Origin of the sequence: Glaciimonas soli (assembly GCF_009497155.1) — a bacterium.
Lineage (GTDB): Bacteria > Pseudomonadota > Gammaproteobacteria > Burkholderiales > Burkholderiaceae_D > Glaciimonas > Glaciimonas soli.
Genome location: NZ_WINI01000008.1, coordinates 57,672 through 115,342 on the forward strand (window position 1 = coordinate 57,672; position 57,671 = coordinate 115,342).

Annotated in this window: 49 protein-coding genes and 1 pseudogene (2 of these 50 cut by a window edge); 17 read left to right on the forward strand and 33 right to left on the reverse strand. The window is 50.6% G+C overall.

All coding sequences use genetic code 11. The annotated features are described in order from the left end of the window. The 8 genes and pseudogenes from tssJ to GEV47_RS15715 form a co-directional block, all read right to left on the reverse strand. Nucleotides 1-267 carry the beginning of a type VI secretion system lipoprotein TssJ gene (tssJ, locus tag GEV47_RS15680; RefSeq protein WP_322741670.1) on the reverse strand. The gene continues 288 nt to the left of window position 1, outside the view, so only the first 267 of its 555 coding nucleotides appear in the window; it begins with the start codon at nucleotides 265-267; its stop codon lies beyond the left edge, outside the window. Between the two features lie 116 nt (nucleotides 268-383). Beyond that, the gene (locus tag GEV47_RS15685; RefSeq protein ID WP_153235731.1) at nucleotides 384-866 is read right to left on the reverse strand and encodes an Hcp family type VI secretion system effector; all 483 of its coding nucleotides are present in this window, start codon (nucleotides 864-866) and stop codon (nucleotides 384-386) included. Between the two features lie 89 nt (nucleotides 867-955). Then, nucleotides 956-1,459, reverse strand: a complete 504-nt coding sequence (locus tag GEV47_RS15690; RefSeq protein WP_153235732.1) for a hypothetical protein — start codon at nucleotides 1,457-1,459, stop codon at nucleotides 956-958. Between the two features lie 4 nt (nucleotides 1,460-1,463). Next, complete coding sequence (locus tag GEV47_RS15695; RefSeq protein ID WP_153235733.1) at nucleotides 1,464-1,820, reverse strand: tlde1 domain-containing protein; 357 nt, start codon at nucleotides 1,818-1,820, stop codon at nucleotides 1,464-1,466. Nucleotides 1,821-1,902: 82 nt separating this feature from the next. Beyond that, a complete protein-coding gene (tssC, locus tag GEV47_RS15700) occupies nucleotides 1,903-3,402 on the reverse strand; it encodes a type VI secretion system contractile sheath large subunit (protein WP_153235734.1) in 1,500 nt (499 codons plus the stop codon). A gap of 59 nt (nucleotides 3,403-3,461) precedes the next feature. Continuing rightward, nucleotides 3,462-3,980: a type VI secretion system contractile sheath small subunit gene (tssB, locus tag GEV47_RS15705; RefSeq protein WP_153235735.1), complete on the reverse strand. Its 519-nt coding sequence runs from the start codon at nucleotides 3,978-3,980 to the stop codon at nucleotides 3,462-3,464. Nucleotides 3,981-4,058: 78 nt separating this feature from the next. Continuing rightward, nucleotides 4,059-6,740 (reverse strand): type VI secretion system ATPase TssH, encoded by a 2,682-nt coding sequence (gene tssH, locus GEV47_RS15710; RefSeq protein WP_153235736.1) that lies wholly within the window; start codon nucleotides 6,738-6,740, stop codon nucleotides 4,059-4,061. Between the two features lie 747 nt (nucleotides 6,741-7,487). Then, nucleotides 7,488-8,420, reverse strand: a pseudogene (locus GEV47_RS15715) (IS5 family transposase). A 473-nt stretch (nucleotides 8,421-8,893) separates the two neighbouring features. Between GEV47_RS15715 and GEV47_RS15720 the strand changes: the two are divergent. From GEV47_RS15720 to GEV47_RS15730, 3 genes are all read left to right on the forward strand, one after another. Next, nucleotides 8,894-9,340 carry a hypothetical protein gene (locus tag GEV47_RS15720; RefSeq protein WP_153235737.1) on the forward strand — a complete coding sequence of 149 codons (447 nt, stop codon included), beginning with the start codon at nucleotides 8,894-8,896 and terminating at the stop codon, nucleotides 9,338-9,340. Then, nucleotides 9,295-10,338 carry a nuclease-related domain-containing protein gene (locus GEV47_RS15725; protein WP_153235738.1) on the forward strand — a complete coding sequence of 348 codons (1,044 nt, stop codon included), beginning with the start codon at nucleotides 9,295-9,297 and terminating at the stop codon, nucleotides 10,336-10,338. The genes GEV47_RS15720 and GEV47_RS15725 overlap by 46 nt, the downstream gene beginning before the upstream one ends. 79 nt (nucleotides 10,339-10,417) lie before the next feature. Continuing rightward, complete coding sequence (locus tag GEV47_RS15730; RefSeq protein ID WP_153235739.1) at nucleotides 10,418-10,672, forward strand: hypothetical protein; 255 nt, start codon at nucleotides 10,418-10,420, stop codon at nucleotides 10,670-10,672. 536 nt (nucleotides 10,673-11,208) lie between these two features. Here the strand turns inward: GEV47_RS15730 and GEV47_RS15735 are convergent. Continuing rightward, nucleotides 11,209-11,532 (reverse strand): hypothetical protein, encoded by a 324-nt coding sequence (locus tag GEV47_RS15735; protein WP_153235740.1) that lies wholly within the window; start codon nucleotides 11,530-11,532, stop codon nucleotides 11,209-11,211. 172 nt (nucleotides 11,533-11,704) lie between these two features. Between GEV47_RS15735 and GEV47_RS15740 the strand changes: the two genes are divergently transcribed. Continuing rightward, nucleotides 11,705-11,950 (forward strand): helix-turn-helix domain-containing protein, encoded by a 246-nt coding sequence (locus GEV47_RS15740; RefSeq protein ID WP_153235741.1) that lies wholly within the window; start codon nucleotides 11,705-11,707, stop codon nucleotides 11,948-11,950. A gap of 337 nt (nucleotides 11,951-12,287) precedes the next feature. Here the strand turns inward: GEV47_RS15740 and GEV47_RS15745 are convergent, their stop codons facing one another. Together GEV47_RS15745 and GEV47_RS15750 are read right to left on the reverse strand one after the other, a co-directional pair. Continuing rightward, nucleotides 12,288-12,998, reverse strand: a complete 711-nt coding sequence (locus GEV47_RS15745; protein WP_153235742.1) for a hypothetical protein — start codon at nucleotides 12,996-12,998, stop codon at nucleotides 12,288-12,290. Between the two features lie 31 nt (nucleotides 12,999-13,029). Beyond that, nucleotides 13,030-14,271, reverse strand: a complete 1,242-nt coding sequence (locus GEV47_RS15750) for a tyrosine-type recombinase/integrase (protein ID WP_153235743.1) — start codon at nucleotides 14,269-14,271, stop codon at nucleotides 13,030-13,032. 1,199 nt (nucleotides 14,272-15,470) lie between these two features. Here GEV47_RS15750 and GEV47_RS19615 point away from each other — a divergent pair. The 3 genes from GEV47_RS19615 (at nucleotide 15,471) to GEV47_RS15760 (ending at nucleotide 17,641) form a co-directional block, all read left to right on the forward strand. Then, nucleotides 15,471-15,671: a hypothetical protein gene (locus GEV47_RS19615; RefSeq protein ID WP_228124748.1), complete on the forward strand. Its 201-nt coding sequence runs from the start codon at nucleotides 15,471-15,473 to the stop codon at nucleotides 15,669-15,671. Nucleotides 15,672-16,278: 607 nt separating this feature from the next. Then, on the forward strand, nucleotides 16,279-16,587 hold the full coding sequence (locus GEV47_RS15755; protein ID WP_153235744.1) for a hypothetical protein: 309 nt from the start codon (nucleotides 16,279-16,281) through the stop codon (nucleotides 16,585-16,587). Then, nucleotides 16,556-17,641 carry a tyrosine-type recombinase/integrase gene (locus GEV47_RS15760; RefSeq protein WP_153235745.1) on the forward strand — a complete coding sequence of 362 codons (1,086 nt, stop codon included), beginning with the start codon at nucleotides 16,556-16,558 and terminating at the stop codon, nucleotides 17,639-17,641. Before GEV47_RS15755 ends, GEV47_RS15760 begins: the two co-directional genes overlap by 32 nt. A 470-nt stretch (nucleotides 17,642-18,111) precedes the next feature. On the opposite strand, the gene rarD is transcribed toward GEV47_RS15760, so the two are convergent. Further along, nucleotides 18,112-19,014 carry an EamA family transporter RarD gene (gene rarD, locus GEV47_RS15765; RefSeq protein ID WP_322741680.1) on the reverse strand — a complete coding sequence of 301 codons (903 nt, stop codon included), beginning with the start codon at nucleotides 19,012-19,014 and terminating at the stop codon, nucleotides 18,112-18,114. A gap of 61 nt (nucleotides 19,015-19,075) precedes the next feature. Here rarD and GEV47_RS19620 point away from each other — a divergent pair, with 61 nt between their 5' ends. Beyond that, nucleotides 19,076-19,387, forward strand: a complete 312-nt coding sequence (locus GEV47_RS19620) for a hypothetical protein (RefSeq protein WP_228124749.1) — start codon at nucleotides 19,076-19,078, stop codon at nucleotides 19,385-19,387. 133 nt (nucleotides 19,388-19,520) lie between these two features. On the opposite strand, the gene GEV47_RS15775 is transcribed toward GEV47_RS19620, so the two are convergent. The 5 genes from GEV47_RS15775 to GEV47_RS15795 all read right to left on the reverse strand — a co-directional run bounded on the left by GEV47_RS15775 (nucleotide 19,521) and on the right by GEV47_RS15795 (nucleotide 27,450). Continuing rightward, nucleotides 19,521-21,383, reverse strand: coding sequence for a methyl-accepting chemotaxis protein (locus tag GEV47_RS15775; protein WP_153235748.1), 1,863 nt, complete (start codon nucleotides 21,381-21,383; stop codon nucleotides 19,521-19,523). A 477-nt stretch (nucleotides 21,384-21,860) separates the two neighbouring features. Next, entirely contained in the window at nucleotides 21,861-22,946 is a 1,086-nt protein-coding gene (locus GEV47_RS15780) for a CaiB/BaiF CoA transferase family protein (RefSeq protein ID WP_153235749.1), read from the reverse strand. Nucleotides 22,947-22,955: 9 nt separating this feature from the next. Beyond that, complete coding sequence (locus GEV47_RS15785; protein WP_153235750.1) at nucleotides 22,956-25,076, reverse strand: 3-hydroxyacyl-CoA dehydrogenase NAD-binding domain-containing protein; 2,121 nt, start codon at nucleotides 25,074-25,076, stop codon at nucleotides 22,956-22,958. A 10-nt stretch (nucleotides 25,077-25,086) separates the two neighbouring features. Further along, nucleotides 25,087-26,292 (reverse strand): acetyl-CoA C-acetyltransferase, encoded by a 1,206-nt coding sequence (locus tag GEV47_RS15790; RefSeq protein WP_153235751.1) that lies wholly within the window; start codon nucleotides 26,290-26,292, stop codon nucleotides 25,087-25,089. A gap of 21 nt (nucleotides 26,293-26,313) precedes the next feature. Further along, the gene (locus GEV47_RS15795; RefSeq protein WP_153235752.1) at nucleotides 26,314-27,450 is read right to left on the reverse strand and encodes an acyl-CoA dehydrogenase family protein; all 1,137 of its coding nucleotides are present in this window, start codon (nucleotides 27,448-27,450) and stop codon (nucleotides 26,314-26,316) included. A 271-nt stretch (nucleotides 27,451-27,721) separates the two neighbouring features. Here GEV47_RS15795 and GEV47_RS15800 point away from each other — a divergent pair, with 271 nt between their 5' ends. Beyond that, nucleotides 27,722-28,750, forward strand: a complete 1,029-nt coding sequence (locus tag GEV47_RS15800; RefSeq protein ID WP_153235753.1) for an AraC family transcriptional regulator — start codon at nucleotides 27,722-27,724, stop codon at nucleotides 28,748-28,750. Between the two features lie 276 nt (nucleotides 28,751-29,026). On the opposite strand, the gene GEV47_RS15805 is transcribed toward GEV47_RS15800, so the two are convergent. The 14 genes from GEV47_RS15805 to GEV47_RS15870 form a co-directional block, all read right to left on the reverse strand. Next, nucleotides 29,027-29,383 carry a CzcE family metal-binding protein gene (locus GEV47_RS15805; RefSeq protein ID WP_153235754.1) on the reverse strand — a complete coding sequence of 119 codons (357 nt, stop codon included), beginning with the start codon at nucleotides 29,381-29,383 and terminating at the stop codon, nucleotides 29,027-29,029. A gap of 484 nt (nucleotides 29,384-29,867) precedes the next feature. Then, entirely contained in the window at nucleotides 29,868-30,890 is a 1,023-nt protein-coding gene (locus GEV47_RS15810; RefSeq protein WP_228124750.1) for an SIS domain-containing protein, read from the reverse strand. After that, on the reverse strand, nucleotides 30,871-31,977 hold the full coding sequence (nagA, locus tag GEV47_RS15815) for an N-acetylglucosamine-6-phosphate deacetylase (RefSeq protein ID WP_153235755.1): 1,107 nt from the start codon (nucleotides 31,975-31,977) through the stop codon (nucleotides 30,871-30,873). The genes GEV47_RS15810 and nagA overlap by 20 nt, the downstream gene beginning before the upstream one ends. Nucleotides 31,978-32,034: 57 nt before the next feature. Beyond that, on the reverse strand, nucleotides 32,035-33,120 hold the full coding sequence (locus tag GEV47_RS15820) for a sialate O-acetylesterase (RefSeq protein ID WP_153235756.1): 1,086 nt from the start codon (nucleotides 33,118-33,120) through the stop codon (nucleotides 32,035-32,037). Nucleotides 33,121-33,159: 39 nt separating this feature from the next. Next, a complete protein-coding gene (locus GEV47_RS15825; protein WP_153235757.1) occupies nucleotides 33,160-34,044 on the reverse strand; it encodes an ROK family protein in 885 nt (294 codons plus the stop codon). A 5-nt stretch (nucleotides 34,045-34,049) separates the two neighbouring features. Beyond that, on the reverse strand, nucleotides 34,050-34,733 hold the full coding sequence (locus tag GEV47_RS15830) for an N-acetylmannosamine-6-phosphate 2-epimerase (protein ID WP_153235758.1): 684 nt from the start codon (nucleotides 34,731-34,733) through the stop codon (nucleotides 34,050-34,052). Nucleotides 34,734-34,815: 82 nt separating this feature from the next. Then, nucleotides 34,816-35,820, reverse strand: a complete 1,005-nt coding sequence (locus tag GEV47_RS15835; RefSeq protein ID WP_228124751.1) for an ABC transporter ATP-binding protein — start codon at nucleotides 35,818-35,820, stop codon at nucleotides 34,816-34,818. After that, nucleotides 35,817-36,800, reverse strand: coding sequence for an ABC transporter ATP-binding protein (locus GEV47_RS15840; protein ID WP_153235759.1), 984 nt, complete (start codon nucleotides 36,798-36,800; stop codon nucleotides 35,817-35,819). Before GEV47_RS15840 ends, GEV47_RS15835 begins: the two co-directional genes overlap by 4 nt. A 153-nt stretch (nucleotides 36,801-36,953) precedes the next feature. After that, entirely contained in the window at nucleotides 36,954-37,874 is a 921-nt protein-coding gene (locus GEV47_RS15845; RefSeq protein ID WP_153235760.1) for a dihydrodipicolinate synthase family protein, read from the reverse strand. Between the two features lie 5 nt (nucleotides 37,875-37,879). Then, a complete protein-coding gene (locus tag GEV47_RS15850; RefSeq protein ID WP_153235761.1) occupies nucleotides 37,880-38,737 on the reverse strand; it encodes an ABC transporter permease in 858 nt (285 codons plus the stop codon). Between the two features lie 81 nt (nucleotides 38,738-38,818). Further along, a complete protein-coding gene (locus tag GEV47_RS15855; RefSeq protein WP_153235762.1) occupies nucleotides 38,819-39,772 on the reverse strand; it encodes an ABC transporter permease in 954 nt (317 codons plus the stop codon). 72 nt (nucleotides 39,773-39,844) lie between these two features. Next, complete coding sequence (locus tag GEV47_RS15860) at nucleotides 39,845-41,404, reverse strand: ABC transporter substrate-binding protein (RefSeq protein ID WP_153235763.1); 1,560 nt, start codon at nucleotides 41,402-41,404, stop codon at nucleotides 39,845-39,847. Between the two features lie 122 nt (nucleotides 41,405-41,526). Continuing rightward, nucleotides 41,527-42,207: a FadR/GntR family transcriptional regulator gene (locus GEV47_RS15865; RefSeq protein ID WP_194270684.1), complete on the reverse strand. Its 681-nt coding sequence runs from the start codon at nucleotides 42,205-42,207 to the stop codon at nucleotides 41,527-41,529. Continuing rightward, nucleotides 42,197-43,339, reverse strand: coding sequence for a YjhT family mutarotase (locus GEV47_RS15870; protein WP_153235765.1), 1,143 nt, complete (start codon nucleotides 43,337-43,339; stop codon nucleotides 42,197-42,199). The genes GEV47_RS15865 and GEV47_RS15870 overlap by 11 nt, the downstream gene beginning before the upstream one ends. Nucleotides 43,340-44,018: 679 nt before the next feature. Here GEV47_RS15870 and GEV47_RS15875 point away from each other — a divergent pair. The 4 genes from GEV47_RS15875 (at nucleotide 44,019) to GEV47_RS15890 (ending at nucleotide 50,369) form a co-directional block, all read left to right on the forward strand. Beyond that, a complete protein-coding gene (locus GEV47_RS15875) occupies nucleotides 44,019-45,077 on the forward strand; it encodes a porin (RefSeq protein WP_194270685.1) in 1,059 nt (352 codons plus the stop codon). 128 nt (nucleotides 45,078-45,205) lie between these two features. Next, on the forward strand, nucleotides 45,206-46,372 hold the full coding sequence (locus tag GEV47_RS15880) for an N-acetylneuraminate epimerase (RefSeq protein ID WP_228124752.1): 1,167 nt from the start codon (nucleotides 45,206-45,208) through the stop codon (nucleotides 46,370-46,372). A gap of 380 nt (nucleotides 46,373-46,752) precedes the next feature. Beyond that, a complete protein-coding gene (locus tag GEV47_RS15885) occupies nucleotides 46,753-47,892 on the forward strand; it encodes a sialidase family protein (protein WP_153235767.1) in 1,140 nt (379 codons plus the stop codon). Between the two features lie 533 nt (nucleotides 47,893-48,425). After that, complete coding sequence (locus GEV47_RS15890) at nucleotides 48,426-50,369, forward strand: M66 family metalloprotease (RefSeq protein ID WP_153235768.1); 1,944 nt, start codon at nucleotides 48,426-48,428, stop codon at nucleotides 50,367-50,369. 71 nt (nucleotides 50,370-50,440) lie between these two features. Here the strand turns inward: GEV47_RS15890 and GEV47_RS15895 are convergent, their stop codons facing one another. Next, complete coding sequence (locus GEV47_RS15895; RefSeq protein WP_153235769.1) at nucleotides 50,441-51,130, reverse strand: DnaJ domain-containing protein; 690 nt, start codon at nucleotides 51,128-51,130, stop codon at nucleotides 50,441-50,443. 385 nt (nucleotides 51,131-51,515) lie between these two features. On the opposite strand from GEV47_RS15895, the gene GEV47_RS15900 reads away from it, so the two are divergent. Together GEV47_RS15900 and GEV47_RS15905 are read left to right on the forward strand one after the other, a co-directional pair. Then, complete coding sequence (locus GEV47_RS15900) at nucleotides 51,516-53,297, forward strand: alkaline phosphatase family protein (protein WP_228124753.1); 1,782 nt, start codon at nucleotides 51,516-51,518, stop codon at nucleotides 53,295-53,297. Nucleotides 53,298-53,570: 273 nt separating this feature from the next. Continuing rightward, nucleotides 53,571-54,437, forward strand: a complete 867-nt coding sequence (locus tag GEV47_RS15905; protein WP_153235923.1) for a peptidase — start codon at nucleotides 53,571-53,573, stop codon at nucleotides 54,435-54,437. A 71-nt stretch (nucleotides 54,438-54,508) separates the two neighbouring features. Here the strand turns inward: GEV47_RS15905 and purM are convergent, their stop codons facing one another. Beyond that, entirely contained in the window at nucleotides 54,509-55,552 is a 1,044-nt protein-coding gene (purM, locus tag GEV47_RS15910; RefSeq protein ID WP_153235771.1) for a phosphoribosylformylglycinamidine cyclo-ligase, read from the reverse strand. 176 nt (nucleotides 55,553-55,728) lie between these two features. On the opposite strand from purM, the gene GEV47_RS15915 reads away from it, so the two are divergent. Together GEV47_RS15915 and hda are read left to right on the forward strand one after the other, a co-directional pair. Then, nucleotides 55,729-56,817: an AI-2E family transporter gene (locus GEV47_RS15915; RefSeq protein WP_153235772.1), complete on the forward strand. Its 1,089-nt coding sequence runs from the start codon at nucleotides 55,729-55,731 to the stop codon at nucleotides 56,815-56,817. Nucleotides 56,818-56,936: 119 nt separating this feature from the next. Then, nucleotides 56,937-57,671, forward strand: partial view of a DnaA regulatory inactivator Hda gene (hda, locus tag GEV47_RS15920; protein ID WP_153235773.1) — the 5' portion only. It continues 48 nt past the right edge of the window; only the first 735 of its 783 coding nucleotides appear in the window; its start codon is at nucleotides 56,937-56,939; the stop codon falls past the right edge of the window.

A 57,671-nucleotide genomic window follows, 5' to 3' on the forward strand; every position in this document is an offset into this window, starting at 1 on the left:
ACTAAAATAATCCGCATCTTGAAATGCTTTATCTGATTTCAGTTCATAGATGCGCACCATCACAGGTGTTGCGCGTTTTTCGGTGAGGTTAACGTCGTCACTGGCGTGGATGGTGAGATCGAGTTTGCTCAATTCTTTGGGTGCAGGTATACCACTATTACTGGCGCAAGCGCTCAACAGTACGGTGGCGAACACGATAGAAAGCGGCAATGCCATTCGGCGAGAAATAGCATTGAACATAGGCGCTATAAAAGAGACTGACATCATTAAATCCGTCTTCAAAAAATGGGGGGAAACGTAAATTCCCATCACGTCATCATGGACAACGTGATGGGAGTACAGCACTTGCAACAGCGCTCGCAACTTCACTGTTGTCAGAACAATCAGGACTCTTTATTGCCCTTGATGTCGTAACTAGCCGTGATCGCACCGGCCGATCCGCCTTGTGCGTTTTGTACTGCGTACTCTTGTTTGACCTTTGAGAATGACAGACCTATCAATTCCTGAATGCCTGTATCGCTATTGCTGCCACCTGGTTGTACTTTGGTGACAATCACATCGCTCATGGTGATCTTCAAAAATTCCAGAGGATTACCGCCAGCTTTACGCACGGTCAGCACTGCTGAGTCGATATGCTTACCGGTCAAGCAATACTTCATCAGGTTAGGGCTGGATTTATCGACTGCGTGGGTGAAAGTCAAATCGTCGACAGTGGCTTTACCTGCACCACCGCCACTACCAGCGTGCATGTTCGATTGCTGCGTGATACCCCACGACCAGCTTTGCACTTCGATTTCGTTCGAGTGCTTATCATCTTTGCTTTCGCCATCGATACCGTTAATTTTTAAGAAAATATCTTGTGCCATGTAAAGCTCCTTATTTTGTTTAAGTATAAAAACGTGACTACTTTGGTATTCAACGTACCGCCATTTCGGGCGACATTGTGGAATTTCGGTTATTTTTTAATAGCGTTAAGCTGAACAAGACAGCTATCTCGGATAGGTATTAATGCTGTTGATGTTTCATTGTTGAGCGCCATTCTTGCTGTCTTGATATACGTTGCCATGAATGTAGGTTCAGGCTCGATAAATGGCGCACTACATACTTTTTCAACGGGAAAATTTTTGCCAAGTAATTTCAACACTTCAGCTCCATTCTTAGGGAGTGCCTCTGCTAGTGTTATTTCTAGCGCTTCAGAATCACCGGCATCTGTTCCTGCATGCAAAGCGGATATAACTTTTAGCCAAGCTTTATTCCCACTTGATGCTTGAGCAAGAACCCAGTCCCAACCATGCTTTGTTTCATTTTTATGCAATCGCGCCACAACTGAAGCCGCGCCTTTCACTTTAATTTCACGCATCATCTGCGCTGCGCCTGTAGATGATGCCGCTACATTCGTTGAAACAAATACGGATACCCCGGCGAATAACGCTATGATGAGGAGATAGCGAAATTTCATCGATCTACTCCACAACATTAAGAGTAGTGTCATGACTGCTGGACATGCTGTTTCTAGCGTTGCGCGGCAAAATAATGCACCCCTGTGGTGCGTCATGTCGTGTGTTATCACCATGAACCAAAAATGCAGTGCGCCCACGCCCTGTATTTCCAACTGGCGCAAGGCTCATAACATGAGGGCCATATGTTGCTGTATCGCGCGCAAATCCAATGCGATATTGTCCCCGTGGGATAGGACCGACATTGCTGTGTGCTTCCATATCTGGATTATTTCTTCCGGCACCAGTTCCCGAATAAGCAGTAGCAACGTTTTCTCCGTTAAAGCGCAATTGTCCACTGCGCTGACTGTATTCCCAAGGCATGCATCTTCTCCGAATAATGTTGTCAAATGAACCTATTTCATGCCGCACGAAGATGCGCTATCTTTGTGCGGCATCACACCAATTAAGCAGCCTGTTTAATCGAAGGCAACTTAGCGACTAAGCGCAACGACACCGTCAACCCTTCCAGCTGGAAGTGTGGACGCAAGAAAAACTTAGCCGAGTAGAAACCTGGGTTGCCGTCGATTTCTTCAACCACGACTTCAGCGGCCGCCAGTGGGCGTTTCGCCTTAGTTTCTTCGGATGAGTTGCTTGGGTCAGCATCGACGTAATGCATGATCCATTCGTTCAACCAGCGCTGCATGTCTTCACGCTCTTTAAACGCACCGATTTTGTCGCGCACGATGCATTTCAAATAGTGCGCAAAGCGTGAACTGGCGAACAGGTATGGCAGACGCGCTGACAGATTGGCGTTGGCAGTGGCATCCGGATCGTGGTATTCCGCTGGTTTTTGCAGCGATTGGGCACCGATGAAAGTCGCGTGGTCGGTATTTTTACGGTGTACTAGAGGGATGAAACCGGCCTTGGCCAATTCTGCTTCACGACGATCCGAGATGGCGATTTCGGTGGGGCATTTGATATCGACGCCACCGTCATCGGTCGGGAAGGTGTGGCATGGCAGATTGTCGACTGTACCGCCAGACTCCACACCACGGATCATGGTGCACCAGCCGTGTTGTTTGAAACTGCGATTGATGTTGACCGCCATCGCATACGCCGCGTTGTTCCAGACGTATTTTTTGTGATCGGCGCCGTCGGTTTGTTCTTCGAAGTTAAATTCGTCGACAGGATTTGTTTTAGCACCGTATGGCAAGCGGGACAAGAAGCGTGGCATGGCCAGACCGACATAGCGTGCATCTTCTGTAGCACGCAGCGAATTCCAAGCGGCGTGTTCTAAATTAGAAGTGATTTTTGCCAGATCGCGTGGATTGGCCAATTCCTGCCAGCTGTCCATTTGTAAGCCTGCTGGTGAAGCGCCAGCGATAAATGGTGAGTGGGCTGCAGCGGATACTTTGGCGATAGCACCTAACAGTTCAACATCGGGTGGTGTGTGATCGAAGTAGTAATCGGCAACTAAGCAACCATATGGCTCACCACCAAGCTGGCCGTATTCTTCTTCGTAGACACGTTTGAAGATTGGGCTTTGATCCCAGGCGATACCTTTGTGACGACGAACCGTACGACGCATCTCGTCTTTGGAGATGTCCATGAAGCGGATTTTGAGTTGCTCATCGGTTTCCGTGTTGGTGACCAGATGGTTCAAACCGCGCCACGCGGATTCCAGTTGCTGAAAATCTTCTTTGTGCAAAATCAGATTGATTTGCTCAGATAATTTGCGATCGATTTCGGCGATCACCGCTTCGATAGCTGAGTAAGCATCGTCACTGATGGTGGTCGAATTGATTAGCGCTTGCTCTGCCAGTGTGCGGACAGCAGCTTCCACCGCATCGCGGGCCTGATCAGTTTTTGGTTTGAATTCACGATCGAGCAATGCAGAAAATTCATCTGCGTTGGCAAACGAAGTGGCTTGCTTCGTCTGTAAATTAGGGGTTGTGGCTTTCATGCGAGCTCCTGATTTTGAAAATATTCAAATATTGCTGATTCTGTTACTGCAAATGACGATTACTTAGCGTCGATGTCAGCTTTTTGTTTCGGCGCAGCCGCTAGCGACTTCATCAATGCTGGGTCTTGCAGTAATTGATTGACCAAACTTTCTGCACCGGTTTTACCATCCATGTAGGTTTGCAAATTGGATAGTTGCGTTCGCGCTTCCAACAGTTTTTTGAGCGCATCGACTTTGCCAGCCACTGCTGCCGGTGAAAAATCGTCCATCGACTCAAACGTCATATCGACCATCAAATGACCTTCGCCTGACAAGGTGTTCGGCACCGAAAAGGCAACGCGTGGTTGCATCGCTTTCATACGCTCATCAAAATTGTCGATGTCGATATCGAGGAATTTGCGATCGGCTACTGGTGGCAATTCATTGACTGGCTTACCGGACAAGTCGGTCAAGACACCCATCACGAACGGCAATTCGATTTTCTTTTCTGAACCGTAGATTTCGACGTCGTATTCGATCTGTACACGCGGTGCGCGGTTACGGGCTAAGAACTTCTGGGAACTATTGCTAACACTCATAAATACTCCATTGCATAAGGAACTTACGTTCACAATTAATCAAGGACGGCGGGTCTTGCAGGTGCTACTTAATTACGGTCATGCATACTCAAGTTGATAAGTGATTTTTTCACCGGGATTGCTATTATCAAAATCAACCGCAATGCGATTGATGCTGCGTTTTTGTTCGGTAGCATCTAACCAATATGCGGAAAGTTTGGGCAAGATACGTTGCTCGATAAAACCAACTAACAGACGAGCGCCGGTTTCGTGGGTGCCGCATTGTTCGACGATATGCGCGACCACGGCATCGGTAATATCCAAGGCGATGTTGTGGTGCGTTTGCATGCGGGTGACGACTTTTTGCAAATGCAATCGAACGATCTTTGATAATGCTTCGTCTTGCAAGGGGAAGTATGGAACGGTGGTCAAGCGACCAATAAAGGCTGCCGGAAATACTTTGCGTAATTCAGGTTGCAGCAGTATGTGCAACGCTTCTGCCGATGGCAATGTGTCACCAGTTATGGTGTCCAACAGATGACTCAGTGCGTCTGAACCTGCGTTACTGGTCAATAAAATGATGGTGTTTTTAAAATCGATGTAACGCCCTTCTCCGTCTTCCATCCAGCCCTTATCGAATACTTGATAGAACATTTCGTGGACATCGGGATGGGCTTTTTCGATTTCGTCTAGCAGTACTACACTATAGGGACGACGACGCACCGCTTCAGTCAAGACACCTCCTTCGCCATAGCCGACATAGCCTGGCGGTGAACCTTTGAGGGTTGAGACGGTGTGTGCTTCCTGAAACTCGCTCATGTTGACCGTAATCAGATTTTGTTCGCCGCCATATAAGGCTTCGGCCAAGGCCAGCGCCGTTTCGGTTTTACCGACACCGGAGGAGCCCACCAATAAGAAAACCCCTACTGGTTTGTTGGGATCAGATAACTGGGCGCGTGAAGTCTGGATACGCTCAGCGATGGCGCTTAAAGCATGAGGCTGGCCGATGACGCGTTGCGCCAGCACGGCAGGCAATTGGCGCACGGCGGTAATGTCGTCCTTGACCATGCTGCCGACGGGAATGCCGGTCCAATCAGCGACGATAGCGGCCACCACTTCGGCACTGACATGTGGTTGTATCAGTGGTGTATCTGGCTGCAGTGTGGCCAGTTCTTGTTCTAGCGTAGTTAACTCTTTTAATAACTGATGTCGGTCATCGATATTTTCTGCATCGTCAACTAAGGCCAATAGTGCTGTACGTTTGGCGATGATATTTTGTGTCAGCCCCAGCTCTTGCTGCCAGCGTGCTTCAAGTAGCTCACGTTCACTTTCTTGTTCGGCGATGCGCGTATCAATTGCTGCTAAACGTTTAGCATCGTGTTTGCCTATGTCTGCTTCCCGCATCAGCAGATCACGCTCTACCTGAGCGGCCAGCAAACGCTCACGCAGATATTCCACCCGCGCCGGTGGAGTGTGCAGAGAAAGTGCGACACGTGCGCAGGCCGTATCAAGAAGACTGATGGCTTTATCAGGTAGCTGACGCGCCGGGATGTAGCGATGCGATAAGGTGACGGCAGCACGCACGGCCTCGTCCATGATCCACACTTTATGATGCTCGGTAAAGGTGCTGACTAAGCCGCGCACCATATCCATGGCAGCAAGCTCTTCCGGCTCCATGACTTGCAACACCTGGAAGCGGCGGGTTAAGGCGGGGTCTTTCTCGATGTGACGTTTGTATTCGGCCCAGGTAGTGGCACCGATCGTGCGTAAAGTGCCACGCGCCAATGCTGGTTTGAGCAAATTGGCGGCGTCACCGGTGCCAGCCTGACCACCGGCACCGATCAAGGTATGGACTTCATCGACAAACAAGATAATCGGCTGAGGGGATTTGGTCGCCGCTTCTAGTACCCCTTTTAAACGCGACTCAAATTCGCCTTTCATGCTGGCGCCAGCTAGTAAAGCGCCGACGTCCAAACTGAGCAATTTCACTTCGCACAGACTGGGAGGTACATGACCTTGGGCGATCGCTAACGCCAGGCCTTCGACTACCGCCGTTTTGCCGACACCAGCCTCACCAGCGAGTAAGGGATTGTTTTGGCGACGACGCAGCAGAATGTCGATCATGGTGCGGATCTCGTGATCACGACCGATGACCGGATCGATCTTGCCAGCACGGGCTTGCTCGGTGAGATCGCTGCAGTATTGGGTTAGTGGTGACTTGGAACCGTTTTGCGCTGTCAGTGCATTACTGGCTTCGCCGGGGACGGCAACAGTGAGGCCGGAACCATCGTGTGCAACTTCGTCACTTTCGGGCGAGCCATTAATGATCGCTGGCAGCAATTCCAATAAGCCTTGCGTCGGCACTTTGGCAAAAGAAGGTAGTACGCCAAGAAAAACGCGGCGTAGTTCTGGCGTTTCTAGTAATGCGGCAATCAACCATGCACCACGAATACTTTGATCACCCGCACTTAAAGTAGCAACTATCCATGCGCGCTCAATCGCCGCTTCGATGTGATGAGAAAAATCGCTGATAGAACTGGCACCGGTAGGTAATGCATTCAGCGCTAATGCCAATTCACGGTCAAGCACCTCGGGCTTGATCTCAAAATGACGGGCGATTCGCTGGAAATCCGTATCAGGCAGCTGGGCCAGCTGATTGAACCAGTGCGCCAGTTCAATGTAAGGATTGCCACGTAACTTACAGAATGCAGTAGCTGACTCGATACCCTTGAACAAAGTGGGATTTAACTTGCCAAACAAAATGTGTCGGGTCACAGCCATCAACGATCTCCAGTTTTATATTTATTTTTGATCATGCATTAAAATTGATGTAGAAGGGGCAATTAAGTTCCCATAAAGCATGTTTTAACAATAATTAACGAAAATGCTATTCGGCAACACATGAGTCTAGGTGACAGCTTTAACCCAGTTGGCAGCTGCGTTTCCAAAGGAAGGTGAGCCTGAGCACGAATCTGGGTTCGGGAAGGCTGTTTGCCGATGAGCGGCGAACGCGTCACGGTGATTAATGATTCATGGATGATCATCGCTTGAACGAAACCAGGATACGCACCATGGAGCAATTACATGCCATCCTAGATGGCACTGAGACTCTGGAATTCACGCTCGTGGAAGATTGGCGAGCTCGTTGCGCGTGAATTGAATTGATTTTGTGTGAACGAACAAAAAATTTGACACAATTTTGCGACTTCTCTCCTATGAGACAACCTGTAAGGCCCGTTCATGAAAGCTTTCAAAAGGGCTACTAGAGGGTCGGTCAGATTCTGCTTTTGCGTAACATCAGTTATGAACAAAGGGTTATCGTTCAGAATTGCGACAACTATGGAAAAACTCCAGGTCAAAAAATAGCATGAAAATTCCGAGCTGTACGGGCGCCAGTACAACACACAGGAAACCGATAAATGAAGAATTTCTTGAAAAACCTCGTAGAAATAATATTGTTTTTGCCGATGGCAGGGGCTTTGTTGCACAAATCAAAAGCTGACTACAACATCCCCTTACCCCACAAACTCAGATCACGCGAATGGTGTCAGGTGTCCCTAATCGCGTGAAGCGATTCAGGATAGCTACACACACTTGCAGCTCTGCTACCTGACGATCAAATTCTCTAGCCATCACACGTTCGCCCAATAATTTGAAGCAACGCATTTTGGTTTCAACCAAGCTACGGAGGTGGTAGCCACTCCACTTTTTCCACAGCGTTCTGCCTAAATAGCGTGTGGCCCGTAAGGTTTCATTTCTCGCTTTGGCACCTGTCATATTTTCTTTCCAATACTGCGCATTCTTACGCGTAGGGATGACCGCTGCAGCGCCACGTGCCGCAATCGCAGTGTGACAGCCTTTGGTGTCATAAGCACCATCGCCACTGACAGCGCAGATGGTTTCGCTCACTGGGATTTGTTTGAGTAATTCCGGTAACATAGGTGCATCACCGACGCTGTTATCGGTTATTTCTATCGCGCGTATTGCCATCGTTTCGGCATCAATGCCCAGATGCACTTAACGCCATTGTCGTCTATAGTCAGCCCCGTGTTTCTTGGTTTTCCATTCACCTTCGCCCAGCATTTTGATGTCGGTGCTATCGACTAATAAATGCAATCCATTTCGACCGCTGTGACGCGGGATGATGACGGGTAAATGTTTCTGCCGTCGGCATACTGTGCTGTAATCTGGGACTTCCCAATCCAGTTTGGCTAACTGCAAAGGACTCTGTATAAAACCAATTACCTGTCGCAGTGCCAGACCAAATAGTCCTTTGATTGTCAGGTCAAATTGGATAGCGGTATCACTAAATTGTTGTACCCGACCACGACAACCTGAGGGCTGACCATGCCATTGCATATTGTTGTCTAGCCACACATGCAAGGAGCGGCGATTTTTTAATGCAGCGTTGTATTGTTTCCAGTTGGTCGTACGGTATTTCGGGGGAGCAGGTTTTGTCATCCCTGCAGTTTACGCATCTGAGTAGAATTCGTCAGGCTAAGCTGGGATTTGTGCAACAAAGCCCATAAGACGCCTAAGTCTGTTGACCGTGTTGATGCGACCACGAGCTGCTCGGAATCGAAGCTTAAGATTGAGTGACAGACTGAGATAAAAGGAAGCATTTCTTTTGAGGGCCAGCACCAGCCAACCGACTGGTGCACGCGGCGCTTCAGCAAAGGGAAATGCAGGGGAAATTTTTTCCTAGCCAACGGAATCAGATTATCTGCAAGCAGACAGAACACTGAAGTAACAGGTAACGAGTGGCGTAGACAATGTTCGTTGCTCTCTGCTTGAACGACTTGCGTACGCGACTTCCATTGTTATGATCAATTGACTGCTTAGCTACCAACTCATTACTACCACATAGTCATGCAAAGCAATTGTCTCTAAAGGACGCGACTCGACTCCAACGTAAAACATGGAAGCACACAAAAATGCATACCGATCACATCACCAACGAAAACCTGATGTCTACCGATTTCGCAGGAACAGAAAAAGCGAGGTTTCTACAATCAAAGACCCGCAGCAAACGGCCCAAAGCAGTCTTCCTGGCACCAGGTATTCCAGCGCACAACGTATGGATGACCGACGTGTCGGCGATGGACCGCCGTTCAGTCAAAGCGCAATTGGCAGGTCGAGGCGACTACAGAGTCGCATGGTGGGAATTGAACTGCATCATTCATCGCTTGCTCAAGCCGTGCGCCTCGTTTGAGCAGGTGATGTACGCATTTCATGCACGTCACCACGCCAGGACATTCGCCAGATTGAAAATTATCAATGATTTTTGGTGCATTTTTAGAACCATCAAGCAACATGGCCTACTCGCAGGCCTGCGTTGCGTCATCCGTCAGTTACAAGACCCGAAAGAAAAGCAATTATGAGTCGCCAAAATAATAAGAATGATGATTTCATCACTAAAGCGATGGGCGCCGTATTGGGATTAGGATTTGTCGCCATTATTTGGGTGACAACGATGGCAATGCTGGCGATTTTCTTTTTTCTGAAACGCCCGATCGCTCGTGCGTTGCGTCTGGAATGGTGTTCAACAAGTTGCCCATGGATGAAATGGCTCTACCGTCCCATTAAATGGCTAGCAGGTATCTTGTTTCTGCTCGTGCTTATAGGTGTTGCCCAAAAACTCTCTGTCACTTCGGCGCATATTGATCAGATCATGTTCTACGTACTGGCGCTCTGCGTCGCACTCTGTTGTGGGTTACTTTTCAATATTCTGCATTGGATGGAGCAATATTCTGAGGATCCTGCAATTCAGAAAAAATTGGCCGGCATCGCTGCCGAACGTTATGTACAGAAGCTAATTGACGACAGTCAGCATGTGTTTCCTGCATCACGTGCTTTCCATGGAAAATTGTTTGTCTTTAACGAACACACGCCAAATGAATTTTCTGTTGAGGCCGATCACATTTTCATCACAGAGCGAAACATTTTTGTGATTGAGACGAAATGTAAGTCCGGCACTATATCGGCAGGTGTCGATTCTCCCATGTGGAAGGTTTCTTCTCCCCATGGCGATACGGATATGCGTAATGCATTGAAACAGGCCAAGAATGCGGCTCGCGTATTGCAGCGTCAAGCTGCTCTCCCCTGCGAGATCATTCCTTTAGTGGTAATCAAAGGCAACAATGTAAAAATCGTTGACGGTCCGACGAATGTTCTGATTGCTACGGACCTCATCAACGTCCTTCTTGCATTTGAACACGGCAAGCCTCATCCGATTTTGGATCCCGCTTCGGTTGCCACTCTGCTTTTATTGCATATAAATGACGATCCAGCCGCAATGAAGAAGCACATCGAACGCGCTTACACAGCCAGAGTCCGAACGGATAGGACCGAGATCGTTAATGCTGCATCGATTCGATGAGAGTTAAAGCAATAACACGAACTTAAGGACCGTGCTAAGTATGGTATCCAGTCGGCAATCTAAGTAATCAGGGGGCACGATGTCTATCAATAAGCGAAACAAGCGATCTGTGCGGGCGGAGGCGATGGAAATGAAAACTGTTGGCACGAAGACGGATTTTTCATCAGACTTCGAACAGCCACTCGCTATCTTGACAGATTTGATCGCGATCGCCATCGAGGAGATTGGCAATGGCAGCGGACGGGCACTCTCGGTTTTACTGCCGGCCATGCGGTATGTGCATGACATCAAGGCAATCAACGACCGATTGCTGCAAGTGGAAAGTACGAAGTGATCCACATTGAAAGAAAATCGTAATCTCGAAATAGCAAGCCACCATGCCATCAAAAAAATTATCGGCTTTCCTGGATACCTATGGCATTTTTTATATTGGTGAAGCGTATGCCGCTGCTAACTCGTTGGGTTTCTGGGATAAATCGAAGTAGATCAAAAGCTGTGAAGCCCGCAGATACAGATTTCCCGCCACAATGCCTTCTAGTTCGTCGCCGATGTTGTCAGGTAGGCCCTAAGGGATGAATCCCCAAGACAACACGGCAATCATTCAAGAAAATTAATATCATCCCGCCAGGGCAGTCGACTCTGAGCCAGAGTCGTTATGCCACTGGAAGATCATTATTTTATGCTCGAAATGATCGTCTCGTTCGTCGCGAGGGCATTGTTGCTACATGAATCGATTGGTGCCTTCTTTGATTTTTCTAATTACCCAAACGAAGGGCGCAAAATACAGTCGTACATCATCTCTTGCGACTTGTTTGATATGGTCAAGCAACCAAGCCAATCTACGATTCTCTATCAGACTCATTTTTTTCCTCAATATTTATTCGCAGCATCCCGCATTTTCTTTTGATATGCCTTGTAAGTTTCGTCGCTGCGCGCCTGTGAGGCATTTTTACAGTTAATTCCTGTAGCGGTTTCAATCCATGCCAGCCGCTTACTTGGAGGCATCGTACTAAGTTCATGTTTTTCCATTGCCACGCACTTTGCATGAACCACGTCAGCCTCGGCGAGGTGCTCCCCATAATATGCCAATGATTTCGCCTCTTCAACGGTCTTTTCGCCACATGCAGTCAGTAATAGCAGCGTTACGACGATTAATGATGACTTCGTTTTCGTGATGCCTTTTAAATGGATCATATGTACCTAAATTTTATATTGCTCGTTGGCCGCGCCCCGCTAAATGCGACAAGCTCAATCGCAGCGCTCTGATATCAAAATTGGCGCTTTCAAAAAGTGAAATTACCAATATATTATGAAGACACAATAATAACGCAAGATCACGATCCTCCCAATATATTGGGAGAATTTATTGGATCCTGCGATCACTTTTGGACAAGTGTTACGGCGCCTTAGAAAGGAAGCTGGGCTATCACAAGAGCAATTGTCATTTGAAGCTGAAATCGAGCGGAATTTCGTGAGCTTGATTGAGCGAGGCGTCAACCAACCGACAATCAGAGTTATTTTTAAGCTGGCGGCGGCATTGGGTACGTCCCCGTCTCAAATGCTTGCACTCGTAGAAAAAGAAATAAAGCTCCAATCTCCTGACGCTAAGTAGTGTGCTTCAATAATTGAGTCCGCATAGTTTCATACCGAAGACTTAATTGTTGGCATCCAGGCCCACTCTGATTTCCTGCCTCGTGCCAGAACGTTATCCAACTTCAGGTAGTGGTATTTCCTGCTGCCTGAAAATTCCCGCCGCCGCCACTGCCTTGGTATTTCCCTCGATCGGCTTAATCCAGTCTGATGCATGACGCTGGCAATACACCTCCCACAACATTTGCACTTAGCGCACGTTGATGACGATTTCGAGTGACGTCATCTCCCTGAGAAAATCAGTTAGCTTAGGCGTGGGCCAGATTTATACCGATCATCGGCGACATTTAGCGAGCACGCTAATCATCAGGATCTTGACCGTTCAAACCATCAAGTTCTCCTTTCAGTTCGGTGAGGAATCTTTTAACGAAGGTTAATTCTGACGGATGTGGGCACAATTGATAACGCCTTACCTCAATCAAGGCTTTGTCGCTGGTGCCATCTAAACTGCTTGATAAAGCTTTAAGTTTTTCAGCCCCAACAATACGCGCTGCTTCAGCATTCAGATCTGGCAAAATAAGCGGAATAAATGTATTGGCCATCCACCCGCGCAATTCGGCATGCTCTATCGGATTACCAGTCGCTGAAAACGACATCGTGTACAAGTCCCCAAACGCTTCATCGCATTCAAAACGACCATCGTAGTCAGGATGATGTTCGTACATGAAAGCGTACAGATCTTGCAGCATGGCCGATTGCAAAAATGTCTTCAATACGGCTTCAGGCGATATTTCAAATTTACACTTGCGAACATTTTCTGGATCTTCTTCATAGTGACTATAATCTTCCGAAACAACACCCCAGGTGAATTGATAGCCCTGCAGATCTTCGTATCGATTCAACATGCTCGACTGGTCTTCGTTGTCTTTTAACCCTAGCAAAATTTCAGGATCCATCGGACAGTCTTTGCGCGTTGTAAATTCAAATAGCGCCCAGTGGGGGAACCCCAGTGGTATCGGCGTTCCTTGGCTCAGTAGGACCAACATTACATCGTCAATTGCGAGTTTCATGATATTTTTCCTATGCAGTTTTTTTGGTCGATTAAACACGTTTCACGACAGAGGTTGCAGCGGCTTCAATGGCCTCAGCGTTGCCTTGTCGCGGAGCCACCCACTCATGCCCGAATCGCTGGCTATGATCGGACCACAAGAAGTGAGCCTGCCGCGGAGTCATTTCCACATCGATACCAGCCATTTCCCCTACCAATTGCAGGCAGTCTTGAAGTCGCGTTGCATCCACTGCGGGTAAATTAATGGCGCCGACCGCGAGCAGCGATTGGTCAATATTTTTTTTGCACCTGTCCGCTTCGTCCTGACCAACATATCTCCCGAACGATCCGTAATAGGAGGACGTGATTCTTATGCCAGAATGGCCTAGAAGTTCGCTAATTTGTGACCGCGTGACATTTAATTCGTCGCGTGGCATTTGCCCTCCTGTCCCGCCCAACGTAGGTGGAATCATATGGGCAACGAGAGCCGCATTTTCAGCGTATTGCGCACGCAACCCGTGCCCGGTTACGCCGTCTTTCAATTTCGTAATGCCGATTTTTTCCATGGATTTGTTGTACCGCCCGATGCAATATTTAAATGACGCTTTCTTCCCGCGCTTGTCAGTTTTCCACCCAAGATGCTCATTCGCATTAATTTTTTCCTTCACAAAATCTAAAACCACCCTTTGCTCGGCATTGTCGATGTAAATATCGCGCGGACGACCGCCTTTTGCTTGACCCAAGTAGATCACCAGCTTATCGCCGCGGTCTGCCTTCCAAGGACGGTTGTGTGTGACCTCCTTCCGGCGTAATCCGAAGGCCAGCATCATTCTGATCATCAAACCGAACCTCCAGTCAAGCGCATCGGCCTGGCGGATTTTTTCAACGATATCGACACCGTTCTCGCTCCAGCTCTTGCTCTTTGTCGCAGCCTTTCGGACCTTCAACTCATTTTTATCTACGTCAGGCAAGTATTTCGGTAGAGATTTAACCATTCCGTTTTTCCCGACCCAACCAGAAAACACCCGCAATTTGGACAGATATTCCTGCATCGTCGATGCCTGCCTGCCTTCGCCGTGCCAAAACTGGCAGAGAGCTTTTACGTGTGTTTCGTTCAAATTGCGAGGATTCTGGAGTTTGAAGCCCAGAGTTTCCAATTGGTCAAAACACATATTCAAAACCTCTGTGTAAGCCGTCACTGTGCGCTCACTCGCTACTCTCCCGTTCTTACGTTGGTAAACATTCTCGCTAAGAATGGTGCTCAAAATCCCGTACAACTTGCTCTTGTTGCCCATAGAACCTCCCTTTTACTTCATGACGTCATTAACACCGACTCAACTGCCACAAACAACATCGCTATAGCTCCGCTCGTGGCAGAGATAGGGCTATGTTGTTTGATACAACTCAATTACTAAGCAAGGGGTGAAGGCCCAAAATTTAGAAAACGCGCTTCGATTTGCATCCCTTCAATTGCTATTTTTGCAAATCACCTGAGCCTCACGGCGGCAGGTCACTTAACCCTTAGGTAAGCTCTGATCTGATCACGCGGTTCTCGCGTAGCGCTTCCTCCCCTTTTACTGGAAGGTATGGGTGGCGCTAGCACCCTAAGTTGTTGGTTACGTGCCCGTAGGCCGCGTGACTTTTCCTACCGGTCGTCGCGCCAATTCGCGTCGAACTCGATAAGTGGGTGAAGACCCATGTCACTGTGATTTTCTTCGTGATTTGTTTTTGAACTACCTGGATACAGGCAAATCCGAACGGCGTTTCCTAGGCGTCGTTTGTTAGCGGTTTGCTTGTTCAGTGGTTGTTTAGTATTCCTAAATGTCAGCTAGCCGTTGATACGTTTGGCTTTGCTCGACACTCAGTGTTCCTAAATATTTTCTTTATGAGTTTAAAAAATTGGCGAACATCGAAACATTCTTGGCAAAAAGAACGTGATGGTCGCCATGAGATACTACTTGGTTCCACAGATGTGGCTTAGTGAAATCTGGTCTATCGATTGATAGAATAGATGATGAATTTTGACTTACGTACCACGGAGTGATGACTGCAATCATATCTCAAGAATTATTTGATATGCAAACATATTTGCTAAAAATAAGATTCCGATAAATCAAGCTGAAATTATTTGAGGATTTGAAAATTTTACTTGATCTACGTGCTTAAAATTAACCTGTTATATGGAGCATTGTTTGAGCATATATAGAGCGCACTTGGAGCACTAATTGAACAAACATAGAGCACTTTTAATCTGATTTTGGTGTGATGCCGAAAATAGATTTTTATAAATATGGCACCGCAAACAATATTGCGGGCAAGATCAAAATTATGAATGACCTCGATGAATTAAATCGGATCCTCGAAAAAAAACGCGAATCGCAGTTGGGTCCAAAATGAGCCATTTTCTGCAAATTTTGCCATCGTTAGAAATAGCGAGATTAGCTAGGGTCAAACATAAAGAACAGTGTGAAGAACTCAAGCGAAATGGTTTCACATGCACATTCTCGACTTATATATTTTTGCACGTGCAAGACATAAGCCACAAAAGGGGATGAGTCAGATGCCGCCTCTATTTACTTCGTTACAACGCAAGGCGGCAGCGCCGGTCGTCGGCACAGGTATCGCCCTAATGTTCGCCATTCACCGGTCGTTCAATGGCGGCACCAAATACCGCAGACAAGCCGTTGCTAACTAATTCGTTAAGTGCAAGAGGCCGAATTGCTAGAGGTGGCACGCATCGGACGTAAACATCAATATCCTCTTGACTATAAAAATAAGTTCGAGCAGAATCCATCTGTCGTTCCACGGCATAATCTTCAAATCTGACCTCCTGAGGTCGACTGCGAATCAATTCTTAGAATCCCCGCTTAGCTTAATAGGCCACCTCAATATTCACGCCGTATAAAAGCTCCCCCTGATAGTTAGCGGCACCAACATTACTACTCTTGATGCTGCACTGTCATACGTCATGGCAAAGACTCAAGATAAATCATCTTCGAGCTCCAAGGCTCCAGCCTGTTCGCATAAAAATCACATCCCGCAATTTTTTTACAATCTGTGAGGTGTCGATATGTCCCCCTCCTTCCGGCACAACCGGTAAATGACTGTCATTCCGATCTTGCCTACGTCAGCACTACTGAGGTAGGCAAGGCATTGATTGCTGGGCGAGTTGCGAGGGTTTAAATGGACTGTATGCTGCATTACACGAAGACAACGAAAATTTCAGAAAAAGCGATTGAACCCACGGTCGAATGCGACGTATGGATTCAATCACTTCGATGGGAAAGTGACAGGGCTATTCCATGACTACTACCGCATCCGTTATCCCAAGCCTATGGCTTACCGCCAATGAAATCGACGATCTCTGTGACGGGTTACGACGTAACCATGACCGCTTGGCGTTTTTGAAGTCGCTCGGCCTATCGGTCAAGGAAAAGCCGAATGGGCATCCCCTGTTGCTTCGCTCCAACGTCGAAATTGTGCTTGGCGGAGTAGCATCGCAAAAAACAGGGCGTTCAAGGCAACCGGGGGAAGCTGTACCGGATCGGGCAGCATTGGTCGAACATCTGAAAGCAAAAAATGGGAAGAAAGAGAAAAAGCAATCCGCTTGATCTACCGCAACGCGTCTATTGGCACCACGGCGCGTTCCGGTATGTACATCGCGATGGTACGTGGGAAGACCTCGGCACCGACGTCGAACGCGCACGCGAGCGCGGCAAGTTGTACAACGACCCCGATGGCCGACACGGCACCATGTCGTATTTCCTCGACCTTTTCATTGCGGTGTGCGACAAGCGCGTGGTCGCAAAGGACCTGGCACAGCGCACTGCGGATGACTATCGGCGCGACGTAGTTCCTTTGAAAAAATACTTGGGTAAACTCTTGCCCACGCAGGTATCGTCAAAAGTCGTGCAGGACTATCTCGATTTGGGTAAAGAACTGAACCGGGCGGTACGTGCCAATCGCGAGCGAGCATGCCTATCAGCGGGCATCTCGTGGATGATCCGCAACGACCACGGTAACATCAACGTCAATCCGTGCATGCGGGCATCCGGCATCAAACGTAATACAGAGACGAAGCGCGAGCGCTATGTCGAAGACGCTGAGTTTAACGGTGTGTACGCCCATGCGCCCATAATGGTCCGTGCGATGATGGACCTTGTGTACAGCACATTGCAGCGGCCGGAGGACATTATCGGATGGGGATCGTGGAACATCAAAAATAAAGACAACGACCGTGTGATTCGTAACAAACAAGGGAAGCGCGGAGCCACCGTTGATATTGCCATCACCCTCGGCCTCGACGCGGTATTGCGCGTGCTCCAAAGCGAGCAAGATAAAGATCCCGTTGAGAAGGTAACCAGTATCTCGCGGCCATTCATCCATACACTGAAAGGTGAACAATACACATACGACGGTCTGTGCTCGATGTTCAGACGCGCGCAAGTAGCCGCGCGCAAAGAAATCCCCACTCTGAAAGATATGCCGCCCTGGGGCTTCTATGACCTCAAAGGTAAAGGTGCAACCGATATGTGGCGATCCGGTGTTCCAATCGAGTTGATTCAGTTGCTGTGCGGGCACAAAGACAAACGCACAACTGAGATTTATATCAAGGCCCGGTGGCGCGAAACTGCGGCGCCGAATGCCGTCCAGATAGGAGCTTGATTTAGGTCAGAAACTGGCAAATAAAAAATTGCTCTGCCCGTGCCAAACATCGAAAAATCAGGTAAAACGAGCTAAATATATTTGCCACGCTCATCTAGAATAGCGTGTGTTCATGCGATTTTCCGAGTAGTTTGAAGGTCGGACTGTTAATCCGCAGGTCCCTGGTTCGAGTCCAGGTCGGGGAGCCAGAACATTAGTAGTAGAGAATCAAGCACTTACGAGAAATCGAAGTGCTTTTTTTTCGCCTATTTATTCCCGACATGACTCAAGAATCGGCTTTTGCCGGAACGGAGCCGAAGGGAAAATATTTGACCAACATTCATTTCCATGATCTGCTTCAAAGCAATAAGTCCGTTGTCGTGATTGAGTGCGCTCGCTTCATTTCGAATGCTGCGCGTACGATTAACTGAAATCCCGTTTATGCATCAGGCAGAATCTGGCCGTTTCTGCGTTGTCGCACGACACGCAAATTAGGTGGCGCGCCGCTCCGTACGCAACAAACGCACGCTGTGCACCGCCGTCAACGCCACCGCACACCAGATCGGAATGTAAGTCGCCAGCTGTCCCGGCGCCATCGACTCGCCAAGGAAAACAATGGCGACGCCAACCAGCAATACCGGTTCAACGTAGCCGAGGATACCGAACAAGGCCATCGGCAACAGCCGGCTGGCGCCCAGATAAGCGCCTAGCGCCACCGTGCTCAACAAACCCAGCCCCGGCAACAAGAATAGCCACATGTCCGGCCTATGGGCGACCACCGACCACGAATCGCGCGCATATAACGTGATTGCTGCTACGGGTAACAGCAAACTCATCTCCAGTGCAAACGCCACCACCGGATCGGCATTGATCTTGCGACGCAGGACAAAGTAAGGCGGATAGCCAAGCGCCACCACCAGAGTGGGCCAGGCAAAACTGCGCGTCAGCCACAATTCGTGCAGCACACCGACCACCGCGCAGGCGACCGCCAGCCATTGGAAGATATCCAACCGCTCGTGGTAGTAGAAGCGGCCGACCAGCACCATCGTCAACGGCAGCAGGAAATAGCCGAGCGAAACTTCCAGCGCGCGGCCATGCAACGGCGCCCAAAGAAAAATCCAGAGCTGCACTCCGAGCAATGCCGCCACTACGGCCAAGGTTGCACAAGTCAAAGGCTCACGGGCGAGACGGCGCAACAAGGCGCGCGCCTGCGGCACACGCTGACGCAGGAACAGCAAGGCCAACGCGCCGGGCAGCGTCCATACCACACGCCATGCAAATATATCGAGGCCGTCAAGCGGCGCCAGCAATTTGGTGTAGCCGGACAATAAAGCGAATAGCATCGAAGCACCGACCGACAAGCTGATGCCGCGCCCTATTTCATGTTGATTTATTGTGTTCATGTTGATTTATTGTGTTCATGTTGATTCATTATGCTCATATTGATTCGTTGCGTTGAACGATCCTGACAACGCCGCGACGGGCAACTACCCCGGCAAGCCAATCACCATTAGCGCCGATCTCATTACGGAAACAGGCACCTTGCGCATTGCGCCGTCGCAAACTGACTGCTGCCAGTCTGCTTGCCGAAGCATGGCAATTATGTCATTTCGCTGGCGAACATGGTGCGTTGACTCGATCAAGAGTGTCACCACTGGCAATGTCGGCATGGATCGCCATCGCCCACCAATGATGCTTTCCCGTCAGGTATGGAACTGCACGCCAAATACATTCAGTTTTCCGAAGGCGGTGGGCCGGGTTATCTGAACATGTCGGTTTGAAAATATCGCACCAACAAGAAATCGTTACCCAGCCACTTCCTCTGCCAGATTAACGCGCCGGATCGATAATAACAGCCCCCAATCCTCCGCCGCGCCGGCTTGATCCCTGCGCTCTTGAGTTATGCGGCGGTTTGCCCATGTGAGTTGTTTGCATTAGTTGTCGCCTTAAATGCAAGCGCGTCATGAGATGCATCAAGCTTGAACATGCTGACGACGTGCGATAAATTGCCCGCTTGTTCTTGCAGCGATGCGGCAGCGGCAGCAGCTTCTTCCACCAGTGCGGCGTTTTGCTGTGTGACCTGATCCATCTGGCCAATCGCCTGGTTGATCTGTTCGATGCCGCTGCTCTGCTCCTGGCTGGCTGCGGCAATCTCGGCCATGATGTCGGTAACCCGTTGCACACTATCGACGACCTGCTCCATGGTCCCACCGGCTTCGGCCACCAGCTTGCTACCGATCCCTACTTTGTCGACCGAATCGCCGATCAGGCCTTTGATTTCCTTGGCCGCCGTGGCGCTGCGCTGGGCCAGATTACGTACCTCGCTTGCCACCACCGCAAAGCCTCTGCCCTGCTCGCCGGCACGCGCCGCCTCTACCGCCGCATTCAAGGCCAGGATATTGGTCTGGAAAGAAATGCCGTCGATCACACCGATAATGTCGACGATTTTCTTGGACGAAGCATTGATCGAGTCCATGGTTTCGACGACTTGCGACACGACCATGCCACCCTTGACTGCCACGCTGGAGGCAGACATGGCGAGTTGATTTGCCTGCCGTGCATTGTCGGCGCTCTGTTTGACTGTGCCGGTAATTTCTTCCATCGACGCGGCGGTCTCTTCCAGTGAGCTGGCTTGCTGTTCGGTGCGCGACGACAGGTCGAGATTGCCTGCGGCGATCTGGAGTGAGGCGACCTTTACCGATTCGCTGCTGCTGCGGATTTGCCCGAGAACTTCGGCGATCTTGTCGACAAACCGGTTGAACGCGCCGGCGATCTGTGCCAGTTCGTCTTTACCTGCTGCATCAAGACGTCGCGTCAGGTCACCATCGCCGGAAGCGATTTCCTGCATCGCATCGCGAATCAGTTCCATGCGCTTAAGTGCCTGCACCACCAGCGAGGTCAGCGCCAGGGCTGCCAGCGCAATGATCACCAGCGCCGTAATGGTTGATGTAATCAGCATTGCGGTTATCGGCTTAGTCGCTTCGACATAGTCCATTGCCACCACCAGCATCCAGTCGGTGCCGGCAATTTTACTCACATATAGTCTGTCGTCGCGATCGTTGAGACGAATATTGCTACCGTCCCTGGCCCGATCAAGAGCTGCCAGTTTTTGCGCCGACAACTCACTATCCAGCTCCGATACCGGCTTCAGGGCCAACTTCGGATTGGAATGGGCGATGATAGTGCCGCTGCTGTCTATCAGGAAGGCAAAACTGGTGGGCGTCGGTTTGATGTCGTTGACGTTGCGAATCACCGAATCCAGCGACACGTCAGCACCGGAGACTGCCTTGACCTGTCCGTTGCCAATTAACGGTTCGGCGAATGTAACCACCAGCTTGCCAGTACTTGCTGCTACATAGGGAGCGGTAAGCACTGGCGCGGCCGCTTGCGAAGCCTTGATATACCAAGGTCGGACCGTGGGATCATAGCCAGGCGCCAGCGTATAGGGTGCCATCATGCGTTTGTCAGGGTAAGCAGTATAGGCACGGTCAAATTCCCCGGCTTTTTGTGCTGCCTTGATAAACGGGATAGGATCGGCCAGGTCGGCCGCCAGATTGATTGAGGAAACGACGGTAGCCTTGGCGTGCACCCAATCCGCGATTTCGGATGCGTTGTCGTCGGCCAGTTGCCGCATTTGCCCGTTGAGCGATTCAAGCGTGTGGCTGCGGGTTGTGATGATGTTGGCTGAAGCCAGAATCGCCAGTGAGAGAACCACAATGGAGACGCAAATGACGATAAGTCGTGTACGAAGAGATGAAAACATTATAGGAGAATCCTGTTTGGAATATTTGCCTGCTAGCAGCAAGGAATGAGAAAGAATTAACGTCAGTCATCTCAGGGTTAAACAGCTGGTAGAAATGCCTGCCTAACTGCTCTAACGGCCAATTTTTTCTTATTTTCAGGGTATCGAAACCGAATACAGGCGATCGCGGGAATGGAGCAGGTTTTTGATCGCGCATTGGTCGATCGGTGAGTCGGTTGGCTGCCTAGCTTCATCCTGCGCGATCATCGCATAGGATGACGCAATACAAGGCTGTGTCGTATTTGTGCCGCAACGAAGTGCACGTCAAATTTGACGTCTCCGTGCGGCATTGGAAATGAAGTGTGGGGCACGTCGTAGACAACTGATCGCTCCGTGTGCACGAGGAGCGGCGAAATCGGTAATCTTTGTTTTGCATTTGGCCTGACATATTCCGGCCGCTTTATAAGGCCGGAATGCCTTGATAAATTGAATAAAGATTTATCGAGCCGCCTTGGTGATTTCCGCCAACACTTGTTCCGTATGCTCGCCGACAGCCGGAATCGGCCGCGTGGTCGCAGCGGGGGCGTTTGAAAAGCGCGGCGCGGGATTGGCCTGCAACAGGCCGTCGTCCTGATTGTAGATGTCGCGTGCGGCGATGTGAGGGTGGCACGCCGCCTCGGATGGCGCCAGCACCGGTGCAAAACAGGCGTCGCTACCTTCCAACAGCGCACACCATTCGTCGCGGGATCTGGTGGCAAATAAGCTGGCCAGCTGCTGCTTCTGTTCCGGCCACTGAACGCTCTTATTCTGACTGACGAAGCGCGCGTCGTTTTCGAGACTCAGCTTTTCCAGCAGCAGTCGATAGAACTTCGGCTCCAATGCGCCGATGGTGATATCGCGCCCGTCGGCGCAACGATAGGTGCTGTACCAATGCGGTCCGTCGAGCAACGACGTGCCGCGCTTTTCGCTACCTAAGCCGCCGCTGGCCAAATCCAGCATGATGTTCATCAGGTGTGCCGAACCGTCGACGACCGCAGCATCGACCACCTGTCCTTGCCCGCTGCTGCGCGCATTCAAAATGCCGGCCAGGATACCGACCGCGAGATACAACGCGCCGCCGCCCAAATCACCGACCAATGTCGGCGGCGCCACTGGCGGCTGACCGGCTTCGCTGGCATACCAGAGCGCGCCCGACAGCGCGATGTAGTTATTGTCATGACCAGCCGCTTGCGCCAGTGGACCGTCCTGTCCCCAGCCAGTCATGCGGCCGTAGATCAAACGCGGGTTGCGCGCCAGACAGACATCGGGACCAAGACCCAGACGTTCCATCACACCAGGACGCATACCTTCGATGAGCGCGTCGGTACTCTCGATCAGGCGCAGCACAGTTTCAATGGACTCTGGTGATTTCAAGTCGAGCGCGATCGAGCGCTTGCCGCGCCGCGTGATCGCCGTCGGCGGGACGTCGCCGGGGCGGTCGACGACGATGACATCAGCACCAAGGTCCGCCAGCAGCATGCCACAGAACGGGCCAGGCCCGATGCCGGCAAATTCGACGATTTTTATGCCTTTGAGTACGGTCATGGCGCTCCCTTATTGGTAGAACCGCTCGCCCTGCTCTGCCATCGTTTTTAACAACGCCGGTGCCGCAAAGCGCGCGCCATACTGTTGCGCCAGACGCTCGCACTGTGCGACAAACTGCGGCACGCCAACCGTCTGCACCCACGACAGCGGCCCGCCACGAAATGCTGGGAAGCCCCAAGCCAGGATCGCACCGACATCGGCATCACGCGCCGTCGTCAACACGCCCTCTTCCATGCAGCGCGCGGTTTCCACCGCTTGCACCGTCATCAGACGTTCGATCAACTGCTGCACGTCCGGCTGATTTGCCGCGCGTGGAAACAGCTCACCCAGCCCACTCCAAAGATGCTTCTTGCCACCCTGCGGATATTCGTAAAAACCCTTGCCCGCCTTCTTGCCGATGCGTCCGATCTCAACCATTTGCGCCGCCACTTCATGACCGGGGCGCGAGTGGTGGTTGGAGCCGAGGTCGGCACGTGTCTGTTTGTCGATCTTGTAGATCAGCTCGCTCGATACTTCGTCGGTCAGCGCCAATGGACCAACCGGCATGCCGGCCATGAGGCCAGCGTTTTCAATCAGCGCCGGCGCAATGCCTTCCTTCAGCATCGCCAAACCTTCCAACACATAGGTCGAAAACACACGGCTGGTATAAAAGCCGCGCGAGTCGTTGACCACGATAGGTGTCATGCCCAGCGCCTTGACCAGATCTAATGAGCGCGCCAGCGTTTCCTGACTGGTTTGCTTGCCGACGATCACTTCAACCAGCGGCATCTTGTCAACCGGCGAGAAGAAATGCAAGCCGATGAAATTGGCCGGACGTGCACTCGCTTCGGCCAAACCCGTGATCGGAAGCGTCGAGGTGTTGGAGGCGAAGATCGCATCAACAGCAATCACGGCCTCGCTCTTCTTCGTCACGTCGGCCTTGATCGCGCGGTCTTCGAACACGGCTTCAATGACGATCTCGACGCCTTGCAGCAACGCATAATCAGTAGTCGGCGTAATCCGGTCGAGCAACGCCTGCGCCTTGTCTTGTACCAGCTGGCCACGTTCGACCTGCTTGGCGACCAACGCTTGCGAGTACGCCTTGCCCTTGTCAGCCGCTTCCTGCGTCATGTCGATCAGCACCACCTGCAAGCCGGCTTTGGCCGCTACGTAGGCGACGCCCGCGCCCATCATACCGGCACCGAGCACGCCGATCTTGCTGTACTTCTGCAACGGCACGCCGGTCGGACGTCCTGCCAGTTTGTTAGCCTCACCCATGCTGAAGAACAGCGTGCGTATCATGTTTTTCGCTTCCGGCGACATCACCGTTTCTACAAAATAGCGTGCCTCGGTCTGCAAGCCGGTGTCGATGTCGGTGATCAAACCTTCATAGATGCAAGACAGGATATTGACTGGTGCCGGGTAATTGCCGAAGGTCTTAGCACGCAGCATTGCGTTACTGACCACGAAGACCTGCTGCACCGCTGGCGACGATACTGCCCCACCCGGAATTTTGTAGCCTTTGATATCCCATGGTTGCTGTTTTTTATCTTGTTGTCCCAACAGCCAATCACGCGCTGCCTGCACTTCGCTGCCAGCAGCGACTACTGCATCAAGTATGCCGAGCTTCAACGCATCGGCCGCATTCAGGCGCTTGCCTTCGAGCAGCAGCGGCAGCGATTTCTGGATGCCAATCAGACGCGGCAGACGTTGTGTGCCGCCGCCGCCCGGCAATAATCCGAGCGTGACTTCGGGCAAGCCGAAGCGCGCTTTCGGGTTGTCGGCCGCAACGCGATAATGGCCAGCCAGCGCCACTTCAAGTCCGCCGCCCAACGTCATGCCGGGCAATGCCATCGCGACCGGCTTGCCGCAAGTTTCAAGCTTGCGTAGCGCGCGGTGCAGTAACATCACCCGTTCGAATAATTCGCTGGCCTGATTTGCCGACAACAGCCATTCGAGATCGCCACCGGCAATGAAGTCGGCCTTGGCGGATGTCATCAGAATGCCTTTGACTGCATCCTCGGATACGACGCGTTCGATCGCAGCAAACAGCGCATCGCAGCTTTCGCCGTTCAAAACGTTCTGACTTCGGCCCGGCATGTTCCAGCTCAGAGTAGCGATGCCTTGTTGGTCAAGTGTAAAGTCGATCATGTCAGTCCTCTCAGATGCGTTCAATAATCGTAGCGGTACCCATTCCGGCTCCGACACACAAGGTGGCAAGGCCGGTGGTGACATTGCGTCTTTCCATTTCGTCGAGCAGGATACCGAGGATCATGGCCCCGGTAGCACCCAACGGATGACCCATCGCAATCGAACCGCCATTGACATTGATCTTGTCGTGCGGAATGGCCAGCACTTCCATGAAACGCAGAACGACCGAGGCAAACGCTTCGTTCAGTTCCCACAGATCGATATCCGACACCGACATACCGGCACGCTTTAACGCCTTTTCTGCGGCATAGCTGGGGCCGGTTAGCATGATCGAAGGCTCCGAGCCGATTGATGCAAAAGAACGGATGCGCGCACGCGGCTTCAATCCGGCGCGTTCACCGGCAGCGCGATTACCGATCAGCACAGCCGCGGCGCCATCGACGATGCCAGAACTGTTGCCGGCATGGTGCACGTGCTGCATCTGCTCGATGTGCGGATAGCGCTGTTTGATTACCGCGTCGAAACCGAAATTCTCCCCCATCTCGGCGAACGCGGGTTTCAATTGCGCCATAGTTTCAAGTGTAGCCTCCGGTCGCAACAGTTCGTCATGGTCGAGTATGGTCATGCCGTTGCGGTCCAGCACAGGCACCACCGTCTTCGCGAAATACCCGGCGTCCCACGCACGCCTGGCGCGCTGCTGGCTTTCGACCGCATAGGCATCGACGTCGCGGCGGCTGTAGTCCCAGATAGTCGCAATTGCATCTGCCGACACACCCTGCGGTACGAAATAGCGTTTGAATGCGCTTTGCGGATCGACTGGCCAGGCACCGCCCGACGAACCCATGGGCACACGCGACATAGATTCAACGCCACCACCTACCACCAGATCGGACTGGCCCGCCATCACTTGTGCAGCCGCCATATTGCAGGCTTCCAGACCGGAGGCACAGAAACGGTTGATTTGCACACCCGCCACACTGTCGGCATAGTCGGCGGCCAACGCTGCCACGCGGGCTATGCACGCGCCCTGCTCACCTACCGGTTCGACACAGCCGAGCACCACATCGTCGATCAAACTGGTGTCGAGGTGATTGCGCGTGCCGAGCGCACGCAATGCGATTTCAGCCAGCCGCAACGGCGTTACACCGTGCAGAGATCCATCCTTCTTGCCCTTGCCGCGCGGAGTGCGAACAGCGTCATAAATATAGGCTTCCATGTGCTTTTCTCCGAATGTGGTTTACAAATTGCGGCTGATCAGTTCTTTCATGATCTCATTGGTGCCGCCGTAAATACGCTGCACGCGGGCATCGGCCCACGCGCGCGTTATCGGGTATTCCCACATATAGCCGTAACCGCCGTGCAGTTGCACACAGCGGTCCAATGCACGGAATTGCATCTCGGTAGTCCAGTACTTCGCCATCGATGCGGTCGCGGCGTCGAGCTTGCCGTCCATCAGCAATTGCAGACAACGATCGACGAATACGCGGCCCATTTCCAACTCGGTGCGGATTTCCGCGAGCGCGTGGGCGACGGTCTGAAATTCGCCGATCGCACGTTTAAATGCTTTGCGTTCGCGAGTGTAGGCGAGCGTCCATGCAAGGCCGGCCTCAACCGCGGCGACTGCGGTGATTGAAATCTGCAGGCGCTCCCACGGCAATTCCTGCATCAGATATCTGAAACCCTGACCTTCTTCACCGAGCAGGTTGGACGCTGGCACGCGCACGTTATCGAAAAACAGCTCGGCCGTATCTTGTGCCTTCATACCGGCCTTCTTCAGGCGCTTGCCCTTGGAAAATCCCTGCATCGAAGTATCGACCAGGAACAGGCTGATCCCTTTCGAACCCGCTGCGGGATCCGTCTTGGCAACGACGATCACGAGGTCGGCGTGCCAGCCGTTGGTAATGAAGGTCTTGGAGCCGTTCAGGACATAGTGCTCACCGTCGCGTACTGCGCTCGTCGTAACGCCTTGCAGGTCGGAACCTGCCCCCGGCTCGGTCATCGCGATTGCGCCTATCATCTCGCCAGTCGCCATCTTAGGCAGGTAGATCGATTTCAGATATTCGCTACCGTAATGTTCAATGTAGGGCGCAACAATTTCCGAGTGCAGGCTGAAACCGAGACCGCTGCAGCCGACACGTGCCTGCTCTTCCATCAGCACCACGCTATATAGCTTGTCACCGCCGGCGCCACCGTACTGTTCCGGCATGCTGGGACACAGGAAACCGGCGGCGCCGGCCTTCAACCAGATTTCGCGATCGACAAATCCCTGCTCCTCCCAACGCTCGTTGTGGGGAACCGCTTCGGTTTCCATAAAGCGGCGCACAGATTCACGCAGCATTTCGTGATCTTCGGTAAATAATGTGCGGGGTATCATGCTTGCACTCCCATCGTGGACGTAACGATTTCAACGTCTCGCGCGTAGTTGTCGGTTTGTTTATGTTTTAGTTTGGTCATGATTAGTCTCCTGATTGTGCTTTATGCTGCATTTCATGCATTAATTGCCAATTCTATCTATATCACTCGCCTTGTCAGATATAACCTGGCAGATCCCAGGAGTCTGTAGAGCATTGAAGTATCACGTATTTTGTACTATCTGCCGTAAAAACGTGATAGCCTAATTTGCCATTTTTATTGCAAAATCTGCCATGCATGTAAAATCCAATGTCATTACGGTTCCCGTGCGCGGCGCACTCGCCTTGATCGATGCGGCGAAAGCGCAAGGGATCGCGCCAGAGCAGTTGCTAAGCCGCGCCGGCATAGACTGCAGCCTTCTCAATATTCCGCGCGCGCGGCTCAGCCTGAAACAGTTTTCCAGACTTTACACCTGCATCATAGACACGCTGGAAGATGAGGGACTTGGTCTTTTCGACTATCCAGTGCGACCGGGCGCAATAGAAACGTTATGTCGTGCCGGCGTTACCACTTCAACCTTTGGTGAGTGTGCGCAGGTTATTGCGAGGGGATGCAATGCGCTACTCGGCGGCTTAAAAGTGGATTGCATCACCGAGAATGGAGAAATTCAAATCAGGTTTAGAGAGCGCCTGCGCGATCATGAAAAAGGCTTGTTGGTATACGAAATCGTTTTGCTGACCATTTATGCGGTCATGTCGTGGCTGGCAGGACAAAAATTGCCTCTGATGAGCGCCGATTTTCCGTGCCCACCTCCTCGACACCAGCTTGAATTGCGTACCTTGCTGGCCGCAACAGCAAGATTCCATCAGCCATGCGGAGCACTGCGCTTTCCGGCGCAAACCAGTACGATTCACATCATCCGCAACGTTCATGAAATACCGCGCTTCATTCGGCGCGCGCCGGCAAGTTTCATTGAGGCGTTGTTAGTGGGCGACTCGCTTGCATCAGATGTCAGGCGCGTTCTGCAGCAAGCCTTGCCCACCCTCTTGTCTTTACCGCAGGTAGCAGAACAGCTCGCTGTATCGCCGCGTACTCTGCATCGCAAGCTGGAAGTCGGCGGAACAAGTTTCCAGCAAATCAAGGATATCCTGCGCTACGATATGGCGCTTCATTTTCTGGCTCGGGAATCAACCCCGCTCAAGCAAATAGCAACCTCTCTTGGTTTTTCGGATCAATCGACTTTTCAGCGCGCTTTTGCGCAATGGACCGGCCTCTCGCCGGGCGAATATCGCAAGCGCACGCAACAGCAAACAGCAGGTTGAGGTTTCGGAGATATTTGATCTGCCATTAAATGAATTAGTCGCTCAAGCGACGTTGGCAGCACCTGTTCAGCGCGACTCCTGGGATGTAAACAAGTTGGTATTCGTGGCAATCACGACGTGCTGCCAATTTTCCCGCGTCTGAAGGAAAGGCTTGAACACGGTGGACAACAATTATCGAGTGGCGAATATGGAAAGCTGACAAACTTAGCAGCGCTATCCGACCACTCGATCAAATCGAAATGGTCGGAATCGCGACCCGATCAAAGATCCATATCCTTATTTGCTATGTCCCATGCCACCCGCATCGCTGCCGCCAAGGTCGTCCGGATTGGTAGCGATATATGCCATCACATGACGGTTCAACACACCTGCCGGCGCAACGCGCGCCAAATCAAAACTCCGTACCGGACCATTGAAAGCCCATCCAAATGTTTTGTCGCCAACGACGAATTTAATCGTCTCACCTCCGACTACGTTGACATATTTGGTATCGGGATTGATCGTGATGGTGCGAGCAGAAGATGGGGCTGATACCGCTTCGCCTAATAAATCCAGGCGAGGTTGAGCTGCGATCGACGACAGGCTGACGGCGACTAGCGTCACGGAAATAACAGTCGAAAGAAATGATTTCATAGGACCTCCTGATTATCAACAATTTCGCCCCAATGGCGAAAAAGTAAGGTGTTTCACTACGATATTTCTTCTTTGTTATAGGACAACTTTACAGAAATTTCTGCGATGTTACATTTTGTTGCAATTATAAAACAAACCGTCGCGAGGTCATAAGATATCTACGTTACGCCCTATGGACTGCGAAGTAATCGACAATAATTTATATAAAAAAAGCGCCCGCTTGGGCGCTCTCTCATATTTGACTAAAACATCAAAAAATTGCAGTGTCGTCGGGAATTACAGTGTCATCAGATGTGCGTCGATCTTAGGACACAAGTCAGAAGACTGACTACCAGCGAAACGCCATTTCAAGCCAGCCATTCATCATCAAAAAAATCTAATTTGTTCAGATTAGAAGTGCCGGAAGGAGTCTTATTAGTGACAGTTCGCGCGCCTGCAAAATGCTGAACTGGCGCGCGACTTTGGTGCTGACTGGCGTTTTACATCAATGTGTTTTGGTTACCTTGGATAGATGACGCGGCGTATCCGGGTCGAATCCTCGTAAGCGGGCCAGCGCTTCAACCATAGGATAGAAACTTTGGATGGCCAGGATAGGATCCAACTCTGGCACGTCGGCGACGATCAATGTCAAGTCGCGTTCGGCCACGTCGTCCGGTGCTGCCAGCAGCACATGAGCACCACGTGCGCGCATTTCCTGCGCGGTCGCAATCAGACTCTCCTGTGCCGGTCCGCGGGTGGCAAATATCAACATCGGGTAACCGTCATCGATTAGCGCCATTGGACCATGCTTCACTTCAGCACTGGAAAACGATTCCGCCTGAATCGCGCAGGTTTCCTTGAATTTCAACGCCGCTTCCATCGCTACCGGATGACTCCATCCACGACCCAGGACCATGATCCTATCGGCACCGCCCAGGATTTCAAGCGCTGCGCTCCAGTCTTGCGTGGCTGCCCGTGTCAATTGTTCGGGCAATTGGGCAAGCGCCGCCAACATGCGTTCGTCGTTTGCCCAATGCGACACCAGTGCGGCACCTGCGGTCAGGCTAGTGATAAAGCTCTTTGTAGCCGCTACACTTTTTTCGGGCCCGGCGGTAAGTGGCAATACCCACTCACTGGCGGCTGCCAATGGTGATGCTGCATCATTCACCATGGCGACGGTGGTCGCACCACCGTCACGCAGATAACGAATCGGACCAAGCAAGTCTGGACTTTGTCCCGATTGCGACACCGCCACAGCTAACACATCATTGGCCTCAATCGGAGAGCGATAAAGTGTGATCAATGACATCGGCAGCGACGTCACTAACTTCCCTAATCGCGCCATCACCAGATAGGCAAAATAAGCCGAAGCATGATCAGAACTGCCACGAGCAATAGTGACGACCGAGCGCGGTGGCTGTGCCCGCAACTTGGCGCCAAGTTGCGCAAAATTGGATGCGTTTTCCTTGAACTGCGTGGCCACTGCCTGCGCCGCTGCGCGTGCCTCATCAAGCATGAGTGATGTCAATTGCTTCTCCTTCTATGTAGACCGATTTAAGATTTAGGTTTTTATCCATGACCACCAGGTCTGCCCAACAATCTGGTGCCAGTTGGCCGCGATTGGTAATGCCGAGAAAGCGTGCCGGGTTAGCGGAAAGGCGATTTGACGCATCATCCACTGTCAAGCCGATGCTGACCAGATTGCGTAAAGCCTGATCCATCGTCAGCGTGCTGCCAGCCAACGTGCCGTCGGCCAATCGAACACCACCTAAACATTTGGTGATGGTCTGGCCGCCCAACAGATAATTGCCATCTGGCATACCGGCAGCAGCAGTTGAGTCGGTGACGCAATACAAGTGAGGAATACAGCGCAGTGCGGCGCGGATTGCGCCCGGATGTACATGCAACAGGTCAGGAATAATCTCGGCAAAGTCGGCATGCCCTAACGCAGCGCCAACCATGCCTGGCTCGCGATGATGCAACGGCGTCATCGCATTGAACAAATGTGCAAAACTGCTGGCTCCGCGATTGAGTGCTTCTACGCCCTGCTCATAACTCCCCAACGTATGTCCCAATTGCACTCTGATACCGTCATTGACCAAATCTTCAATCAACACGGCATGGCCGGATAGCTCCGGTGCAATCGTCACAATTTTCACGGGCACGATTTGATTGTAGCGATGCACTTCTTCGGCTACGCCGTTTTTCGCAAAATTCGGTTGGGCGCCGAGCTTACCCGGATTGATATACGGCCCCTCTAAATGAATACCTAACATCCGTGCACCACCAGCTGTGCGTTGCTCACGCATAGCCGCCAGGTCGTCCAACGCGCGTGTAATTTCACTACCAGGGGCTGTCATGGTAGTTGCCAAAAACGAGGTCGTCCCATGCATCGCGTGCATGCGCGCTACTTTTGCACCGGCACCATTGGCTTCCATAATATCGACGCCGCCACCGCCATGCACATGCAAGTCGATGAATCCGGGCAGGATAAAATCTCCAGCGTTGTCATCTGGATCTGCGGATATGCCGCTAATATGTTTAATACGCTCGTCGAAAGCCAGTTCTCCATGCACCCAGCCATTCGGGGTCAGGATGTTTCCGTTAAGTTGCATGATTATCTTTTTCTCTGGTCAGAATTGGTCTATGGTTTTTCAATGCAATCTCGACAGTCACGCCGGAATCGACGTCAGCAAAACCTCGGCAATCCGTTGCGATACGGTTCCACGGTAGGCCGCGCTGGACCAATGGATATGAATAACTTCAGGCGTTGTGGTGCGACCATCGGTCAATTCTGGCATGGCTTGATGCGAGTAATCCGGGCCATGTGGGTCGCGATAGTGCGTAAGATTTGTCTCCACCGGTTCGCCATTTTCTTGAAAGCGCAAATCCAGAAAGCGCATCTGTTCGGGCCGTTGTTGTGCCAATGTACGGTAGCCATTCATCACGGTGCAATGATCTGGATTCTGCTCATTCCACCAATGTGTCGCCAGCACATTCACCCACGGAAGCTGATGCCAGTTTCCACCGACGAATTGCGTCTTCAAATCATCCAGACTTGCTCCAAGACGATCGACCATTTCAGTAAAACTGGCTTGGTGCCAATCGGCATGCTGTCCACCGACATTGGCGTCGCTTTCGCCTTGTACCCAGACCATACCCAGTAAGCGATTGGCAGGATTGGCTTCCAAGGCAAAGCGTATACGCTGCTGCATGTCCAGATACAACGGTGCAGATGTTCCGGCCCAAGCCATTGCGCCATCTTGTTTGACGTTGGGAATATTGGGGTAGTTGTACACGGCTCGACCAACGCTGGCACCTGGCTGTGTTTTCGCATCGCATCGGGCCGGATCGCGGTAACGCCCCGGTTCACCGACGGTCATGCCGGCACCGCCGTGCGCCTGCGGCAGTAACAAGATGCCGGCATCGTCGGGCAAATAAGGTAACAAGCGCTGCGCAATATAAGTGCCTGGGCCGACGGTGCCGGAACGCCTCAAATCTTGATTGCCATGCAAATTGGCAAAGCGCAAATCCTGTACATGATCGAGTATGTGACCGGCATCCAACCATTTGTTCCAGCGATCCTCATATGCGCCATCAGGGCGCACGCCACGGTAGCGCCCGAGTTGTTTTATTCTGGGCGACATCTGCAGATCTGCTTCCGGCGGCAGTGCTTCACCAAAGCCTTGTGCATTGGATTGCCCTGCAATCACCAACACATACCAGTGAGTGATTTCCTTTTCTGAGCGTACTTGCATCACACTATATTCCTCAAACAAAAACACCTATCAGCGGCATTACGCGTCTTTCGCGTTTGCCCATTGCATGATGCCAACGAGACCTGCATCCGGTCCCAATATGGCGGCGCTAACCGGTACCTGCATCAAATTCGGAGCGCGTGCCAACGCAAGTTGAATCCGCTGCAACATACCATCAGCCAGGCCAACGCTGCCGCCGATCACAATCTCGGACAAATCAATTGTCATGTGCACATTACTGATTGCTTCGGCCACAGCCATTGCGGCATTGTTGATGATCGCTTCTGCCTTGGTATCGGTCAACGCCAGCTCGAACAGCTCGGCGCTGTTCATGGCGCGACCAAACATGGCACTGGCCTGCCGTCCTAGCGCAGTACCGGATGCGATTTTTTCCAGACAGGAATGCCGGCCACAACCGCAGCCCAGGTCGCCATCAGTCGGCTGGCGCGAAACGGTTGCATGACCAACGTGGCCAGCCAGTCCATGTGGGCCGATACGCAATTTCCGGTCCAATACCAATCCACCGCCAACACCTGTGGAGAGTGTGATGAACAATAAATTGTCAGGAGAGTTCTCTGATGCAGATTGACGGACTTGATATTCGCCCCAAGCCGCAGCCTGACCGTCATTCATCAAAATCAGCGGACACGCAAAGCGTTCAGCAAGACGCTCGGCTAGCGGAAAGCCATCCCAAAAGGCAATGATGTTCTGATTGACCGAATGCACTTTGCCATCATTGATAAACCCGGTTGCCGCCACTGCCACCTGTTGTGGCGCCGGCCATCCCAGCACCAGTTGGGCAATGGCTGCCATAAAACCAATTGGGTCCGGCGCCATTGGCTGTTGGCGGCGTTCGAGAACTTTTCCGTTCTCTACCCATGCGGCGGCAATTTTGGTTCCGCCGATATCGATTGCGATCAGCATGCCAATTAATCCCGGATCACGGCTTGATTCATCGATTCAATAAACCATAGCGTAATGTGTTCGATACGGGTAATTGCCGATCCGACCGTCACGGAAAATGCGCCATGACGCAATGCATCGGCGGCTTCTGCCGCAGTGCGAATACGACCTTCTGCCACCACCTTTGCACCAGAAGCCGATAAGCTGCGCACCAGCGCCAGATTGGGCACATCCGCAGGCTGATCGGCCGTTTCATCGGTGTAGCCAGAAAGCGTGGTGCCGATCAAATCGCAACCCAGTGCCAGTGCCGCCAAACCATCAGCTTCAGTCGAGCAATCGGCCATGGCCAAGCGCCCTGCTTTGTGTACGGCTTGCAGCAAGCTCGCCACACTGGCAGGGCGAGTGCGGTCGGTGCCGTCGAAAGCAATGATCGCCGCACCAGCATGTATCAAATCTTCTACGTCTTGCAGATAAGGCGTAATACGTACCGGGCTATCGGCCAAATCACGCTTCACAATGCCGATGACAGGTACTTTGACGGCGGCAACGACAGCACGCACATTGTCGGCCCCTTCGATACGCAAACCACCTGCTCCAGCCGCGACTGCCGCACAGGCCATGGCAACGATGATGTCCTGCCTATCCATTGGACTATCCGGCACAGGCTGGCACGATACGACGAGTTGATTTTTAAGTTGTTCGATATTCATATGAGATAAATACTAAAGTAGGCAGTAAGGCTGAAAATGATCGGCATGACTATCAAGCCGATCATTAAAGATTAGTCAGTGTTTAAACGACAGCTTGTGCTTCGTGCAGCAGGCAAGCGACATTGTGCTGCGGGCCAAGCGGATACAAACGCGGAATTACTTCGCTGCATCTGGCAACAGCGCGTGGACAACGTGTGTGGAATACGCAACCGCCAGGCGGATTCAATGGACTTGGAATCTCGCCATGCAAAGGTTCTTCGTCAGAAAAACCCCGATCAGGATCAGCAATCGGCGAGCTTTGCCACAGCGCCTGCGTGTAAGGATGCTTACCGCCTTGGGCAATAACGTCGCGCGGCGCATATTCCATCAAACGCCCCAGATACAGCACCAGCACCCGATCACACATCGTTTGCACCATAGGCAAATCGTGCGAGATAAAAATAATAGATAAGTTGAATTCTTTTTGGAGATCCAGCAGCAGATTGATAATCTGCGCCTTCACCGAAGCATCCAACGCAGCTACAGCCTCGTCGGCAATGATTACCTTGGGTTTTAGTGCCAATGCACGAGCAATCACGACGCGTTGTTTTTGTCCGCCCGACAATTCATGCGGGTAACGATGCAACACGCTGGCTGGCAAACCGACGACATTTAACAGCCGTAAAATTTCCTGATGCTGATCTTGCTTGCTTCCCCGTTTATGCAGGATAAAGGGCTCGCGTAAACTTTGTTCTATCGTCAGACGGCTATTCAGGCTGGCATTCGGGTCCTGAAACACCATTTGCAGATCGCAACGCAATTGCTTGAGATCATTGCCGCGATAGTCGCTCAGTAATTTCCCTTGATATCTGATGGCACCGCTGGTGGGTTTCAACAGACTCATGCCTAATTTGCCCAGGGTCGATTTACCACTGCCGGATTCACCAACGATGCCAAGAATTTCACCCGGTTGCAGTGCGAAGGAAACATCCTGCACAGCATGCAACGAGCGCGTTTTCCCAAACATGCCTGATTTGGTATCAAATTTGATACCCACATTTTCAAAAGACAGAATACTTTCCGCCGTTTGCTGAAGACTCAGGCTCATGATTGATCCCCGAAATGACAACGGACCAGTTGCGTGCCTATGCTCAACAGAGGTGGAGTCGTTGTTTTGCAAATGTCGCTCGCCTGATTGCAGCGGTTCGCAAACCGGCAGCCAACCAGCTCGCCAATTACCGGTTCCACCTGTCCCGGAATACCGTACAGACGGCCACTCACCTGAGGATTCGGAATCGATGCCAGCAATCCTTTGGTATACGGATGACGCGGATGCTTGAACAAGGTACGCGTATCTGCCTGTTCCACCATCTGACCGCCGTACATAACCGCAACGCGATCGGCAATCTGGGCAACCACACCCATATCATGCGTAATGAACAAAACGCCCATACCGGATTCGCGCTGTAACTTGCGGATCAAACGCAATATCTGCGCCTGGATAGTGACGTCCAGTGCGGTGGTCGGTTCGTCGGCAATCAGTACCGATGGATTGCAAGCCAGCGCAATCGCAATCATCACGCGCTGACGCATGCCACCGGAAATTTGATGCGGATACTGTTGGGCACGCACTTCCGGATCAGAGATCCCGACCAGCGCCAGCAGCGACAGCGCCCGCTCTTCCGCCTGTCCCTTTGAACAAAGACCATGGACCACCATGGCTTCAGCAATCTGACTGCCGATCCGATGCAACGGATTCAGTGATGTCATCGGCTCCTGAAATATCATTGCCAGTCGATTTCCACGCACACTTTGCATTTCGTCGATAGGCAGCGACAACAGATCTACCGGACTATCTTTCTCATCCTTGAGCCAGACATTTCCGGCGATGTTGACCTGCCCACCCAGCAAACGCATCAAAGAAAATGACGTAACGGACTTGCCGCATCCGGACTCGCCGACGATTGCCAGCGTTTCACCGCGCCGCAGTTGAAAATTCAGGTCATTAACCGCCTTCACCACACCGCCTGGTGTTTGAAAGGTAGTCGTCAGTCCTTTTACATCAAGGATTACATCGGAACCAAGCATCTGTCTCACCTATACCTAATACCGTCCAGTTAGCGTGTATGTGCAACTCTCGGCGCTGCATCGCAAAAGCTGAAGCCGCGTCTTTACGGGCGACTCAGCATGATTTTTCTTCTTAACTGGACGAAGCTTACTTATACGCTGCTTCTACTGTGCTTATAGCAGGCCTGTGCTTGTCAGTATCGAACGGATTTTCTCAACCGCAGCATCAGGCAACACCTTATTCGGGCGGCTCATGTGACGGTTTTCAATCAAGCCCATCAAATACATCGCTGTTTTAAATCCACCTACGCCGGATGCATTCGGGCTGGTGTGTGGAACGCCTTGGAACACGATCTCGAACAGTTCGATCAGACGGAGTTGTTCGGCGCGCGCCGCGTTCCAGTCACCTGCCTTGGCCGCGTTATACAAGCGCACATAGCCGGCTGGATCGACGTTACCTAAACCAGGCACGTTGCCATGCGCTCCGCCCAACATCGCGTAATCAACCAACGTTTCCGAACCAGTCAAAATTGCGAAATCCGGATGCGCTGCGAAATCACGCATCAACATCCGCATATTACCTTCATCGCCACTGCTGTCTTTCAACGCGCAGATGATCTTGCGATCGTACAATTCGCGGACCGTTTCACGCGCCAACTTCAACTGCACACAAACCGGAATGTCGTATGCAACGATAGGCAGATCAACCGCATCTTTAATGTAAGAGAAGTGATCGATAGTTTCAGCCTGGCTGGTGCGAGTATAGAACTGTGATGTCACCACCAAGCCATCGACGCCCATCTCTTTGGCTTGACGTGCGTAAGCGATAGTGCGATCTGTAGTCGGGTCGATAACGCCGGCCACCAGCGGCACACGGCCACCAGCTTCTTGAACGGCGACTTCCATCACGTCGGCGCGTTGCTGCGCGTTCAGGAAAACCACTTCACTGGTAGAGCCCAGCAAAAACAGACCATGCACGCCGCCATCCAACAGATGCTTGATGACCCGGCGCAAGCTAGGTTTATCAACTTTGTAATCATGCGTCAGTGGTGTGACGACTGGCGGGACAATACCGTGTAAATTCAACGTAGACATCGTGTTCATTCCTTAATAGTTTTAGGGTCAAAAGCTTGGCGTAACCCATCGCCAATAAAATTTGCAGAAAGTGCGGTAATCACAATCAGTACCCCTGACGGTAACCAGATCCAGGGGTATTGCTGAAGAATGGAAGCTTCACGAGCAATACTTAACAGGCTGCCCCAACTTGCATCGGGAAGCTGCACGCCAAGACCGAGAAAGCTCAAGCCGGCCTCAGCCATAATTGCGCTGACAAACCCAAGGGACGAAAACACCACCAATACATCCGTCGTATTTGGCAGGCAGTGTTTGAACAAAATATAAGCGTGTCCGGCACCCAGAGTTTTTGCTGCAGCGACAAATTCCATTTCACGCACACTCAATATGCGTGCCCGTACCAGGCGACATACCAGAGGCCAGGAGAGCAAGCCGATGATCAGGACTGTCTTGCCTGTGCCAGGCCCAATCACCGCGGACAGCGTCATCAATACAATAATGGCGGGAAAAGTCATCACCACATCGACAAAGCGCATGATCAAGTTATCCAGCCATCCTCCGAAATAACCCGCCACGCCGCCCAACACCGTACCGATCAGCAGCGCCAGCGCCACACTGCATGCGCCGACCAGTATCGATATCTGACCTGCCGCCATAGTGCGGGCCAACATATCTCTTCCGGTCTGGTCGGTCCCCAGCCAGTGTGTCTGGGAAGGCGCCTGCAGTGCTGAGCTCAAGTCGATCGCATTTGGATCAAACTTAAATAGCCAGCTAGAAAAAAGGCAGACCAGGGTGACCAGCAAAAAAGTGCATAGGCCATACATTGCGATCTTGTTGGCCTTGAATTTCTGCCATTTTCCAGCTCTGGATTTTTGACTACTCATAACATCACTCTTGAATAAATACCTTAAAGGACAATTCAGACAAAGCCGCACCTCATCCGACGCACGCATACGCACCGCTCATTATTTGAGCGTTATTCTCGGATCAATCCACGAATAGATAATGTCGGTCAGCACATTGATGGCAAGGATTGCCAGCGCCATAAACAATGCAATCCCCATGATCAATGGATAATCCCGACTTTCGATCCCGTCCAGAAAGAGCATGCCCATGCCTGGCCAGGAAAATACGACCTCGACGAAAACCGCGCCGCCAATCAATGCACCAAAATTTGCGCCGATCACGGTAACGATTGGTATCAATGTATTCGGAAAGGCGTGACGAGCGATGACTTGATTGGCCGACAATCCCTTCGCCGTGGCTGTTCGCACATAGTCTTGGGTCATTACTTCAAGCAAGCCGGATCGTGTGTAGCGCATCAGGATGGCAACGAATTGCACGGCTAACACTGAAGATGGCAGTACCAGGTGGCGCAGAATGTCGGTCCATCCACCGTCACCGGGTATGGAGTAACCGCCAGCCGGAAACCAGCCTAATTTCAAGGAAAAAATATACATCCCGATAATACCAACCAGGAACGCAGGACAACTGATGGCCAGATAGGCGAAGACCGATAATATGTGGTCTACTTTTCTGTTGTAATTTCTGGCAGATATAATCCCCAGCAATATGCCTAACATCGAACCTAATGTCAGTCCGGTACAAGTCAGCATGAGCGTTGCGGGGATGCGGCTGGCAATCGCCTCACTTACTTTTTGTCCGTCTTTATAGCGATAGCCTAAATCCCCGTGTGCGACTTGCTTCACCCACAAAAGGAAACGAATCGGCATCGGCTGATCAAGGCCAAGGTCATGTCGCAAGACATCCTTTTGAACGTCGCTCATCGGCTGCGATGGCGGCACAAAAGCATCGACGGGATCTCCAGGTGCCATATTAATCATGACAAAAATGGCGATCAATATGGCAATCAGAGTCGGAATATTAACCAAAAAACGATTTAATAAATATTTCAGCATGCGTTATCCCACCGCACCACTAAGGGTGCGAATTTCATTCGAAATTAATGATTATTTTTTACTGCGGAATGCTTACTGCATATTCCAGTTCTCAGGGAAATCCTGATATCGCCCACCGCTTGGCGCAGGTGTCCAAATGACATTCTGTGCATTCTTCGCAACGCCGCCGAAGCGATTGGTTCCCCACAATGGAATCCAAGGCAATTTGGCATTGGTCATACGACAAACGTTTTTATAAATTTCGGTGCGCTTGGCTTCATCGGCTTCTTGCTGACCGGCTTTGAATAAAGCATCCAGCTCAGGTAAATTCACCCGCATCCGGTTAACGCCCTTAGGCGGGATATAGGCTGAATCCATCAGAGGTGCCAGCACACTCGGATCCGGTCCATTGCCACCGCCCGCAAAGACCATGGTGAAATTCCCCGCATCGACTATTTTCGAAAATGTCGGGCCGTCAACGAAGCGCGGCTTAATCGTGATGCCAATTTCACCCAGCATGGCTTGTAAGGAAGACACGACATCCTTGGTCACCTGATCGCCGTAATATGTCAGCAATTCGATGGGTGCGCCACGGTTGAGTTTATCCCAATCGGTAGCTGCCAACAGCTGCTTGGCTTTCTTCACATTCGTGCCATATTGATTCAGATCAGCTGGAACATACTTAGGCAATGACAACACGCAATTGCTCACCGCTGCCTGTGAGTTATAGATATATTTGACGATAGCCGCCCGATCAATTGCCATTAAAATGGCCTGACGAACGCGTATATCCTTAAAGCGCGGATCGTTATTATTCACACCGATGTAATTCAGCACATTCGATGGCCCAGAGATCACGTTGTATACCGTATTTTTCTGACTTTCCTTGACTTGATCCAACGTCAGATAAGTGTGCTGAATTTCTCCCGCCTGCAACGCAATCGACGCCGAACTGCCGTCTTTGAAATAGCGATTAATCAGTTTGTCCAGTTTCGGCCGACCACGATAAAAATTATTATTGGCATCAAGCTCAACATATTGATCGGGCAGATATTTAACCCATTTGAACGGACCAGTTCCGACCGGTTGCTTCCACCAATCAGAATTGCGCAACTCCTTCGCAGGAATCTTTCCTAGCAAGTGCTCTGGCACCATCATGATGCTGGTAAACGCATCTGGCAACGACGCATCCATCGAGCTCAAGGTCAACATCACGGTCGTATCATTTGGCGTTTGAATATCAGTCACGTTGTTCAATCGGGAAGCGAAACTACTCGCCGAGTCCGGATTTCTGACCAAATTCAATGTGAATTTAACGTCCTTCGAAGTAAACGGCGCGCCATCGTGCCACTTCACTCCCTTGCGCAAATGGATGGTCAGGCTTTTACCATCTGGAGCAAAAGCCCAACTATCTGCTAAATCGCCGCTAAGATTTTGCAGGCCGACATCGTATAGCGTTAGCGTACTAAAATATTTATTGTAAAAACTGAATCCCGCACTGGCAGTTAAAGGATTAAATTTTTGCGCATTACCACTTGGACCTACATCAAAAGCGCCAACAAATGTCTTCTCCACCGCCATGGTTGGCGCGCTTGTAGCCATTAAAGCTAACAAGGCGACCAGAGGCAGAAGTTTTTTATGGAATTTCAACATGCAAATACTCCGGAACTCATCAATCAGATTATTTTCAAGAAATCCAGTAACTTTTTTTAGTTATGAACTGGTGCAGCAACCAACGAAATCACACATTACTAATTATTATTGAACGCTACTGCTTACTCTTCTGGATAGGTATCGACGATTGCCTGAAAATGTTCACGATGTGCCGATAACACACCAAACACATCTTTTTTCTCAAGCATATTTACCACCCGCAAATGATCTTTTGCGGTTTCTTCCAGGGCCCAATGATCGACCGACTCAGAAGACTGATTCATCTCATTGAAAACATTCCAGAACAATTCAATCAACGACAACAGAAAATCGTTTTTCAGGCAGCTATACATCTCCACATGAAACTCCCGGTCTTCCTCAGAGAAAGTCTGCTTGTCCAGGGCCTTGTTTAGCATGCGCTCCGCCAGCACTCTCAGGCGCTGGATACTTTCTTCGGTAATATGTTCAACTACTGAAGGGATTGCGCCAAGCTCCAGATATTTACGAACGTGCAAGAGCTTTTTCACATTTTCGTCGCCGGCATTCATCGAATAGGGCAAATTCTCCACTATCGAATCAAACGTAAATTCTTTAACGAAAATACCTTCACCGTGGCGCGACTCAACGATCCCTAACGACTCCAGAGATTTAACTGCTTCACGCAACGAAGGACGACTGACACCTAAATTTTTGGCCAGCAATGCCTCTGGCGGCAAACCGTCACCAAACTTCAGGTTATTTTCTTTAATGTATTTTTTTATTTCTATTTGAACCTGGCGGTACGCGGGAATCTTAGTTGACACTTGAATTTCTCCGATAAAGGGCTGAGTTCTGGGAAAATGCGGTGGCGCTATTGTGAGGCAAGAGCGTCGATTCCGTACAAGGAATGCCATCCTGCATATCCCCACCTACTAATAACAAGCCATCCTCAACTTGAAAGGACAGTCCGTTTGCCCGTGCAACAGGCAATTTTCCGGCCATTATCCAGACATCATCACGAAAAACATAGAGCTCATCTCGCCAGGTTTTGCTCAAACCTTGATGCGCGTAATATTCCAGCGCGTCATAACGCTGCTGCGCACCGGGGAAATTTGTCCCGCCGGCCAGTACCAAATCGTCACCCAAACGACCTGCAAACCCGCCCGCAACACCTTCTTGCGGTGCAATACCATCTGCTGACGGCAGATTTTTCTCGGCTATCCATTCCAGGCCACCATTGCTGATTAAAGCGCGCTTGACTGTGCCCGATCGCAGACCCGGCTTGACTTCACCGCTTAATAAGTAGATTTGACCTTGATGTGATATCACGGCACTACCGCAATTGGGCTGATGCGGTACGCGGCCCAGATTTTGCCACTCCAGAGTGGTCACATCAAACTGCCAGACATCGGCATTCCATTCATACTCACTCGCCTGTTTGCTCATGAATTCACGCAAAGCAAGTCCTTGCTGCGATGCATCCAATGGCTCAAATTTGGCAAAAAATCCGTCAAATTGCGCCTTGTTGTAACCACCAAAAACCAATACGTGCACACCGTCCGCACTAATCGCAGATGCCCCTAGCATCCCTACAGGCAAGCGAGTTGGCAATTTAGCCCAGCTATCTGAAAGCGGGTCGTAGCAATGAACAAAGTCGAATTGCGCCAGACTGCTTTGCGGATTAACACGCCCAGCACCACCAAAAACATAAATTTTTCCACTCACCACTGCTGATGCCGCGCCATTCGGCGCCTCGGCAGGGAAGTCCGCCAGACGTTGCCATGATTTCTGTTCGGCCTGAGTATCGAGTGCATACCATGCACGCCCCGCCGTACCCAAGCCAACGTACAAGACGCCGTCAACCCGAGCGCCTACCGCCTCTTTTAATGCCACAGGAAATGCCGGCCATATGGCGTCATTCTTCATATCTAATTCACATACCATTTGCGAGCTCATCGTCCTTCCTTACTCCCATCTCCATGCACACATCACTATGGAGATCTTGATTTAGGCACCTTGAAATCAAGTATTGCACCAAATTAGTCAGATGTCAAACATCTTACCTGTTACTTTGAAAAAATCATTTCACCATGCAAAGTAACTCAATTACAGATGAGTCAATAAGGCATCTGGCGTAGACACCTGAACTACACACATCCGCTAAAACCGCAACAAATTCAGCAACACTCCCCACAAAATCAGTAATTCCCACACTACTTTGGTGTTTTGCCAATGCTACAAATTGGTATCAATTTATTGTTTTTCGGCAATTTTACAAAAAAATACTTGCATTTGCTTTTTTTGGAATGCTAACATCGCTCACGATATCAGATGTCATATATCTACATTAAAATTACAATCACGGAGAAACTGCGAACAACATTTACGACCAAGGTTCACAGCAATAAATTGCCAAACTTGCAATGCAGTTTGTCTGATGGCATTATTTCCCGCCATCAATTCAGCGATCGCTTCACTCGGATTGCAAATCGGTTTTTCGACAGGGAATCGAACCATCCGAATAGGCTGATCAAGGCTTTAAATAGACAAACAGAGGCAACTTGGTTACTGGAAGCGTTAATTAAAACGAGACATGGCGCTTCCTCTTTTCCAACTTTTTAAAAAGTTACACACCATGAATAAAATTATTAAAATATCCATTCTATTGGCGTTTGCGTCGGTGACGGGAGTAGCCGCAGCACAATCCTCGGTAACGATTTATGGACGGGCAGATGCTGCTTTGGGACGAGAAGTCGATTCCAACATATTTCGCGAGGGACAGGGAGAAGGCAGTCTATTTGGTATCAAAGGTACCGAAGATCTGGGTAACAGCTTAAAAACATTTTTTGACTTTCAGGCCAGCATTACGCTGAACAACGGGGTCCAAACCGGCGGCGTTGGTGTCAACGGTCCGGCAGGTTTATTTGACTCAAAATCCATAGTCGGTATCGGCAACCAGTATGGCTACATAGACGCCGGCCGCAAGCTGACACCAGCCTGGGTCGTCAGCATCATGGCCGATCCGTTCGGCACTTACAGTTACGTCACCCGAAACAATGCTGGCTTGCACGCCAACCATTTGTTCACTTCTGCTCGTATGCAGAATGCGGTAAGTCTTAACTGGACACAAAGCGGATACTTTGCAAGCCTTCAAGCTGGCGATGACACTCGCACAGCAGTTTGGGCGCAATTACCGGTCCTCATCGCCCCTACCGTGAGCCCTATTTTGCTGACAGGCCAACGGCCTTTGAGTATGGCCACCGGCTACAATCAGGGCCCAACCTATCTGGCGATTGGCTACGAAAAATCCCCTTACAACACCAGTTTCGTTGGTGTCACCGGCGTCTATGACTTCGGCGTGGCCAAGGTATCCTTGGGGGTAGAGAGCGGCTGGCACCGCAGAGTTCAGGATGACGTCAAGGATGTTAAAGCCACCAACGGGATATTGGGCCTGACGATACCGATGGGACCGGGACTGATACTGGCATCATACGATGTCCTGAATACCAAAATTCTCAATGCCAACGGCGGCTATGATTCCTACAAGACCTATCCATGGATTTCACGCAAATGGGGCGCAGGTTATCAATATTACCTATCGAAATACAGCTTCCTGTATACCGATGTCGTGTATGACAAAGAAGCACCTTTAGGAAGATTTGGCTACGACCTGGGTATTAGCCACCACTTCTAACATCATCCCTAAGCATTTCAAAAAACTACAGCGCCGATCGGCGCTGTAAAGCACAACGCGGATTTCTACGCCTGACACTCCGCGTGGCGCACAACAAACATCAGAGATGGTTTTATCCAGGAGAAGACATGTTCAAAAATTTATCGTCATACATCATCATCGGCGCCTTCATGGCTTGCGCGGTGAGTACTAATTCGTTTGCAGCACCGACAACGTATCCTGATATCCCGGTTGCAATTAAAAACGGCGCCGGTGTAAAAGTTGGCAACAAGATTTATGCCGGTTTAGGATCGGCAGGAAAAGCATGGTTCTCCATGGATTTATCCGAACCGCAGCCAAAATGGACGCAACTGGCTGATTTCCCCGATGGACCTCGCGATCAGAGCATTGCGGCGGCTGTCGGCGGAAAGATTTATGTATTTGGCGGCGCCGGCGAACTCAAGCATGCTGACAACAGCAAAGATATGGTGCTATATGACGACGTCTATAGCTTCGATCCTGCCCAGAACAAATGGGAAAAAGTATTAAGCCGCAGTCCGTTGGGATTACTTGGCGCTGTCGGTGTATCGCTGGACGGCAATCAAATATTATTTTTTGGCGGCGTCAATAAAGCGATATTCGACGGCTATTTCTCAGACTTGAAATCAGCCGGTACGGACGAAAAACAAAAGGCCATCGTTACCAATAATTATTTCGGCAAACGTCCTCAAGACTATTTATTTTCCACCGACGTATTAAGCTACACGCCATCTGAGAACGCCTGGAAAACCTTAGGCAAAGTTGTCTATCCACCGACAGCCGGACCAGCAATGGCCGTTCGAAACAACGACATCACCTTGGTCAACGGCGAACTGAAACCCGGCCTTCGTTCATATCAGGTACACAGCGTTGCCATCCATGGCGATAAAGTGCAATGGAAAATTGAGCCGGAGTTGATTGCTGCAGCGGGACAACCTCAGCCGGAAGGTCTGGCTGGCGCATTTTCTGGTTACAGCAAAAATGTTCTTCTGGTCGCTGGTGGCGCCAACTTTCCGGGTGCCTGGAATCAGTATCGACAAGGACAGAACTACGCCCACCGTGGTTTGAACAAAACCTGGCATGACGACATTTATGCTCTGGTGAACGGCAAGTGGTGTCTGGCTGGCCATTTACCAGAAAATCTGGGATATGGACTGTCGTTCCAGCTGGATGACGGTGTGTTGCTGGTTGGTGGCGAAAAACAGGGCGGACAAGCTTCGACTTCGGTTTTCGAACTTACTTGGGATGGCAAAAGCGCACACCCTGTCACTAAGTAATAGAGATATCGCTTCCCTCCTCCCATTGTCTGGCATGTCATTGTATTCATGATAATCCGCCATTCAATGGGAGCCAGTCTGACCGATAAATGGCTGGTCGCCAACCGCCCTGAGTCTGCATCCGTGTGATGCACGCGGCCGCCGAATTAAATATTGCCTACGGATTCGCAAGTATTGGCATCACGACCAGCCCATTATTTCATCCCGCTTAAAGCCTGATGAAACTCAATAACGCATGGCCATACCAAGTTGCGCGATCCGAATTTTTGGCAAACTATTTCTGCCCTCTCTATCTGGAACTATGAGATAGCAAGGCCAGTTAATCGCAGTACCCGAAGGTTGTTCCTCGCGTTTTATAACGATATAAATGGAGACACGCAATGAATAAATTTTTGTTGAATTTCGGTTTTGCAGTATCTGCTTTTTTCGGCATGGCAACGGCAAATGCGCAAGCGATTCCCTCACTCACGCTTTTCCCCGCGTCCGATGCTACCTATGCCTGTTATCGCATTCCAGCGATGGTCACGCTGAAAGACGGCACTTTGCTGGCATTTGCAGAAGCGCGAAAAACCAGCTGCTCCGACTACGGCGATGTTGATATCGTGATGCGTGCCAGCAAGGACCATGGTGTAACCTGGAGTGCTCAGAGCATTGTGGTGAACTACGGCACGATGCAAGCGGACAACGCTGTGCCGGTCGTCGATCTGACTGATCCGAATTATCCGAACGGCCGCCTATTCCTGTTCTATAACACCGGCAATGCATCTGAAACGTCGGTACGCGAAGGCAATGGCTTGCGTGAGCAATGGTTCCAAACGTCGACAGATGACGGCGTCACATGGTCGGCTGCAACGAATATCACATCGCAAACCGCGAAGATGGCATCTGCTCCGTACAACAATCCAAATGGCTGGCGCGCACTGGCGATGGGGCCTGGACACGGTTTGCAAACATCGAGCGGCAGGATTTTTGTCGCCGGAAATTATAGTGTTGGTGCGCCCCAAAGTAACTACACCGATTACAGTGCTTACGGTTTTTATTCCGATGACCACGGTGTCAGCTTCACCATCGCCAATATGGTTCCGCCCTACCCTGGCACAAATGAATCTACCGCTGCTGAGCTAAGCGATGGCAGAGTGATGATCAACAGCCGCGATCAAACTGGTGTCAGTAAAGCCCGTATCGTTTTCACTAGCCCGGATGGCAGTGCCTTCGGTCAAGGTGTTGTCGATCCAACGCTGATTGATCCGGTGTGTGAAGGCAGTCTGCTAAACATCGTCTGGAATGGCAAGCCGTATCTGTTCTTTTCTAATCCTGCCAGCACCACTGCGCGCCAAAATCTGACGATGCGTGCCAGCGACGACAATGGCCAAACCTGGAAATATTCTTTGAAAATTACAGGTAACGCTTCCGCCTACAGCGACTTGAGCCAAATCGACGCCAACACCATGGGAATATTGTATGAACAATCCGGGATACGCTTTATGGCAGTACCAATCTCGCGTGTGGTTACTAATTGAGTTCACGTAAAAAATTCTAGCGATAGAAAAAAGTCGTTCGCAAGAATAAATATTCGCGGCCAACAGCATAATCAATTCAGACATTGTTGGTCGCGACGAATAACATCGATCTATCTGCACAAATGCTTCGCCGGGCACCACGGTGACCATTACTGGCAACGTGCTAAAGAACGTCACTGCAGTGACATTCAGCGTCATCAGTGACACGAAAATCACCACTGCGATTCCAGTCATTCCGGCGGACCAAACAAGCACCCTATCTGAACCTGGCTGCAACGCGATGCAACGTAGAAGCTAGCGGAAACAAGTTCTCAGTTTCGCGGAATACGCACATCTTTTAACGTCCTTCCTATTGCCAGATATAGCTGGCCATACATCTAAAAATTGATGCCTGTTATTTTTTTCGTGCGCAATTTTTAGCGGCGGCCAAGATTTTATTTTCACTACCAACCGATAGCAATTGCGAATCCGGCTGTACTTCCTGCAAATGGCACAGCGATTGCTTTATACACATATTTAATTGGAGATATGCAATGCGCTTCACCCCTCTTTTATCGGGCCGTTATCAATTCGCTGCAGCCACAACACTTTCACTTTTGTTGTCTGCATGCGGAGGTGGTGGCGGCAGCGACGGGGCCAAAAATTCTGGCACAAGCTCGGCACCTAATTCTGGCGCACCGTCTGCGTCAACAACGACACCAGTGACCCCACCGGCCACATCGACAACAACGCCGACGCCAACGCCAACTCCGCCAGTCTCAAGTGGAACGTTTTCGCTCAATAGCATTGAATTGGCGCAAACGCATGTGATACCGCCAACCGGCCGCACGATGAATACTGCCGATGGAAAAAGCCGCACCTTGAATCTGCTTGCAAATCGAGCTGCGTTGTTGATGGTTGAACCGACTACAGCAGGTGGCAACATTCAAGTCCAGGTAGCAAACAGTAATCTCGGCAGCCTCACTCTAAACACTCCCGACAAATTACCGGCAACGGACAATGGCATGCCCAGCTATTCGTCCAGCAAATACAGCGTGCTGTTACCGAAAGAATGGATACAGACTGGGACCATTTTGAAGATCACGCGCGGCGGCGAAATCGCTACCGTGCCATTAACCGTCACGGCTGGTGTCAACCTGAAAGTGCGAACTGTACCGATCTTTTTCTTTGGTGCTACCCGCGCAATGGCAATCGCAAATCATCAGCAATTGGAAATGGCAGGAACGAGCATGGCACTCGACTACGGCCAGCAAATTCCCGCGGCAACGGTGGACGGCCAAAATTTGGGGGATCAGACATTTAGCGATTTCGTTATGCCGCCCACTGGCACGGCGCCTGCGCAAGCATATTCCTCCTTCGCCACACTTGTCAGCGCATCGGCCGCGAACGGTTATGTGCTGATGGGACAAATGCTCGGCGTCCTTCCGGAATTACGCAGCGTGACGGCGAACAACGACGGCAATCTGAATGTTGCTTATTGGGCGCCAATGGTATTGGAAAATCCGCTGACCGGAAAATTGACCGGAATGGGTGGAGGCTTGACCAGCGTCGGTGCTGGAAATGCAGATGGCGATTCCGATAATTATGGCGGTATTTTTGTCCATGAAATGGGACATGGTTACGGGATGTCACACGCAGGCGACATGTATAACAGTGGCACGTTTCCTTATCCGGGCGGCAGTTTATCTGGATCAAGTTGGGGTTATGACGCCATTCGCAATCAATTGCTGTCACCGGTATTGCCAGCCTTGCCATGTAAAAAAACGGGCCGCCAACTAGATCCGTCAGGACGCTGCTACCGGCAAGATCCTATGCAAGGCGGAAACGGCGACCAAACAGCTGGCTACCGCTGGACCATGTTTGCCGATTACAGTATTGCCCTGATGCAGGGATGGATGAACGGTCGCGTCGTTTATAACCCGAATGCAATTAACGGCGCACCTCGCTTTACTAAATGGTCAGCATCCCAGAACGCTTACATCGATGTCAGTTCGACCATGAGTCAGTTGCAACAAGATATGCAAGGTGACCAGCAGGTTGTCACCGTGTTGGGCAACATTTCTAAAACGGATGGCACGATGAATCGTCTGGCAGTAAGCACGGCCGGACAGGGAAACCTGCCGCACACCTTTGATCCAACCACGCAGTCTGACTGGGATCAGATGAAATCGAAATATGCAAACTATTGCCAAAGTATCGGCTGTGACTATACGCTGCGTGCCACGTTTGCCGATGGAAGCACGCAAAATGTATTGCTACCGAAGGGCTATCATCAAAACAACAGCAATACGATCAATCCGAATGCGGTCAATCCGCTTAACAGCGCAAGTTTTGTCCGATTCGCCGTCAACTTCAGCGCCGCCAAAAGCCTGACACGACTGGATGTATATGTGACGGAATTCGGTGCAAAACCTGCCTTTGCCGCGATCAATACGGCCAGCCTGGTCAATCCGATTGTCAGTTGGGTTGCGCATTAATTTCTAAGCGCTAACGAGATCTTCCGATCTGGCGAATGTCAGACCGGAAGATCGCCTCAATACTCCGCTTATCAATACCGTCGAATTGGCGTATTGATCGCTCTTTCCAAAGCCCAGTTTTGATTCTGCGTTCTTGCTTGCGCAGCTTGTTCCTCTCGTTGCTGATCCCATTTTGCTTGTCGGTCAGCTTGCGCTTTATCACGCGCCGCTTGTGCCGCTGCAGCCTGCATTTGGAAATCTATTTGCTGCCCTTCTCTGTGCGCCTGAGCCGCTTCACTTCGTCGTATCGCATCGGCCCGGTTTTGATCCAGGCGAGCTTGTTGTTCCAGCCTTGCCTGCTCCGCATCCGCAAGCTTGGCTGCTTGTTCGGCGTCTACCTTTGCCTTTTCTATTTCAAACGCCATACGCTGGGCTTCCGCTTCTTTGTGCGCCTGTATTTTGCTATAACCAAGACCAGCTACTAACAACAGCGCAATCACTGTGATGATTGCAGCTATTCCCCATGGAAAATCTTTCTTTTCCACGACCTCGTAATTTGTTTGCTCTTTCAGTTTCAACTTGTCGTCATAAGCCTGTCGGCGTGATGAAGACGACAAAATCGCATAGGCCTCTTTAATGGCTCTCGAATGCGCGAGTATCTCTTCAGTAGACTTATTGTCGCCGTCACTTTTGAGCGACTCCATACTAAATTTATATCCCTGCTCAATCTGTGCCGCAGTAGTTTGCCTGCTCACTCCGAGGATATCGTAAAGAGTATTCATGTAAGTTATCTATAGAGTTGCCAAAAAGAATTAAATATTATCATGGAAGCATCACGCAACACGTATCCGATATTCTTGTTGGGCTGTCGTGCGTAATGTACAAAAAATCCGATCCCCACTCCCCTTTATTCCTCCTTAATGCAGCGGCTAACTTCATGTCTTAGCCCAGTAATAAATTTCTCTTAAGATGTTTCCACGTAGAAATATTTGCGTTTATTGCCGATAAATCTGCGGACCATGAAAAAAACGGACGTTTTTATAACTAACGCCCAATGCCAAACAGACTGTTTTCAGCTGTTCATGCAAAGGCAATCAAATAATGGAAAATGTGATGGGCTTACAGAAAAATAATGTGGCGACAAATCTAACGCGACATAGGCATATCTTGAAAAAGGTACTGGGTTGTCTTGCTGGTATCGCACTTATTGCTGCTGCCAGCGTTGCGCATGCGACCAGCAGCGGCAATCTGATCGTCAATGGCGGCGGTGAAACCGGGCTGTGCGCTACGGATTGGAAAGCAGTAAAAACCGTACCGGGCTGGCAGGTATTATTGGGCAGCCCGACACTGGTATGTTATTCGGTGGCGAGCTTCAAGACTCCCTCTTCGCCCGCAGCCGGCAATGCCTTTATCGCTGATGGCCCGTATGGTGACTCAGCATTGATGCAGAACATCAACGTATCCTCCGCTGCCAGCACTATCGATACCGGCTCAGTGACGTATTCATTGTCTGGCTGGTTGGGCGGATACACGGTCTATGCCGGCCAGGCTGTCGTGACCGCAACGTTCCTCGATGCATCTGGCAATATCCTGGGTTCGCCGGGTGAGTTGGGCGGCGTTGGAGCCAGTGCGCGCGGATCGGTGAATGCATTTATCGCCAAATCGACAGCCGGGACAGTCCCAGTCGGCACCCGCTCGATTGCGGTGCAACTGCAATTTATTAATACATCCGGCTCGTATAACGTGGGTTACGCCGATAATCTTTCTCTCACCCTATCGACGCCAGTAACTGCGCCTGCCTTAGTCGCACCAACCTCCACGGTACCGGCATTCGACCATGTGTTTTTTGTGATGATGGAAAACACTGATTACTCGCAAGTGATCGGCGATACCACCGACGCACCGTTTATGAATTCGCTGGCGCAAAGTGGAACCTTGTTGACCAACTATAGCGGCGCGTATCACCCTAGCGACGAAAATTATATGGCGGTTTCGGGCGGCGACACGTTTGTGAATGGCGCAATTTACTTCCCTAATATCAAAGTAACTGCGAACCACATTGGCGACAAACTCGAAGCAATCGGCAAGACTTGGAAAGCCTACGAGCAAGGCATGGGAACGCCTTGCAACACCAAGAATAACAACGACAGTTATTACGAACCGGATGATGCGCCATTCATCAATTACACCAACATCTCCGGCAATCCAACGCGCTGCGCTGCGCATCTGTTCGATACCACGCAATTGACTACCGATTTGCAACTGGCAAGCACTACACCTAACTTTTCGTGGATAGCTGCCGACGATGATTACGATGGCGAAGCGTCGGGTAATGGTTCTGCCACCAGCTTGCAAACACAAGACGGATGGTTGAAACAGACACTGCAACCGATATTCTCTTCACCGGCATGGACCACTCAGCGTTCGCTGCTGATCCTGACTTGGGATGAATCATCGGGCAGCGCCACTAACCATGTGGCCGGTATCGTCCTCGGCTCACAAGGGCTAGTAGGCAGCGGCGCGCTCAGTACGGCAAGCTACAACCATTACAGCTCAGGTCGTACCATCGAAAGCGCGTTGGGAATAACGCCATTAACGCCTAACGATACCTACGCTCAACCGATCAACGATGCCTTCACGCCAAACGCAAAGACAGCGGGCTCATCACTCAGCGCCGCCATGATTAACGTCCAGCAGGGAGAAAACATCGCCTTCAATTACAGCACTACGCTGGCGCAGACTAACTCGTCCAACTGGGTCGGCATTTACGCACCGGGCACCAGCCCCGGCTCCGGTAGCGCCGCCGCCTGGCAATACGTCGCAGCCGAAGGTGGTGTGACTTCGTTCAGCACATCGTCGCTTGCTCCTGGCACTTATACTGCATGGTATCTATACAACGGAGGCTATACGCCGTTGGCTGGACCAGTAACATTTGTGGTTAGCCAGTAAGTTCGTTTTCTTTGTAGCAGGAAAAACACACCTCGATAAATCGCGGTGTGTTTTTTCGCCCGTATAAGGACATAATTTGGAGAAAAAGTGCCTCGTTCACAGTCGTCAATGGATTAGTGCGCATGCAAACTGCACGGTATGTTTTTCTTTTGCAGCATGCAATATAACTATCCCAAAATAAACTTTCATTTTTGTCATGTCCCTCCGTAATTCCTCCCTCATCAATATCCTGTAAAATCCAGCTTGTTTTTCCTCATAATTTCCTTTTACACCATGACTTATTGCGTTGCCATGCGCCTCGATGCGGGGTTAGTTTTTTTATCCGATTCACGTACCAATGCCGGCGTAGATCATGTTGGTACTACCCGCAAAATGACGGTGTATGAGAATCCTGGCGAACGTATGCTGGTGCTGATGACATCGGGCAATTTGTCGATTTCCCAATCTATTAAGCAAATCATTTCCGAGCGCACCAACGCTGATGGCAAAAACATCTGGACTGCCAATACCATGTTTGAGGCTGCACAAATTGTTGGTGAGGCAGTACGCAGCGTGCATGAGCGCGACACAGGTGCGTTTGAAAAATTTGGGATTGATTTTAATGTCGGTATTATTTTTGGCGGCCAGATCAAAGGCGAACGCTGTCGCTTGTTCCAGATTTATTCCGCAGGCAATTTCATCGAAGTGCAGGATGCCAATCCTTACTTCCAGATTGGTGAAGCCAAATATGGCAAACCCATCATAGATCGTATTATTAGTAGCAAAACACCGTTAGACACCGCTGCAAAATGTGCGCTACTGTCAATGAATTCGACCTTACGCTCCAATATTTCGGTCGGCATGCCCCTGGATTTATTGGTTTACGGCGCAGATGAACTGGCGATCACACGCTTCGTTTCTATTGATGAAAAAAATCAATATTACAAAGACATCGTGGAAGACTGGGCCACCAAAATGAAAGAAATCTTCAATAGTGTCGCCGATCCGGAATGGAGTAACGGCGACGCTGCCAGTAATTTAATCGTAGAAAAAGATGTCGGACAATCGCTGGTGACGACAGCACCCGAAGCTATTGCAACGAACATTCAAGCTAAGCCGATACAGACATTAGCCCAAGGAATTAATACTGAGCAGTCTTAAGCGTTTTTAAGCTGCCCCAACAAAAAATGCCGCTCAATATTGAGCGGCATTTTTGTTAAAGCGTACTTACATCACAATACGATAGTTTGCGCTTCGCCTTCTGCCCGCGCGCGAACTTCCCCAATAGTGAAGACGGTTTCGCCAGCTGCTTCCAATTGTGCGCGTGCTGCTTCTGCGTTTTCTTTAGCGACGATCACCGTCATACCAATACCGCAATTGAAGACGCGATGCATTTCAGCATCGGCAACACCGCCGTTTTGTTGCAACCATGTGAATAATGGCGGCATGGTCCAGGTGTTGTGATCCAGAACAGCGGTCAAGTGATCTTGCAATACACGCGGAATGTTTTCAACCAAGCCACCGCCGGTGATGTGCACCATGCCTTTGACTTCGATTGTTTCCATCAAAGCCAGCAACGGCTTGACGTAAATCCGGGTTGGCTCCATCAAGACATCGGCTAGTTTACGGCCGTGGAAGTCGCCCTCCAAATCCGGTTTAGCGATTTCGATAATTTTACGTACCAACGAATAACCGTTGGAATGCGCGCCCGACGATGCCAAGCCCAAAATCACGTCACCCGGCACGATTTTGCTGCCGTCGATCAGTTTTGATTTCTCGACTGCGCCAACGGCAAAACCAGCCAGATCATATTCGCCATCTGGATACATGGTTGGCATTTCCGCCGTTTCGCCGCCCAGCAATGCACAACCGGCCTGCTCACAACCTTTGGCAATACCTTTGATCACATCGGTTGCACTAGCCACGTCGAGCTTGCCACAACCGAAATAGTCCAGGAAAAACAACGGTTCTGCGCCTTGTACCAGAATGTCATTCACACTCATCGCGACCAAATCTATCCCAACCGTATCATGACGATTAAGCATGAAAGCCAGTTTCAATTTGGTTCCTACACCGTCAGTGCCAGAAACCAACACAGGATCTTTGAATTTTTTACTTAACTCAAACAATCCGCCAAAACCACCAAGACCGCCCATCACGCCTTCACGCATGGTACGTTTGGCAAATGGCTTGATGGCTTCGACTAAAGCATCTCCGGCGTCCATATCAACGCCGGCGTCACGATAAGAAAGGGAAACATTGGATGGTGAAGTCATATTATGTTTGATGTAATGAGTAAATGAAGAGTAAAGAAGGAGTAAATGGGAGCAGAGGCGGTAAAATAGGGAGTTTTATAAGCACATGTTAAATATGCAACAAACCGTTATCCGTAAGCTTTACTCGTACGCCAAACCGCCATTTTATCAAACTGATCCACTAATCTAGCGCATCCATGCCATTTTCTTTTACTGATGATCAAAAACAGTCCATGCTGTGGTGTGGCATTGGCATCTTATTAGTAGCCTTGCTGGTGACTTTAGGGCCTATCATGACCCCATTTGTCGCTTCGGCAATTCTGGCTTACGCCTTAAATCCCGGGGTTGATTGGCTGGCGCGTCGCAAGATCGGTAAATATGTCATTCCGCGCACAGTGGCAGTAATCATCGTGATACTTTTGTTTCTATTCGCGATATCGGCGATCATTTTGATTGTTGTTCCGGTGTTACGCAAAGAAATCCCGCTGTTGCAAAATCAGATCCCGGTTTTTTTGATTAAGCTGAATGAATTGATTGGACCACACTTAGAAGCCTTCGGTATTCATCTCCAACTTGACGGGGCTGGTATCAAAACCCTGCTGACTAAACAACTGTCCACCAGTGGCGAAGAGATCTGGGGATCGGTATTAGCATCGGTAAAAGTCGGCGGTACCGCGGTGCTAGGCTGGATTACGACAATATTATTAGTACCTATCGTCTTGTTTTATTTGTTGTTGGATTGGCATAGCTTCCTACAGAAGTTCGAAAAAATGGTGCCGCGTCGCTGGCAAAATAAAACCAGCGGCATGGCGGGAGAAGTCGACAGCCTGCTGGCCCAGTATTTACGCGGTCAATTGCTGGTAATGCTGACCCTGGCGATTTACTATTCGGTCGGACTAGCCATTGCCGGATTTGATGTAGCGCTGCCAGTTGGTATCATCACGGGCTTGCTGGTATTTATTCCTTACCTTGGTTTTGGACTCGGTTTAATCCTCGCATTGATTGCCGCGATACTGCAATTTGATGGTTTCAGTGGGTTGATCGCTGTAGCAATCGTGTACGGTATCGGTCAAGTGCTGGAAAGTTTTATCCTGACACCGCGCTTAGTCGGCGAACGCATCGGTTTGCACCCATTAGTGGTGATTTTTGCGTTGATGGCGTTTGGTCAATTGTTTGGCTTTGTAGGTATTTTGCTGGCGCTGCCCGCTTCGGCGATTATGTCGGTAGTAGTCAGGCATCTGCGCGCGCATTATTTGAGCAGCAGTTTTTATCAGCAATCCCAATAGTATCGTTTAAAGAAATTAAGTATGTCAAAAAACTGTTTAAACCCCGTGCCGCAGGCAATATTGCTGAAGCAACAACGCATAATCAGTTTTGGTGGCATACGTAGCATGCAAAGTAATAAATGAGACAGCTACTGTTAGACATTACCAGCGACGATGCGCAAACACTGGATACATTCGTGGTTGGACACAATCAGGAAGTTTTACAGTTTTTGCAGCAACTGACGTCAGCCTCTGCACCCAATGCAGTCATCGCCCCACAAGATCGTATGGTCTATGTCTGGGGCGAGTCCGGTGCTGGGAAAAGCCATTTACTGCAGGCCCTGGCTGGCACTGGCAGCACGAAAGCGCATCTGATTAGCGCGGCCGATCTGAACGCACGCCATGCCAATCATATTGATCATTATGATGCCGCATACAGCGCCAGCCAATTCCACTTTTCACCCGAAGACCATGGTTATCTGATCGACGACTGCGATCAGCTATCACCGCAAGATCAAATCGAGGCTTTTGCGTTGTTCAATCAAATTCGCGACTATGGCAATGGCGGCTGGCTAATCACCAGCGGTGCACAACCGCCGTCAGAATTGATTTCTATCGTGCGCGAAGATTTACGCACGCGTTTGGGTTGGGGACTGATTTATCAATTGCATAGTTTGGGTGACGAAGAAAAAATCGCCACCTTGACACAAGCAGCGCTGGCCCGCGGCCTGAACTTATCGCCCGGTGTGTTACCGTATCTGATTACGCATTTCCGGCGCGATATGCGCTCATTGATGGCAAAATTAGATGAGCTTGATCATTATTCGCTAGAAACCCAGCGCCCGATTACACTACCGTTATTACGCAATTTGCTG

Excerpts from the sequence above, each read along its gene's own strand:
- GEV47_RS15685 (WP_153235731.1), bottom strand. The coding sequence starts at position 866 with ATGGCACAAGATATTTTCTTAAAAATTAACGGTATCGATGGCGAAAGC.
- GEV47_RS15690 (WP_153235732.1), bottom strand. The coding sequence starts at position 1,459 with ATGAAATTTCGCTATCTCCTCATCATAGCGTTATTCGCCGGGGTATCC.
- GEV47_RS15695 (WP_153235733.1), bottom strand. The coding sequence starts at position 1,820 with ATGCCTTGGGAATACAGTCAGCGCAGTGGACAATTGCGCTTTAACGGA.
- tssC (WP_153235734.1), bottom strand. The coding sequence starts at position 3,402 with ATGAAAGCCACAACCCCTAATTTACAGACGAAGCAAGCCACTTCGTTT.
- tssB (WP_153235735.1), bottom strand. The coding sequence starts at position 3,980 with ATGAGTGTTAGCAATAGTTCCCAGAAGTTCTTAGCCCGTAACCGCGCA.
- tssH (WP_153235736.1), bottom strand. The coding sequence starts at position 6,740 with ATGGCTGTGACCCGACACATTTTGTTTGGCAAGTTAAATCCCACTTTG.
- GEV47_RS15720 (WP_153235737.1), top strand. The coding sequence starts at position 8,894 with ATGCATACCGATCACATCACCAACGAAAACCTGATGTCTACCGATTTC.
- GEV47_RS15730 (WP_153235739.1), top strand. The coding sequence starts at position 10,418 with ATGTCTATCAATAAGCGAAACAAGCGATCTGTGCGGGCGGAGGCGATG.
- GEV47_RS15735 (WP_153235740.1), bottom strand. The coding sequence starts at position 11,532 with ATGATCCATTTAAAAGGCATCACGAAAACGAAGTCATCATTAATCGTC.
- GEV47_RS15745 (WP_153235742.1), bottom strand. The coding sequence starts at position 12,998 with ATGAAACTCGCAATTGACGATGTAATGTTGGTCCTACTGAGCCAAGGA.
- GEV47_RS15750 (WP_153235743.1), bottom strand. The coding sequence starts at position 14,271 with ATGGGCAACAAGAGCAAGTTGTACGGGATTTTGAGCACCATTCTTAGC.
- GEV47_RS19615 (WP_228124748.1), top strand. The coding sequence starts at position 15,471 with ATGCACATTCTCGACTTATATATTTTTGCACGTGCAAGACATAAGCCA.
- GEV47_RS15755 (WP_153235744.1), top strand. The coding sequence starts at position 16,279 with ATGACTACTACCGCATCCGTTATCCCAAGCCTATGGCTTACCGCCAAT.
- GEV47_RS15760 (WP_153235745.1), top strand. The coding sequence starts at position 16,556 with ATGGGAAGAAAGAGAAAAAGCAATCCGCTTGATCTACCGCAACGCGTC.
- GEV47_RS15775 (WP_153235748.1), bottom strand. The coding sequence starts at position 21,383 with ATGTTTTCATCTCTTCGTACACGACTTATCGTCATTTGCGTCTCCATT.
- GEV47_RS15780 (WP_153235749.1), bottom strand. The coding sequence starts at position 22,946 with ATGACCGTACTCAAAGGCATAAAAATCGTCGAATTTGCCGGCATCGGG.
- GEV47_RS15785 (WP_153235750.1), bottom strand. The coding sequence starts at position 25,076 with ATGATCGACTTTACACTTGACCAACAAGGCATCGCTACTCTGAGCTGG.
- GEV47_RS15790 (WP_153235751.1), bottom strand. The coding sequence starts at position 26,292 with ATGGAAGCCTATATTTATGACGCTGTTCGCACTCCGCGCGGCAAGGGC.
- GEV47_RS15795 (WP_153235752.1), bottom strand. The coding sequence starts at position 27,450 with ATGATACCCCGCACATTATTTACCGAAGATCACGAAATGCTGCGTGAA.
- GEV47_RS15800 (WP_153235753.1), top strand. The coding sequence starts at position 27,722 with ATGCATGTAAAATCCAATGTCATTACGGTTCCCGTGCGCGGCGCACTC.
- GEV47_RS15805 (WP_153235754.1), bottom strand. The coding sequence starts at position 29,383 with ATGAAATCATTTCTTTCGACTGTTATTTCCGTGACGCTAGTCGCCGTC.
- nagA (WP_153235755.1), bottom strand. The coding sequence starts at position 31,977 with ATGCAACTTAACGGAAACATCCTGACCCCGAATGGCTGGGTGCATGGA.
- GEV47_RS15820 (WP_153235756.1), bottom strand. The coding sequence starts at position 33,120 with ATGCAAGTACGCTCAGAAAAGGAAATCACTCACTGGTATGTGTTGGTG.
- GEV47_RS15825 (WP_153235757.1), bottom strand. The coding sequence starts at position 34,044 with ATGCTGATCGCAATCGATATCGGCGGAACCAAAATTGCCGCCGCATGG.
- GEV47_RS15830 (WP_153235758.1), bottom strand. The coding sequence starts at position 34,733 with ATGAATATCGAACAACTTAAAAATCAACTCGTCGTATCGTGCCAGCCT.
- GEV47_RS15835 (WP_228124751.1), bottom strand. The coding sequence starts at position 35,820 with ATGAGCCTGAGTCTTCAGCAAACGGCGGAAAGTATTCTGTCTTTTGAA.
- GEV47_RS15840 (WP_153235759.1), bottom strand. The coding sequence starts at position 36,800 with ATGCTTGGTTCCGATGTAATCCTTGATGTAAAAGGACTGACGACTACC.
- GEV47_RS15845 (WP_153235760.1), bottom strand. The coding sequence starts at position 37,874 with ATGTCTACGTTGAATTTACACGGTATTGTCCCGCCAGTCGTCACACCA.
- GEV47_RS15850 (WP_153235761.1), bottom strand. The coding sequence starts at position 38,737 with ATGAGTAGTCAAAAATCCAGAGCTGGAAAATGGCAGAAATTCAAGGCC.
- GEV47_RS15855 (WP_153235762.1), bottom strand. The coding sequence starts at position 39,772 with ATGCTGAAATATTTATTAAATCGTTTTTTGGTTAATATTCCGACTCTG.
- GEV47_RS15860 (WP_153235763.1), bottom strand. The coding sequence starts at position 41,404 with ATGTTGAAATTCCATAAAAAACTTCTGCCTCTGGTCGCCTTGTTAGCT.
- GEV47_RS15870 (WP_153235765.1), bottom strand. The coding sequence starts at position 43,339 with ATGAGCTCGCAAATGGTATGTGAATTAGATATGAAGAATGACGCCATA.
- GEV47_RS15875 (WP_194270685.1), top strand. The coding sequence starts at position 44,019 with ATGAATAAAATTATTAAAATATCCATTCTATTGGCGTTTGCGTCGGTG.
- GEV47_RS15880 (WP_228124752.1), top strand. The coding sequence starts at position 45,206 with ATGTTCAAAAATTTATCGTCATACATCATCATCGGCGCCTTCATGGCT.
- GEV47_RS15885 (WP_153235767.1), top strand. The coding sequence starts at position 46,753 with ATGAATAAATTTTTGTTGAATTTCGGTTTTGCAGTATCTGCTTTTTTC.
- GEV47_RS15890 (WP_153235768.1), top strand. The coding sequence starts at position 48,426 with ATGCGCTTCACCCCTCTTTTATCGGGCCGTTATCAATTCGCTGCAGCC.
- GEV47_RS15895 (WP_153235769.1), bottom strand. The coding sequence starts at position 51,130 with ATGAATACTCTTTACGATATCCTCGGAGTGAGCAGGCAAACTACTGCG.
- GEV47_RS15905 (WP_153235923.1), top strand. The coding sequence starts at position 53,571 with ATGACTTATTGCGTTGCCATGCGCCTCGATGCGGGGTTAGTTTTTTTA.
- purM (WP_153235771.1), bottom strand. The coding sequence starts at position 55,552 with ATGACTTCACCATCCAATGTTTCCCTTTCTTATCGTGACGCCGGCGTT.
- GEV47_RS15915 (WP_153235772.1), top strand. The coding sequence starts at position 55,729 with ATGCCATTTTCTTTTACTGATGATCAAAAACAGTCCATGCTGTGGTGT.